This is a genomic window from Bacteroides sp. AM54-2NS, assembly GCF_003602935.1.
Classification (GTDB): Bacteria; Bacteroidota; Bacteroidia; order Bacteroidales; family Bacteroidaceae; genus Bacteroides; species Bacteroides xylanisolvens.
Genome location: NZ_QTMZ01000033.1, coordinates 1 through 57,671, shown reverse-complemented (window position 1 = coordinate 57,671; position 57,671 = coordinate 1). Strand labels below are relative to the sequence as shown.

The 57,671-nt window shown below is 43.4% G+C and carries 39 protein-coding genes and 12 pseudogenes (1 of these 51 running past the window's edge); 26 read left to right on the top strand and 25 right to left on the bottom strand.

Annotated features, from left to right (window positions below; all coding sequences use genetic code 11):
* The 15 genes and pseudogenes from DXA05_RS18320 to DXA05_RS18250 all read right to left on the bottom strand — a co-directional run.
* A protein-coding gene (locus DXA05_RS18320; protein WP_128859466.1) for a glycoside hydrolase family 18 crosses the window boundary here: on the bottom strand, window positions 1–806 show its 5' portion. It extends 142 nt beyond the left edge of the window; 806 of the gene's 948 nt are visible here — the first part of the coding sequence; the start codon lies at window positions 804–806; its stop codon lies off the left edge, out of view.
* Window positions 807–849: 43 nt separating this feature from the next.
* A complete protein-coding gene (locus tag DXA05_RS18315; protein WP_128859465.1) occupies window positions 850–2,241 on the bottom strand; it encodes a SusD/RagB family nutrient-binding outer membrane lipoprotein in 1,392 nt (463 codons plus the stop codon).
* A gap of 19 nt (window positions 2,242–2,260) precedes the next feature.
* Window positions 2,261–5,605 carry a TonB-dependent receptor gene (locus DXA05_RS18310; protein ID WP_117684279.1) on the bottom strand — a complete coding sequence of 1,115 codons (3,345 nt, stop codon included), beginning with the start codon at window positions 5,603–5,605 and terminating at the stop codon, window positions 2,261–2,263.
* A gap of 192 nt (window positions 5,606–5,797) precedes the next feature.
* Window positions 5,798–6,784 (bottom strand): FecR family protein, encoded by a 987-nt coding sequence (locus tag DXA05_RS18305; RefSeq protein ID WP_049702542.1) that lies wholly within the window; start codon window positions 6,782–6,784, stop codon window positions 5,798–5,800.
* Window positions 6,785–6,837: 53 nt separating this feature from the next.
* Window positions 6,838–7,392 (bottom strand): RNA polymerase sigma-70 factor, encoded by a 555-nt coding sequence (locus DXA05_RS18300; protein ID WP_049702543.1) that lies wholly within the window; start codon window positions 7,390–7,392, stop codon window positions 6,838–6,840.
* A gap of 192 nt (window positions 7,393–7,584) precedes the next feature.
* Window positions 7,585–8,895 carry an L-fucose:H+ symporter permease gene (gene fucP, locus DXA05_RS18295; RefSeq protein WP_049702544.1) on the bottom strand — a complete coding sequence of 437 codons (1,311 nt, stop codon included), beginning with the start codon at window positions 8,893–8,895 and terminating at the stop codon, window positions 7,585–7,587.
* A gap of 18 nt (window positions 8,896–8,913) precedes the next feature.
* Window positions 8,914–9,305, bottom strand: a pseudogene (locus tag DXA05_RS18290) (L-rhamnose mutarotase).
* 6 nt (window positions 9,306–9,311) lie between these two features.
* Window positions 9,312–10,741: pseudogene (locus DXA05_RS18285) on the bottom strand (rhamnulokinase family protein).
* Window positions 10,742–10,758: 17 nt separating this feature from the next.
* On the bottom strand, window positions 10,759–11,397 hold the full coding sequence (locus DXA05_RS18280) for a class II aldolase/adducin family protein (RefSeq protein ID WP_128859463.1): 639 nt from the start codon (window positions 11,395–11,397) through the stop codon (window positions 10,759–10,761).
* A 159-nt stretch (window positions 11,398–11,556) separates the two neighbouring features.
* A pseudogene (fucI, locus tag DXA05_RS18275) lies at window positions 11,557–13,331 on the bottom strand (L-fucose isomerase).
* Between the two features lie 68 nt (window positions 13,332–13,399).
* Window positions 13,400–14,395 (bottom strand): GntR family transcriptional regulator, encoded by a 996-nt coding sequence (locus tag DXA05_RS18270; RefSeq protein ID WP_008640666.1) that lies wholly within the window; start codon window positions 14,393–14,395, stop codon window positions 13,400–13,402.
* A gap of 178 nt (window positions 14,396–14,573) precedes the next feature.
* Window positions 14,574–15,127, bottom strand: a pseudogene (locus DXA05_RS18265) (30S ribosomal protein S16).
* Between the two features lie 106 nt (window positions 15,128–15,233).
* The gene (locus DXA05_RS18260) at window positions 15,234–16,535 is read right to left on the bottom strand and encodes a Na+/H+ antiporter NhaC family protein (RefSeq protein ID WP_008640665.1); all 1,302 of its coding nucleotides are present in this window, start codon (window positions 16,533–16,535) and stop codon (window positions 15,234–15,236) included.
* Between the two features lie 201 nt (window positions 16,536–16,736).
* On the bottom strand, window positions 16,737–18,338 hold the full coding sequence (locus DXA05_RS18255) for an ATP-binding protein (RefSeq protein ID WP_004313188.1): 1,602 nt from the start codon (window positions 18,336–18,338) through the stop codon (window positions 16,737–16,739).
* Between the two features lie 498 nt (window positions 18,339–18,836).
* Window positions 18,837–19,363, bottom strand: a pseudogene (locus DXA05_RS18250) (DJ-1/PfpI family protein).
* A 166-nt stretch (window positions 19,364–19,529) separates the two neighbouring features.
* Between DXA05_RS18250 and DXA05_RS18245 the strand changes: the two are divergent.
* The 4 genes from DXA05_RS18245 (at window position 19,530) to DXA05_RS18230 (ending at window position 21,626) form a co-directional block, all read left to right on the top strand.
* A complete protein-coding gene (locus DXA05_RS18245; RefSeq protein ID WP_004313186.1) occupies window positions 19,530–19,880 on the top strand; it encodes a helix-turn-helix domain-containing protein in 351 nt (116 codons plus the stop codon).
* A gap of 29 nt (window positions 19,881–19,909) precedes the next feature.
* Window positions 19,910–20,353, top strand: coding sequence for a GNAT family N-acetyltransferase (locus DXA05_RS18240; RefSeq protein WP_008022934.1), 444 nt, complete (start codon window positions 19,910–19,912; stop codon window positions 20,351–20,353).
* 9 nt (window positions 20,354–20,362) lie between these two features.
* A complete protein-coding gene (locus tag DXA05_RS18235) occupies window positions 20,363–21,043 on the top strand; it encodes a sigma-70 family RNA polymerase sigma factor (RefSeq protein ID WP_049702549.1) in 681 nt (226 codons plus the stop codon).
* Window positions 21,044–21,104: 61 nt separating this feature from the next.
* Window positions 21,105–21,626 (top strand): DinB family protein, encoded by a 522-nt coding sequence (locus DXA05_RS18230; RefSeq protein WP_049702550.1) that lies wholly within the window; start codon window positions 21,105–21,107, stop codon window positions 21,624–21,626.
* A gap of 489 nt (window positions 21,627–22,115) precedes the next feature.
* On the opposite strand, the gene DXA05_RS27885 is transcribed toward DXA05_RS18230, so the two are convergent.
* The 5 genes from DXA05_RS27885 to DXA05_RS18210 are packed head-to-tail and all read right to left on the bottom strand — an operon-like array spanning window position 22,116 to window position 24,891.
* Window positions 22,116–22,349 carry a hypothetical protein gene (locus DXA05_RS27885; protein ID WP_284515613.1) on the bottom strand — a complete coding sequence of 78 codons (234 nt, stop codon included), beginning with the start codon at window positions 22,347–22,349 and terminating at the stop codon, window positions 22,116–22,118.
* Window positions 22,346–22,582: a hypothetical protein gene (locus DXA05_RS27880; RefSeq protein ID WP_284515612.1), complete on the bottom strand. Its 237-nt coding sequence runs from the start codon at window positions 22,580–22,582 to the stop codon at window positions 22,346–22,348. Before DXA05_RS27880 ends, DXA05_RS27885 begins: the two co-directional genes overlap by 4 nt.
* A gap of 33 nt (window positions 22,583–22,615) precedes the next feature.
* Window positions 22,616–23,968: a cell envelope integrity protein CreD gene (creD, locus tag DXA05_RS18220; RefSeq protein WP_128859462.1), complete on the bottom strand. Its 1,353-nt coding sequence runs from the start codon at window positions 23,966–23,968 to the stop codon at window positions 22,616–22,618.
* Window positions 23,969–23,994: 26 nt separating this feature from the next.
* On the bottom strand, window positions 23,995–24,291 hold the full coding sequence (locus DXA05_RS18215) for a transcriptional regulator (RefSeq protein WP_004313179.1): 297 nt from the start codon (window positions 24,289–24,291) through the stop codon (window positions 23,995–23,997).
* Complete coding sequence (locus DXA05_RS18210) at window positions 24,292–24,891, bottom strand: hypothetical protein (RefSeq protein ID WP_009040467.1); 600 nt, start codon at window positions 24,889–24,891, stop codon at window positions 24,292–24,294.
* 253 nt (window positions 24,892–25,144) lie between these two features.
* Here DXA05_RS18210 and DXA05_RS18205 point away from each other — a divergent pair.
* From DXA05_RS18205 to DXA05_RS18190, 4 genes and pseudogenes are all read left to right on the top strand, one after another.
* Window positions 25,145–25,584: pseudogene (locus tag DXA05_RS18205) on the top strand (MarR family transcriptional regulator).
* Window positions 25,565–26,884, top strand: coding sequence for a TolC family protein (locus DXA05_RS18200; RefSeq protein WP_118407777.1), 1,320 nt, complete (start codon window positions 25,565–25,567; stop codon window positions 26,882–26,884). Before DXA05_RS18205 ends, DXA05_RS18200 begins: the two are co-directional and overlap by 20 nt.
* 38 nt (window positions 26,885–26,922) lie before the next feature.
* A pseudogene (locus DXA05_RS18195) lies at window positions 26,923–27,992 on the top strand (HlyD family secretion protein).
* Complete coding sequence (locus DXA05_RS18190) at window positions 27,989–29,593, top strand: MFS transporter (RefSeq protein WP_165861527.1); 1,605 nt, start codon at window positions 27,989–27,991, stop codon at window positions 29,591–29,593. The pseudogene DXA05_RS18195 and the gene DXA05_RS18190 overlap by 4 nt, the downstream one beginning before the upstream one ends.
* A gap of 118 nt (window positions 29,594–29,711) precedes the next feature.
* Here DXA05_RS18190 and DXA05_RS18185 read toward each other — a convergent pair whose 3' ends face one another.
* On the bottom strand, window positions 29,712–31,202 hold the full coding sequence (locus DXA05_RS18185; RefSeq protein ID WP_118407776.1) for an altronate dehydratase family protein: 1,491 nt from the start codon (window positions 31,200–31,202) through the stop codon (window positions 29,712–29,714).
* A 30-nt stretch (window positions 31,203–31,232) separates the two neighbouring features.
* The gene (locus tag DXA05_RS18180; RefSeq protein ID WP_004303832.1) at window positions 31,233–32,297 is read right to left on the bottom strand and encodes a LacI family DNA-binding transcriptional regulator; all 1,065 of its coding nucleotides are present in this window, start codon (window positions 32,295–32,297) and stop codon (window positions 31,233–31,235) included.
* Window positions 32,298–32,550: 253 nt separating this feature from the next.
* On the opposite strand from DXA05_RS18180, the pseudogene DXA05_RS18175 reads away from it, so the two are divergent.
* The 14 genes and pseudogenes from DXA05_RS18175 to DXA05_RS18115 all read left to right on the top strand — a co-directional run bounded on the left by DXA05_RS18175 (window position 32,551) and on the right by DXA05_RS18115 (window position 47,703).
* Window positions 32,551–33,575: pseudogene (locus DXA05_RS18175) on the top strand (sugar kinase).
* Window positions 33,576–33,623: 48 nt separating this feature from the next.
* Entirely contained in the window at window positions 33,624–34,292 is a 669-nt protein-coding gene (locus DXA05_RS18170; protein WP_004300153.1) for a bifunctional 4-hydroxy-2-oxoglutarate aldolase/2-dehydro-3-deoxy-phosphogluconate aldolase, read from the top strand.
* Window positions 34,293–34,568: 276 nt separating this feature from the next.
* The gene (locus tag DXA05_RS18165) at window positions 34,569–35,471 is read left to right on the top strand and encodes a cation diffusion facilitator family transporter (RefSeq protein WP_118407775.1); all 903 of its coding nucleotides are present in this window, start codon (window positions 34,569–34,571) and stop codon (window positions 35,469–35,471) included.
* A gap of 48 nt (window positions 35,472–35,519) precedes the next feature.
* Window positions 35,520–37,118, top strand: coding sequence for a TrkA C-terminal domain-containing protein (locus tag DXA05_RS18160; protein WP_128859460.1), 1,599 nt, complete (start codon window positions 35,520–35,522; stop codon window positions 37,116–37,118).
* Window positions 37,119–37,164: 46 nt separating this feature from the next.
* Window positions 37,165–37,545, top strand: a complete 381-nt coding sequence (locus DXA05_RS18155; protein ID WP_008022924.1) for a hypothetical protein — start codon at window positions 37,165–37,167, stop codon at window positions 37,543–37,545.
* Between the two features lie 84 nt (window positions 37,546–37,629).
* A pseudogene (locus DXA05_RS18150) lies at window positions 37,630–39,956 on the top strand (TonB-dependent receptor).
* 149 nt (window positions 39,957–40,105) lie between these two features.
* Window positions 40,106–40,423 carry a hypothetical protein gene (locus tag DXA05_RS18145; RefSeq protein ID WP_165861526.1) on the top strand — a complete coding sequence of 106 codons (318 nt, stop codon included), beginning with the start codon at window positions 40,106–40,108 and terminating at the stop codon, window positions 40,421–40,423.
* A gap of 109 nt (window positions 40,424–40,532) precedes the next feature.
* Window positions 40,533–42,872, top strand: a complete 2,340-nt coding sequence (locus DXA05_RS18140) for a TonB-dependent receptor (RefSeq protein WP_004312544.1) — start codon at window positions 40,533–40,535, stop codon at window positions 42,870–42,872.
* A 104-nt stretch (window positions 42,873–42,976) separates the two neighbouring features.
* A complete protein-coding gene (locus tag DXA05_RS18135) occupies window positions 42,977–44,170 on the top strand; it encodes a helix-turn-helix domain-containing protein (RefSeq protein ID WP_128859458.1) in 1,194 nt (397 codons plus the stop codon).
* Between the two features lie 221 nt (window positions 44,171–44,391).
* Complete coding sequence (locus tag DXA05_RS18130) at window positions 44,392–45,588, top strand: Ig-like domain-containing protein (protein ID WP_128859457.1); 1,197 nt, start codon at window positions 44,392–44,394, stop codon at window positions 45,586–45,588.
* Between the two features lie 60 nt (window positions 45,589–45,648).
* Window positions 45,649–46,463: pseudogene (locus DXA05_RS18125) on the top strand (DNA-binding domain-containing protein).
* Window positions 46,464–46,583: 120 nt separating this feature from the next.
* Window positions 46,584–47,315, top strand: coding sequence for an Ig-like domain-containing protein (locus DXA05_RS18120; protein WP_128859456.1), 732 nt, complete (start codon window positions 46,584–46,586; stop codon window positions 47,313–47,315).
* A gap of 14 nt (window positions 47,316–47,329) precedes the next feature.
* The gene (locus DXA05_RS27870; RefSeq protein WP_284515610.1) at window positions 47,330–47,545 is read left to right on the top strand and encodes a hypothetical protein; all 216 of its coding nucleotides are present in this window, start codon (window positions 47,330–47,332) and stop codon (window positions 47,543–47,545) included.
* On the top strand, window positions 47,542–47,703 hold the full coding sequence (locus tag DXA05_RS18115) for a hypothetical protein (protein ID WP_284515609.1): 162 nt from the start codon (window positions 47,542–47,544) through the stop codon (window positions 47,701–47,703). The genes DXA05_RS27870 and DXA05_RS18115 overlap by 4 nt, the downstream gene beginning before the upstream one ends.
* A gap of 281 nt (window positions 47,704–47,984) precedes the next feature.
* On the opposite strand, the gene DXA05_RS18110 is transcribed toward DXA05_RS18115, so the two are convergent.
* Both DXA05_RS18110 and DXA05_RS18105 read right to left on the bottom strand, forming a co-directional pair.
* Window positions 47,985–49,550 carry an ATP-binding protein gene (locus DXA05_RS18110; RefSeq protein ID WP_128859455.1) on the bottom strand — a complete coding sequence of 522 codons (1,566 nt, stop codon included), beginning with the start codon at window positions 49,548–49,550 and terminating at the stop codon, window positions 47,985–47,987.
* An 89-nt stretch (window positions 49,551–49,639) separates the two neighbouring features.
* Window positions 49,640–50,553: pseudogene (locus DXA05_RS18105) on the bottom strand (cation diffusion facilitator family transporter).
* A 188-nt stretch (window positions 50,554–50,741) separates the two neighbouring features.
* Between DXA05_RS18105 and DXA05_RS18100 the strand changes: the two are divergent.
* The 4 genes from DXA05_RS18100 (at window position 50,742) to DXA05_RS18085 (ending at window position 57,485) form a co-directional block, all read left to right on the top strand.
* Window positions 50,742–53,048, top strand: coding sequence for a family 20 glycosylhydrolase (locus DXA05_RS18100; RefSeq protein ID WP_087318812.1), 2,307 nt, complete (start codon window positions 50,742–50,744; stop codon window positions 53,046–53,048).
* Window positions 53,049–53,357: 309 nt separating this feature from the next.
* Window positions 53,358–55,130: an ABC transporter ATP-binding protein gene (locus DXA05_RS18095; RefSeq protein WP_008019731.1), complete on the top strand. Its 1,773-nt coding sequence runs from the start codon at window positions 53,358–53,360 to the stop codon at window positions 55,128–55,130.
* On the top strand, window positions 55,123–56,862 hold the full coding sequence (locus DXA05_RS18090; RefSeq protein ID WP_009040477.1) for an ABC transporter ATP-binding protein: 1,740 nt from the start codon (window positions 55,123–55,125) through the stop codon (window positions 56,860–56,862). Before DXA05_RS18095 ends, DXA05_RS18090 begins: the two co-directional genes overlap by 8 nt.
* A gap of 14 nt (window positions 56,863–56,876) precedes the next feature.
* A complete protein-coding gene (locus DXA05_RS18085; protein ID WP_004312534.1) occupies window positions 56,877–57,485 on the top strand; it encodes a TetR/AcrR family transcriptional regulator in 609 nt (202 codons plus the stop codon).
* 49 nt (window positions 57,486–57,534) lie between these two features.
* Here the strand turns inward: DXA05_RS18085 and DXA05_RS18080 are convergent.
* Window positions 57,535–57,671, bottom strand: a pseudogene (locus DXA05_RS18080) (transposase); the annotation flags it as partial.

The following is a 57,671-nucleotide window of genomic DNA, read 5'->3' as shown; positions in this document are numbered from 1 at the left end:
ACTACACTTTGTTTTTCATTCTTTTCGTCTACTATTTGGTCGCCTATACGGGCAGATAATAGAACTTTCTCACGAGGTAGTATATTGCTATCCGGTAATCCGGCAATCAATAGATTTAGTTCGCTCACATTAGTGAGGTCAGCAGTATTTAACACAATGTAGTTTAGCTTTTCAAGGTCGGTAGACTCTATAAAGTCGGGATTACCTTCAAATACTAATAACTTGCCACCACCCGTTGTAGCGGATAGCTTAGAGACGATAAGCTGTGCGGCCTCCTTACGGGCTACCATTTCAGCATCTGTCCCGCTATATAGACGGACGCCTGTAAAGGCAAAACCATCCAGGTTCAATTCTGTGGCTGCGGCAACTGCTTTATCAAGCCAAGTTCCCAAAGCTGCGGCATCAGTAAAGGTAGCTGCCTGTGCAGCATAATCTACAAGATAGATTACCCGGGTACTCTTTTCACGCAATAGAAGAATGTCTTCACGGTCATTATCGCTGATATTGCCGGGATTGCATAAGGTAACAATGTCCAGTGAGTCGGGCAGTGAACGAAGGTAGCTTCCTTCATTTACAGGTTTCTCCGGAGAATTGTCAAATCGCGTATAAGCTATATAATGCTTACTTTGCTTGTAGGTATTCAATACCTGCATGTAGCTTGCCCAAAGTTCCGGATTCTGATCTTTTGGACTATTTATGTTCACATCCACCGGCTCCGGTTCGTTCCAGTCACTACATGCCGTAGGCAGAACGCACGCTAAGAGTAATAGAGTGCAGGTAAATATGTTATATATTATTGCTTTCATTTTTTCTTATTTTTCATTCGTATTAATCATACTCATTCATTTCTCATGGATTGGCATAAGGTTTCTTATCCCACCACAACCGTGTGCCTCCGTTGTCAGGGCCTCCTAACATACCTGTCGCCAGTTTTATATTAGAAAGATTCTCGGAGTACTCGATAGGAGGGTACCATAATCGGCGTATCATGTGATCGGTATCAATGGCACCACCGCTTTTATTCTTTATTACGGGTAACAGATGCGGATATCCCGTGCGCCGGTATTCGCTCCATGCTTCCACTCCCAAAGGGAAGTTAGCAATCCACTTTTGGGTGATGATACGTTCAAGGTTCCGCTCAAAATAATTATCCCCTTCTTCCCATGCTATGGTGATAGTACTGCGCGGGCCTTCATAATCTGTATATTCATATTGGGGGTCGTCATATGCCTGTGGCATATCGGTTGTATTTGCGGTATATGTATCTGCACCCGTCACTCCGTATTGTTCAAAAGAGAGAGCTATGGCTTGGTTATACAAATCTTTGGCTTCACCTCCCATATTCCATCCCCACAAAGCACCCTCGGCACGTAAGAAAGTGATCTCTGCAGCGTTCATCCACATATAGGGGCTGGTGCTTGTGATGATCGGCTTACTGTATGCTCCTATCATTTCATCTTTAGTGCGCACATCAATACCGATGCGTATTCCGGCATATCCATCCACTTCCATCCATGTTTCCTGGTCAGTAACCTTAACCGTAGTGAACATTTTCTCCCGCCTCGGATCCTTATAACCGTTCATATATGAGATGATATCACCGCCCACACGCTGGTCATTCCAGTTGTTGAACACCATTGCTGCACGGTTTTCCTCTACTTTCAAGAAAGCGTTGTCTGCATTTTGGGTAATGACGCCAGCGGTAACGGCTTCTTCGGCTATTCGCCGGGCTTCCTCTTTCATCTCCGGTACGTATGTCAAACGCATGGCCATACGTAACTTGAGCGAATTTGTGAATTTGAGCCATTTGGAGAGATCCCCCTGATAGACATCATCAAATCCTAATGCTAATGCGACCGGATCTTCTGTTTCGTCGAGCAAGTCACGATAGAACGGGTAAGTACGTGTGATAAGATCAGAGAAAGGCGCTTCCTGCCAGTCTGTTGGCGGATTGTATGTCTCAAATTTGGCTGTCCACTCCACAGTACAGCCGATATATCCGGAGAAAGCTCCGGCGGCAAGTGCTTCGACAAATTGGTAAAGATGCTCCTCCGTAGGAATAACCAATCCCTGTAATCCTTTGAGACTGGCACCAACATTGTATCCTTCACGGCCCAACTCTTCCTTGTCCACCTGATAGTCCTTCTGGTTTATTTTGTCAAAGTTGTCTATACACGCAGTTCCGACAAGAACAAATAGTGCAAGTGAGAACAACTTTATAATAGATGTAGTATGTTTCATTATAGCTGTTTTTTATCCGTTAAAAGTTTATTTTCACGTTAAAACCGATATTGCGTGTACTCGGTAGCATAAAGTAGTCGATTCCTTGATAATAATTGCCGGTTGTGGCAACCGCTTCAGGGTCGAAGGGAGCTTTGTTATATATCATACAGAGGTTGCGTCCTACAACGGACACCTGTATGTCACATACATCATGTAACCATTTACGGGGGAGGGTATATCCTATAGCTGCTTCCTGTAGGCGTACGTTGGTGGCGCTGTAGGTATAATATTGTGGCAATCCCAGCTGGGAACCAATGGCGGTGAACCATGTCTGGGCATCCACCCTGTTACGTCCGTTTATCAATACGCCACCGTTGTCCCGGGCAATCGCCGAGCTTTCGGACACACCGTATTGATCCATGGCTGCTGCTGTGGCAGAATAAACAATACCGCCAATACGTGCGGTCAACAGAGCACTGACATTAAATCCTTTCCATGAGAATTGATTGCTCCATGCCAGATTACACTTGGGGAAGACGCTTCCCAACTTGATATCAGGTTGATTATTGACTGTTATCAATGCGCCTGCAGGGGAAATTTCCACCATTCCGTTATCATCCCGTTTTAGGTCGGCTTGAGTGTAGAGGTCACCGAGTGACCCTCCCGTTTTCAGGATGAACCGTGCCTTTCCAAGTCCGCCTACGTCCAACCGGTCTTTATTGATAGGCTCACCTGTTTCCGGGTGTATGTAATCCTTTACCAGTTCGATAATTTTGTTTTTATTGTGGCTAAGCGTAAAGTTCGTTTGCCAGCGGAAGTCTTTTTTCCATGTGTGTCCATAACCAAGAGAGAGCTCGACTCCTTGGTTACGTACATAACCTGTTTGCAAGTAAATGGTAGTATATCCCGAAGATACGGAAATTTTCGGGTCGAAGGTCTGGTTGAACGTGTTAGCCAGATACCATGACACGCCAAGGTTGAAGTCCTTGAAGAGACGCATGTCCAGTCCTAATTCCCATGAATTGGTTCGCTCTGGCTTGAGGTCGCCGATAGGATAATGCGTTTTGGGTTTCCACGTCTGTGTCGTTTCATCGTACTCAAAGGTAGGTGAAGTCAGGTTACGTGGGTAGGGCATACCGACGGAACTGAATGAACCGCGTATTTTCAGGTAATCGATTGCAGAAGGTAGTTTTACCATTTCGGAGATGATCGCCGAAAGTCCCACTGACGGATAAAAGAAACAGGTGGAAGATGAGTTTGCCAGTTGTGATGCCCAGTCATTACGTCCGGTCAAAGTAAGGTAAAGCATACTTTTCCAGCCCAGTTCCGCACTCGCGAAAATGGATTGAGTTTGTTCCTCCCATTCATCCTGACGAGCTTTCTTTTGCGTATTGTCGAGATCGAAGACATTAAACACATTAGGAATACCATTGGCACGTATCGGTCCGCGATAACTAAGTTCGTCATACTTATTATCCACGATGCTCGCTCCGACATTCACTACAAGTGAGTAGTCCCCAAAGCGTTTATTGATGTTTGCCAGTACATCGGCGTACACTTGTGATTCATCCGGCTTGGCAATGGCGTAGAATCCTTGGGTACTACCTTCAGTGAGAGTAGTATTCGAACTGGCGTACAACTTTTGCTCATATTTGGTATTGGAGTTATCTACCCGGACACGTCCCGAGACGTTCAGCCAGTCCGTGATGTCGTAGCTTAACGAGGCGGACAGCATGTAACGCTTCTTATTGTTGGTCCGTAGATTACGATATGCTATCCAATAAGGGTTTTGCATACGCAGGTCTCCTTCGCCTTGTGGCCAGTACATGGTCTTGATCTTGCGGGCCGGGTCCCAACGTTCGAATACTTTTATCAAGTTGAAATCGTCTCCACGCGGAAACAGGTAAACAGGAACTATCGGGTTTGAGTAAGCGCCTTGATTAGTCATGTTGCGATCATTCTGAATAATATAGCTCGCTCCGATGTCTAGTTTCAGTTTATCATTCAGGAATGAAGTAGTATTACGGAAAGTAAAATTAAAACGGTTGTAGCGGTTATTCGGTACAATCCCCTCCGAGTTTACTGCGGCTGCGGAAAAGAAGGTCTGGTTCTTTTCTGTACCTGTCGATAAGGTGACGGAATTGGTATAAGTCATTCCTGTGTCGAAAAAGTCACGTGGTTCGTACCCCCTGCGGGATGCATCGTTCAGTAACGGTCCCCAACTCAAATTTGTAGAAGAACCGTCCGATTTTCCTTTACTGCCTGTACCATAACGGTTCTGAAAGCGCGGCATCACAAATGGTTTAGAAAAATCAGTGTTACTGGATACAGAAACCTGCATTTTGCCTACCTTACCCCGTTTCGTGTTGATGACGATAGCTCCGTTGGCAGCGTTACTTCCGTATAGTGCGGCGGCGGCCGCTCCTGTCAAGACCGAGATGCTTTCAATATCGTCCGGGTTGATGTCGGCAATGCTTTCGGTAACTCCCTGGGAACCGTTTTCCGTACCGCCGCCACCACCGAAATTAAACATCGGGATGCCGTCAATCACATACAGGGCATTGCTGGATTGCTCAATAGACTTCGTACCGCGCATTATCACTTTGCTGGCTCCACCTACACCGGAAGAACTGCTGTTGATATTGACACCTGCCACTTTGCCATTCAGGCTGTTGATGAAGTTAGCGTCTTTAATTTCTGTCAGTTGATCCGATTTCACCTGTTGCACATTGTAGCTCAAAGCTTTCTGCTCGCGCTTGATACCGAGGGCAGTCACGACTACTTCGTTGAGTTGTTTCGTGTCGCTTACTAATTTTACTGCATAGATGTTTTTATCTGTTATTCTCACAGTTTTGGACGTATATCCCACATAGGTAAAGCTTAATATATTACCTTGGCGGACCACGATTGTGAAATTGCCATCTATGTCGGTGATAGCTCCTTCGGAGTTTCCTTCCACTTTGATATTAACTCCAATTAGAGGTTCATTATTCTCATCAACAACTTTTCCAGTCACATTCTTAATTGGATTTACTTCTGTTTTTTTGTCAGGAACAATCATTATATATTTCCCTTTGAACTCATAAGTGAATCCACTGTCTTTGAGAATTTGTGTAAGGGCGTTCTCTACTGTTACAGCTCTAAGATCAAGATTTAATACAGGCTTGTTCTTTAATTGGGAGTCGTTGTAACCTACAGATAGGCCGGATTGTTTTTCTACTTCTTTAAGTGCTTCAATGACAGATATATTTTTCTTTTGAATGGTGATTGAGGCATCTGTTTGCGCAAAGGAGCTTGTTGTAATGAGCAACAAGCAGAAAAAAAGTAAAAAACTTCTTCCCTTTGCTGTATGGTCTACTATAAATTCATAAATTTGTAGCATTTTCTTAGTATTAGGTTATAAACTAAATTATTTCACGGTGATTAATAGAGTAGAACTCTAATATTGAGAAATTTGATTTCATATCCGGGATAGAGTTCGCCCTCTGTTCCGGATACTTTTTGCATGGGCGTATAAGGTTAACTAAATGAGTAATATTGTTATCTGTTCTTTTCCTGTTATCAGGATATTTTTCTATTTGGGGATTAAATAGCAGCAGTCACCTTGTATTTTATAATCCATCTGACCTACTACATTTACTATTACATCCATAACTTCGGACAGCGGTGCTTTATCTTTAAAACGGAAGCTGTATTTATCTTCTTTCAGATTCTTCAGGCGATACTCAAAGGTATATGGATATTTACGTTCTAATATAGTTATAATCTCTTTTACATTCATTTCTCTGAATACCAGTTCGCCACGTTGCCAGGCTGTGATGTCATTCATATCGGGAGTGTCCAGATGGTATTGTCGGGTGTGTTTATGATAGGCCAATTGCTCGTTTGGTTTCAGAATCATTTGAGAATTCAAATCATTATATTCAACGAGTACACTTCCTGAAATCAAGGTTGCCGCTATGATCGGATTCTCGGGGTATGCAGCTACGTTAAATTCCGTTCCGAGTGCTGTTACCTGAAAATCGTTCGACTTGACGATAAACGGATGCTTCTTGTTCGGTTTCACTTTGAAATTGGCTTCACCAATCAGAAATACGCTACGGTCTTTACCAGTAAATTCCTGTGGATATAAAAGGGTGCTTTGTGAGTTCAGTTGTACTTTGGTTCCGTCAGGCAAGGTGAGAGTATGTACCTCTGCTGTCGGAATATATTGCTGCAATAAATTGGGTTCCACCTTTTTTCCTATGGTAGAAAGATAGATGGAAGAAGCTGCTACTATAAAGAATACGGCAGCGGCTATTTGCCAGATATGGATCGGGCGGATTCTCCGTTCTTCTCGTACGGAAGGAATGCCTGCATTTCTTCTTAATAGCTCGTATGATTGATGCAAGTTAGGAGCTGTTCCTGATTTGTATCCTTCTTCCCACAGAGTTTGTAATGCTTCATCCTTTTCGGAAACATGTTCTTCGTCTACCAACCATTTGTAGAATTCCTGTCGGGTAGATCCCGGATAGTCATTTCCGGTAAATAAGGCTAGTATTTTCTGAAAATAATTCTTCATTTTGAGATATTAATTAGATCTGTTACATTAATACCTCAATTAACTAAGACAGACTACTTAAGGAAAAGTGCGAAAAAAAACAAAAAAGATATTTTTTTCATTTCAAGTAGAGTTAAATAGATATGATGCTCTACTGTTCGGACTGAAATGTTCAGCTTTTCAGCGATTTCGTTATTGCTCATATTTTCGAAACGGCTCATCTCAAAAATCTTTCTGCGTTGTTCGGGAAGACGGTCGAGGGTTAATTGGATGATAAGTTTAACTTCTTTATAGTATATGGCATTGAGAGGATCTTCTGTTTGAGAAAGTTCCTCAATAAGGCTTTTTTCTATCACTTTCTCCTGATAGGCTAATTCTATCTTTTTGTGTTTGATAAAATTGAGGGTCGTGCTTTTGGTAAGAGTATAGACATAGGGTTTTAAATTGGGTACTTTTGTCCATATTTCGGGCTGGGTCCATAATTTCGTGAAAACGTCTTGAGCAATATCTTCTGCGTCTTCTTCGGATTTAAGCAACATAAAAGCGAAATATTTTACTACCGAATAATACTCTGTGAATATCATTCCGAATTGTTTTGCTAGTAATATGTTGTCTTGGCTTGTGGTCATTGAGTTAACAAATTATTGGAAATCGAATGGCAAATGTAGGCAAATAAAATTAAGACGCGAAGAAAATGGGAATTGTTTATGAAAAAAAGATAAATAAAATAGTGACGCTATCCGCTGCGGATACCGTCACTATATGGGTGGGATGGTGACGGTATCATGATGGGATAGCGTCACTATTTTTAAGTTTGTTTTTTACCAGTTTCTTTTCACTGTACGGTAACCATAACCGATGATTACAAGGAAGCAGATGAAGGGTAGAATGAATGAAACATTGACAGCCGGCAACCAGGCTATTTGTTTCAGGTCAATGATACTTGCCTGTAGCGGTGGAAGAACAGAGCCTCCCAAGATAGCCATAATAAGGCCTGCAGCTCCAAACTTAGCATCATCTCCCATGCCTTTCAAGGCAATACCGTAGATGGTGGGGAACATTAGTGACATACAGGCGGAAACTGCTACTAGACAGTAAAGTCCGAAGATATTCTGGAGGAAGATAGTTCCTAGAGTGAAAACACCTCCGAAGATAGCGAGAATCATCAATAATTTGCCTGCATTGAGATAGCGCAGAATGAATGTACAGATGAAACGGCTGATACAGAATATCACCATTGCCACAATATTATATTGCTGTGATAACACTTCCGCACTTTTCTCGTCCATACCTTGCGACATGAATAAACGGGTTCCATACTGAATGATAAATGTCCAGCACATAATTTGCGCGCCTACATAGAAGAATTGAGCAATTACCCCTTCACGATAACGTGTTTGGGTAAAAATGCGTTTCAGTGTAGGAAAGAAATCTATTCTATGATTCTGATCTCCGTTTTTCGGCATCTTGACGAATCGTATCAGAAGCAACATCGCTACGATAACCAGTCCGATGATAAGATAAGGAGCAATCAGAACACTAAGGTCGCTTTCTTTGATCGCCTGAAATTCACTGTCGTTAAGCAATGCGCGGTCTTCAGTACACATCGGATGCAATTTCGCTTGAATGAATTGCATGGCTACATACATTCCGAGAAGTGACCCCATCGGATTGAAAGACTGTGCAAGGTTCAAACGCCGGGTAGCTGTTTCTTCCGTTCCCATAGAAAGAATATACGGGTTACAGCTTGTCTCGAGGAAGGACAATCCGCAGGTCAGGATGAAATAGGCAATCAAAAACGGATAATATTCTCCCGTCATTTTGGCGGGGAAGAATAAAAATGCTCCGAAAGCATACATTCCCAGTCCTAACAAAACACCGGCTTTGTAGGAATATTTGCGGATGAATATGGCAGCCGGGAAAGCCATTGCAAAGTACCCTCCATAGAAGGCAACCTGTACCAATGCTCCGTCGGTAGCACTCATCCGGAAAATCTTGGAGAATGCCTTTACCATCGGATTGGTAATATCATTGGCAAATCCCCATAATGCAAAACATGAGGTAATGAGAACAAAAGGTATAAGATAACTGATGCCATCTTTCGAGAGGATGGACTGTTTGGGGTGTTTCATGGTTGTTTCTGGTATTTTTTAAGTGTTATACAAATGGAACATTCTCTCCATCGGTTTCCATTTCTCTGCGGAACTCATTCCGGGAGCGGCTTGTTGGAAGATGGCCATATATTCTTCCCACTCCTGTTGGCGGGGAAGCGTGTTCAGGCGTTCCATTGCTGTGTCCCAGTCAAAATCAAGGGGAGTTTCGACAATCATAAACAGTCGTGTTCCCAAGATATAAATTTCCATTTCCAGAATACCGACTTCCCGGATCCCGGCTAGGATTTCGGGCCATGCTTCCGCCTGGCTATGTCTTTTCCGATATTCAGCGATCAGTTCCGGAGAATCGCGTAAATCGAGGGTTTGGCAATATCGTTTGACGGGAACGTCATAAGATTGACCTGATAACCGGTTTTGGGTGTTTCCATATACTTTTATTTTTTAGGGTAATATACTTGTGGGGTAACGCTACGAGTTACAATCTCTCTCAATTCACGGAGATCGGCTATTTCTCCTTTTGCCATAGCCTGTGTCAGAATGTTTCCCATTGCAGTAGCTTCTACCGGACCTGCATAAACGGGAATACCGAGTTCGTCAGCTGTCAGTTGGTTGAGTAATTGGTTTTGTGATCCTCCGCCGATGATGTTTAGCTGACGGATCGGAGAGGGGAGACAACGGTTGAGCTGTTCCACCGCCTGCCGATATTTGAAAGCTAATGACTGGAGTACACATCGCACGGTTTCTGCTTTGTTTTTCGGCACTTGCAAAGCATGATGCCGACAATAATGAATAAGAGCGTTTTCCATATTTTCCGGATTCATGAATGTTGCGTCATCCACAGGGATAATGGTCGCAATCTGTGCTTCGGCAGCTTGCGGGATGATTATATCATAATTTTGTTCTTCGCCACATGCTTTCCATTCACTCATCAAGCGTTGCAAAATCCATAGTCCTGTTATATTCTGTAGGAAACGGATTTTGCGTCTACGCCTCCTTCATTGGTGAATTGAGCTTTTCTTGCTTCTTCCGTCAATATGGGTTCATCCACTTCCACTCCCAGTAGTGACCAAGTGCCGGAACTAAGGAAAGCGATAGGACTTTCTACGGCAGGAACAGCGGCGACGGCACTGGCTGTGTCGTGTGAGCCGACAGCAATAACGTCTACGGTACCCAGTCCTGTTTCGCGGGCAATATCCTCTTTCAGAGTACCCCTGATTGTTCCGGGGAGAATAATCTCACCGAACAGATGTTCGGGAATACCTAAGGCGCGTATGGTATCCACTGACCAGTTCCGCGATTGGGCATCGAGTAATTCGGAGGTGGAGGCAATGCAATATTCATTATTGGCTACTCCTGTCAGGAAATAGCTGAAGAGGTCGGGCATGAATAACAGTTGCCGGGCAACTTTCAACTGTGCATCTTGATGCTGTTTCATGCTGTAAAGTTGAAACAGCGTATTGATAGCCATCACCTGAATACCGGTGTCGGCATAGTGTTGGCGTTCATCCAATAGCTTGAATACTTCTTCCGGTATTCCTTCTGTTCTTGCATCCCGATAACAGACTGGATTTCCTAACAGGTTTCCATGTTTGTCAATCAGTCCGAAATCCACTCCCCAGGTGTCAATACCAATACTTTTTACGGCATATCCTTTTTGTGCAGCCAGTTTCAGTCCGGTTTTCATATCTTCGAACAGGGCCGGGAAATCCCAGTAGATATGATTTCCTAGTTTGACCTGTCGATTGGAGAAACGGTATACCTCTTCCAACTCCAGTTTGCCATGGTGAAGGAAGCCGGCGATAATCCGTCCACTTCCGCCTCCGAAGTCTGCTGCTAAATAAGTGTGTTTGATGGTATCTTTCATGGTATATTGCCCGGATATTAGTTGGTTTTCTTTCCTAATACGTAGATTTCCAGGTCTTCAATTTCTGCCGGTGTGAGTACTGAATAATCACCGCCGGATTGAACGATGATGCGGCAAGCCATTTCAAAGAAGGTAGCCCGTTCGTATACTTGATCGAAGTCTTTTCCGCATACCACTTGCCCGTGGTTGGTCAGTAAAACCGAGTTATGCTTTAGCATGGCTTCTACCACGGCTTTTGCCAGTTCCGGTGAGCCGGGACGATAATACGGAATCACAGGTATTTCCGAACCTACATGACAGGGAATTTCTGCTGTTACATTGAAGTTTGTCGGTTTGTTCTTCATGCAGGAGACAGCCGTGGCATATTTCGATTGAAAGTGGAGAACAACATTGACGTCCGGACGTTCGCGGAGAATCCCTAAATGGAATGTACTTTCCATAGAAGGTTTTACACCATTGGTAGGAGTGCCGTTGGCAATATGGCAGATAGATACTTTCTCTTTGCCAAGTGTGGGAACCCAGGAACCCGTACCGGAAATCAATGCTTCTTCGCCGATTCTCCAGGAAAGGTTACCGCTGCTGCAAAGCATTAACTTTGCATCTCCGTAACGGTGTGCTTGTTCGATGAACTGTTCGATATGTTCGTTGGTAATCATAATTGCAAAGATAAAAAAATTAGAATTAAGTGAGTCGAAATTGCTTTTATTTAGACATAAGAACAAAAGAACATAAGGTCTGCGCTAATAGAATTATTTATAGCTATTTATTGAAGTTGTTTTATCTTTTGTCCTTATGTTCTTTTGTCTGAATTAAAATTATTTGTAGATAGGACCGTAAGTGGTACAAGCTCTGTAATCCGCTCCTTCCTTATCCATGCCGAAGGCGTTCCAAGCTGCCGGACGGAATATTTCGTTGTCTTCTACATTGTGCATGCATACCGGGATGCGGAGCATGGAAGCAAGAGTGATTAAGTCCTGACCGATGTGTCCATAGCTGATGGCTCCATGATTGGCTCCCCAGTTATTCATTACTGAATATACATCTTTGAAAGCAGGTTTTTCACACAGACGCGGTACAAACCAGGTGGTAGGCCATGTCGGATCTGTACGCATATTGAGTTTCTGGTGGATTTCCGGGTCTATTTCTACTGTCCATCCTTCTGCGATTTGCAGGACAGGGCCTAAGCCTTTAATCAGGTTGAGGCGCATCATGGTTACGGGCATGCCACCTTTTGACAGGAAGTTGGAAGAGAAACCGCCGCCACGGAAGTAGTCACGGTCTGCCGGATACCAGGTAGTTGCTTTCAGGCAGTTTTCTACATCAGCGTCTGTCAGGTTCCATGGTTCTTTCATAACCGGATTGCCTGCCGCGTCTAATGATTGGCCGGAACCGTCGAGAGTTGTTGCGCCGGAATTGATAAGATGAATGATACCATTTGCTGCCAATCCGCTCAATTCTTTGCCGGTTACACGTTTCACGGCTTCAGGACTCCAGTAAGTACGTACGTCAGAGAATATTTGGGCGCGGTTGGTCAATAAATGTCCGAACAGCATAGCTACGCCGTTGCAGGCATCGTTCTCGGTAGCTACGACAAATGCTTCACGAATACCGTTCCAGTCAAAAGAAGTATTGAGCAGAGCTTCCGGATAGTCACCGTTAGGATAGAAGTCTGTCCATTGGCGTTGTCCCTGGAAACCGGCTGCAATGGCATTGTGTCCCAAGGCTTCTTCCTTGAATCCCATTTCTTTCAATTTGGGATTTCCGGTCATCAAGTCGCGCATGATAATCGTCATCTTTACAATGAATTCCCAATCAGCATCTTTCTGTTCACGGGTTTTACGTTTTTCAGGACGGTTCTTGAAGTCTTCACCTTCGTTTGTCTTGCAATTTTTTTCAGTCCAGGCCATGGCTTTGGCGTATTCTTCGTGGTCATAGATGCCTTCGTCCATTCGACGGATGATTTCTGTGAGGTCTATTGACTCATTACGCATTCCCAAATACTCTTGGAAGAAATCAGGATTAACGATAGAACCGGCGATACCCATAGATACACTACCCATTGACAGGTAAGATTTGCCTCTCATCGTAGCTACTGCCTGTGCGGCACGTGCAAAACGAAGAATCTTTTCCGATACATCTTCAGGGATTGTGTTGTCGTCCAAATCTTGAACGTCGCGTCCGTAGATACCGAATGCGGGAAGGCCTTTTTGTGCGTGTCCGGCAAGTACGGCAGCAAGGTATACAGCTCCCGGACGTTCTGTGCCGTTGAATCCCCAGACAGCTTTCGGATAATGTGGATTCATATCCATTGTTTCTGCACCGTAGCACCAGCAGGAAGTAACAGTAATGGTAGAACCGACCCCTTCTCTTTCAAACTTTTCCGCACAAGCGGCACTTTCGGCTACGCGTCCGATCGTGCTATCGGCTATAACACATTCTACCGGACTGCCATCACCGTTTTTCAGGTTGCTGCTGATTAACTCGGCTACTGCTTTTGCTAAATTCATTGTTTTCTCTTCAAGCTTTCGCGAACGCCACCCTGGCGACCATCGATTGTGGGACGAATCCCGATTTTCGGATACTTTTTCATGGTTTCTATCTATTAAAGGATTAATTAATATCTGTGCTGAACTGTGCTGATGTCTTCGCAAAAAAAAATTAAAGCGACTTTCGAAGTCTAACTTCCGTCGGCAAGAACTTCTGCACCGGTACATTATTGAGAACAAAATTGGCCGCTTCATTTCCCATCATTTCCCAATCAATACTCAATGAGGTTATTCCTTCGTCAATCACTTCATAGGAAGGAATATCATTGTAAGCCAACAGGCCAAAATCTTTTCCGCATTTCAGCCCTTCCAATCTTCCTTGTTTCACCACCTTTACTACGTCTTGTTGTTTGATAGCGATATAGGCAACTCCCTTACGTACAATCAGGTTCTCAATATCCTCCTGTATTTCACAGAGAAATCCCTGTTCCTGGCAGAAACGGGTAAAATACACCTTACTGCTTTGGGGGTGCTTCAAGCTTTTTGGAAACAGAAAAACGAGCTGGCGATAATTCTTCAACTTTTCCTTGAGCTGATTCAATGCCTGAAAGAAAGATTCATCAAAATCCTGGCAGATATATGAATACTTTTCTTTTTCAAATTTGCCGAAATCGAGAAGTAATAATCTTGAAGGATTAATTTTATTGAGAACAGTGCTGAATTTCTCGTTATCGAAATTCATCACGATATATTTGTTGTATTTCCCGATGGATTCCCGGAGGATCGTATTGAACAACCGTTCGTTGTATTGATGAAATAATAAGTCTACCTTATAGTTAATAGGCAGATGTCTGACGAAACTATTGTATAAAGCTTCTTTGAAAGGAGTATATTGGTCGAGCAGCAATAAAACATTGGTCACCTGGCTCGTCACATAATAGCCCTTGCCGGGAGTGGAGTCGATCAGTCCTCGTTCGCGTAAATCAAGGAAAGCTTTGAAAACCGTATCACGTGATACTCCGTATTGAGCGCTTAACTGATTGATGGAAGGCAAAGAATCTCCTTCAAGAAATTCTTTCCTGGAAATCGCCTGGCTAAGTGCGTCCGCTAGTTGCGTAACCTTGCTTGCCTGTTGTCCGAATGTTGCCTTTTTATCAGTTCGTTTCATATTCGAAAAATAAGTAATACTATGCTGAACTATGCTGATGCAAAGAAAGGCATTTTATTCTGAACGGAATAAATAATTTGATATGTTTTATAGCAGAAAGTAATAAAAAAATCCCCTCCGGCGGACCGGAGAGGATTTATTGCTTTTTCCTAATTTCTTGTTCGGAATCTGCTGAAATTTATTCAGCAGCAGCTTCTGTTGCAGGAGCTTCTTCAGCCGGAGCTGCGGCAGCTTCTTCTGCAGGTGCTTCAGCAGCAGCTTTTTCAGCAGCTTCAGCAGCTTTCTTTTCAGCGAGTGCTTTTGCTTTCACTTCGTTGATTTTCTTTTCTGCTTCTAGACGTGCTTTAGCTTCAGCTTTCTTAGCTTCGTCTTGTTTAGCTTTCAAAGTAGCCAAACCTGACTGTTTGTTGTTTTTCCAAGCTTCGAATTTAGCTTCTGCTTCTGCTTCTCCGAATGCGCCTTTTGCTACACCGCCCAGAAGATGTTTCTTCATGTAACTCCTTCACGAGAAAGGATGTTACGTACAGTGTCACTTGGTTGTGCACCTTTCAGTACCCATGCCAATGCAGCGTCGAAATTCAAATCTACTGTAGCAGGATTGGTGTTAGGGTTGTAAGTACCAATCTTCTCAATAAATTTACCATCACGTGGTGCTCTGCTGTCTGCAATTACAATTGAATAGAACGCGTAACTTTTACGTCCGTGTCTTTGCAATCTGATTCTAGTTGCCATTTTAAATAATTGTTTTTAATGATTGATTTGAATTATGCTATTATCTCGTAATAGCGGGCACAAAGATACGGCTTTTCTTTTGATTGACAAACATTTCGCATCTTTTTTACGAATACCGTTTCGGATAGCGGAACAAGATTGCCAGTAAGGCGCATGCTCCCATTGTAAACGGATAATAGAGATTGCCGATGATACTGATGGGGGAGATACTGGCGAGTCCCGCTGCAATCAGCATCTGCGCTCCGTATGGAATAATCCCTTGTATCAGGCAGGAGAAAGTATCGAGGATACTGGCTGTTTTTCTTCGGTCGAGATGGAATTTCACGGCAATATCTTTGGCAATCGGTCCTGTTGTGATAATGGCAATCGTGTTGTTGGCAGTACATAAGTTGGCGATACTTACTAGGGCTGCGATGCTTAGTTCGGCTCCTCTTTTACCATTGACGTGGCGGGTGAGTTTTCGGATAATGAAATCGATACCGCCGTTATAACGGATTGTTTCGAGCATCCCTCCGGCCAGCAGAGTGATAATAATCAGTTCTCCCATTCCTGTAATTCCTGTTCCCATGGCACCAAACCAGTCGAAGATCCCGAAGCTGCCGGTCGCGATGCCAATGATGCCACTTGTCAATATACCTATTATGAGTACGAGCATCACGTTCATTCCGGCAATGGCTGTTCCTAATACTATTATATAAGGTATAACTTTGATCCATTCAATGGTCTGTGTTTGGGTGGGGGCTGTAATGGATAGTCCCTGAAATATGTAAATTCCCAACACAATGATGGCTGCCGGGACGACAATCATAGAATTTACACGGAATTTATCGCGCATTACACATTCCTGGGTTTTTGTCGAAGCGATGGTGGTGTCGGAGATAAAAGATAAGTTGTCTCCGAAAAAAGAACCGCCTACTACGACGGCTACCATAAAGGGGAGAGCTATTTCAGTTTTTTCTGCCAGTCCTACGGCAACGGGAGTAAGGGCGACAATAGTTCCCACACTGGTTCCGATGGATAAAGAGATGAAACAGGCGGCAATAAAGATACCTGCCAGCAATAAATTGTCAGGAAGAATATGCAGCGTCAGATTGACGGTGGCATCGATTGCACCCATTTGCTTTGCGCTTTGGGCAAAAGCTCCGGCAAGGATGAATATCCATATCATCAGGAGGATATTCTTATTGGCAGCTCCTACCGAGAATTGATAGATACGTTGGTCTAGTTTTAAGCCGCGTGTAATGGCGATGGCATAACAGGAAGAGACGAGGAAGGCCACTGTGATAGGTACTTTATAAAAGTCGTTGACGAGGATAGAAGTTACCAGATAGAGGCAAAGGAATACGAGTAACGGGCTTAATGCCCACCAGTTTCCGGGACGGTCTTTATGTATTTTTTCTTCAGTCATAAATGAACGTTGGGTATTTGTTTTATTCTAAAATCAAAATAGCGATGCAAAAGTAGTGTTTTTCACAGGAAGTGGCAAAAAGGAAGTCGAAAGAAGGCATTATTTCATTGATCTTTCTATAGATGAGGGAGACACTCCATAGAAAAAAAGTATAACCTGTTCCTACTATTGATAAGTAGGGCAGGTTCTTTTTATTATTTCTTATTGATTTAAGCGCAAGGGATGTGTGAACCAGAAACGGCTGCCGACTCCTATTTCGGATTCGGCACCGATAGTGCCGCCAAGATGTTCGATGATACTTCTGCAAATAGATAGACCTAAGCCCGTGCCTTTTGAAAAAGAGTTGAGTTTTACAAATCGGTCGAACACCTGATCTACTTTATCGGGTGCAATCCCCATACCTGTGTCTGTGACAGCGAATTCTATCTCATTACTTTCTGCTTTATGGCGATATTCCAACATAATCTGCCCTTCATTTGTAAATTTGAGAGCATTATTTATGAAATTGGTAATAACCTGCATTAAACGTTTTTTGTCTGTGTAAATATAATATTCAGGTAAATCCGGAGCCAGCAAAACGGGTACGGGTTTATCTTCTTTTATATCATAATTGCGCATTATATCTTCGCAGAAGCTCTTGATATCCAGGTGATCCATGGTGAAGTCGAGTGTTCCGGCTTCTATTTTCGATAAATCGAGAATATCGGAAATCAACTGCAAAAGAAGTTCTGTGTTTTCCTGCATAATGTCAACATAATCCTGACGTTCTTTTTTGTCGTCCGATTCAACCAACAGACTTGCAAAACCAACAATCGCATTTAGCGGAGTGCGGATTTCGTGACTCATGTTAGCGAGAAAGGCTGATTTTAAGCGGTCCAGATTTTCTGCTTTTTCTTTGGCTACTCTTAGTTCTTCTTCAATCGTTTTTTGATGGTTGATATCGACACTGGTTATAACATGTGCTATTTGTCCGTCAATCCAGGCAAATGCTGCGCTGAATACCCGGAACCAACATTTGTCAAACGGGCGTTGGTAGTCCCAGGAGTAGACTTTGGTAGGTTGCCCGTTTTCGTCAATCAAATGTTTTTTAGGACAAAATTCACATTCTCCGGTTTTATCTTTATAAAGAGCCTGCCAGCATTTTTTTCCTTCAAAATGTTCGATGCCTCCATAAGGAGCGGCCATAGATTCATTGACATATAGCATATCATGAGAATCAAAAGAGTTCACATAAATGTCAACTCCCATATTATTCATGATGCTGCTTAATGTCTTGCTTGCCCGCACTTCTCTTTCTTTATATTCCCGCACTGCTATTTCCTTGGAGAGGGAGCCTAAAATGAGATGAATCACTTGAAGTTCTTCATCGGTGAAGGATATTGCATGTTCTCTGTCTCCAAATCCGATGAATCCGATAATTTTCCCTTCGGAGTCTTGGATTTGCCGGATTAGTAATGAGTCGACTTTATAAAAATCCACGATGTCTACATCATTCCAAGAAGTATTTTGGTTTCTGCAAGCATAAAAAGGTTTGTTCTTTCCATTTATGCGCGCAGCATGTTGATTGGTCATTTCGCTGATTTCAAAACGTTGTCGCAGGATGTTGTCGCTATTTCCGACAGTTTCCTTTAGGTAAAAGTAGCGAAATCCATCAGTTTGGTAAATGAATCCTCTTTTAAAACCATAGTATTCGCAAATATCCGTAAGTGATTCTGTGATTTTGTTTTCAATAGATTCACAGCCATTCAATCTTTCTAAAAAATGAAGTAAAAATGCATTATAATTTTCTTTTTCTCTGGTCATATTGTTTTAGGCATCTTGTTTGGTTATTTAAACTCGAAAGGAGTATGCTGTTTATCTCTTTCAAATCTTCAAGCTGCTAATATACGGACTTTTTTAAAAATGATGAACGCTGTTTCGGATTTTTGTAATGTTCCGTTTTTCTTTTTCTTGGTGCGAAAAGATAATGTAATATATGATATTTCCGTTGGATTTTAGTTAACTAACAACAGTATTTTGAGAAATAAAGAGGTGGAATTGTACGGATTTATTAAATAAAACGTTGTTTGGGGAAGTTAGTCAGTCTTAGAATTTTTCGAACTTGTAAGTAATTGATTACTAATGCATAATAAATGGTGTGTTTTTCCTTTAAAACCAATGGGTCGCTCCTTTAAAAGAAACGACCCGTTGCACACCGAGAAACACACCGTTCCTTTTAAACGAACGTGCTTTTTCATCTTCGGATACGTGAATTTAAATAATAATGTTTATATTTATTGTTTTATATCTGCGCAGCCGGCATTATTTTAATGCTTCGGTAACCTGCGGCATCATTGTCCAAATAGTATTTTCATTTTGAGCGGTGAAGAAGTTACCATCTATCTCTGATTTCTCATCGGTAGCTGTTCCGTTTTGAATAGCTGACTTGGCTAATGGGTGAACTGCTACTTTTTTTCCTTTGGTTATACCGGTAAAGTCAAACATCATTGCACCGGCACAATGTCCGATCATCATTTTCCCTTTATCCCCGACGTTTTAATGACTTGCATCAAATCTACATTATAAGGCTTATCGGCATTCTGCTGAAATACAGGCACTGCATCGCCACAAGAGAAAACGAGTGCGTCAAACTCATCTTCGTGTCCCTTCAAATTAGCAATCACATCATCCACTGTTAGGTTGATTCCTGAATTTGTTTTAATCTCCTTCGTATCCGATACGGCAAATACTTTATATGAAATGCCATTCTCGAAAAATGCTTCCAAATATTGGAATAATCCACAACCATTTACCGGATTCACTGCTAAAACTGCAACTTTCTTTGCCATAATCATAATTATTTAAATGAAACAATAGTTATTATTAGTAAGTTTATTACTTTTGTGATGCAAATGTATCTTTCTTGTTTGAGAAATGCAATAACGTACTTGAAAATAAGGAAGTTACATAGAGGTAACTATTGCTGAAACTCAATAAAATACAAAACGTTAAAGAATGAAAAACTTTCATCCGACGGGGAATTGTCCGATAAGAGATGTGCTTAGCCGCTTGGGAGATAAGTGGTCGATGTTGGTGCTTATTACGCTGAACGCAAATGGAACTATGCGTTTTAGTGATATCCATAAAACGATAGAAGACGTCTCTCAAAGAATGTTGACTGTTACATTGCGTACTTTGGAATCAGATGGATTGGTTGAACGGAAAGTATATGCTGAAGTACCTCCTCGTGTGGAGTATTGCCTGACAGATACAGGTGGTACCTTGATTCCTCATATTGAAGGACTGGTGGGATGGGCTTTGGAGAATATGAATATTATTTTGGACCATAGGAAAATGAGTCGGTAACATTTTTATTTTGTGACAAAATAGAAAATATGGAGATAAAACTAGTAACTTCAGATAAAAAAGAATTCCTTGATTTATTACTCTTGGCTGATGAACAAGAAAGTATGATTGACCGATATTTGGAACGCGGTGATATGTTTGTTCTTTATGATGATGGGTTGAAAGCTCTTTGTGTGGTGACACGTGAGGGAGAAGGTGTTTATGAAATCAAGAATATTGCTACTGTTCCTTTCTTCCAACGACAGGGGTACGGAAAACGTTTAATAGAGTTTTTATTTGAATATTATCAGGGGAAGTGCTCTGAAATGTTGGTGGGCACAGGAGATGTACCTTCTTCCAGATCATTCTATGAACATTGTGGTTTTGCGATTTCTCACCGGATAAAGAATTTCTTTACTGACAACTACGATCATCCGATGTATGAGGATGGTGTGCAGTTGGTGGATATGATATATTTGAAGAAAACATTTTAGTGTGTAACGATGGAAATAGATATCAATTGTTTGGTGAAAGAATATGGAAATATGATTTCCATGATTGCTCACCGGATGATTCAGAATAAAGAAATCGCCCGCGAAGCAGCACAGGAAGTGTGGTATGAACTTTGCAAAAGTATCAGTAGTTTTAAAGGCGATTCGGAGATTTCTACATGGATATACACTATCGCTCGTCGCACTATTGGCAGATATGCAGCATGTGAAAAGCAGGTGAAAATGTCGGAAATCGAATATTTTCGTTCGTTGCCGGAATTTGAATATTCCGGTGGGGAAGAAGCGAAGCGGGAATGGATAAAAGAAAGGTGCGACTGGTGTATCACCGCTTTAAATCATTGTCTGAATAATGATGCTCGTCTGATTTTTATCTTTAGAGAAAATGTCGGGTTGCCTTATCGGCAGATTGGCGAAATCATGGAACTGAAAGAAAGTAATGTGCGGCAAATCTATAATCGTTCCATTCAGAAAATCACAGCTTTTATGAATGATACTTGCCCGTTATATAATCCCGATGGTGCTTGTAAATGTCGCATTTGCAAACCGGTATATTCTATTGATATGGATAAAGAATATACAATGGTGCAACGAATGATGAGGCTTGCCGATTTATATAGGAAGTTTGAAAAAGAACTACCGAGGAAAAATTATTGGGAGAAATTCTTGCAGTAAGTTGTCACAAAGCTCATTTGCTTTTCCACTAACTATATGTATAATTAAAAAACATATAGTTATGAGTAAAATTGACTTTTTAAAGGAGCAGATTATAGAAGCTCGCACATTTGTGAATCGTTTGATGTCTGAATTGCCGGAAGATTTGTGGTATGTTATTCCTGAAGGAACAGATTCTAACTTTATTTGGCAAGTGGGACATCTGCTTGTTTCACAGAATTTTCATACACTGACAGCTGTTACCGGAGTGAACGAAAAGGTGGGGCGATTAGTGCCTATCCAAAAATATAATAGAATATTCAATGGTATGGGAACATTGCATCGTTCCATAGAAAAGGACTTGATTCCAGTTGCTGAATTGAGAGAACAAACGGAAATTGTTCATCAAATCTGTATCGAGAATCTGGAAACTCTGAATGATGATGTTTTGGCAGAGTGCTTGCAGCCTCTCCCGTTTAAACATCCTGTTGCGGAAACTAAATATGAAGCATTGTCGTGGAGCTTTAAACATGAAATGTGGCACAGTGCAGAAATGGAAGCAATCAAAAGAGAGTTGGGGTATCCAATCGTTTGGATGAAATAATGATTATGTCCATTTCTATTACTGTGTGAATAAATAGACTTATTAATGACCTGCTATTGTATGCAAACGTGTTTCTCAATTTTTACAATTAAGGACTACGCTCTTAATAAACGTACTTTCTGTTTATAATAAACTTTTTGATAGTTTATTATAAACGGTATCAGATTTTATTAAAAACTATTTTGATCGTTTTTAGAGATTCGATAGAATGAATTAAGTAAAAATATAAACAAATAGGGCAATGATCGTTAGATTATTGCCCTATGATATATCTGTACTAATACTGAAATGTATCAGTTAGATTATTGCCCTATGATATATCTGTACTAATACTGAAATGTATCAGTTTAAAGGCTTTTTATGTCTCTATTTTTCTTATATTTTTCATTCCTCTTATTGCTTTTTTTTCCTCAAAGATACAAAATAAAAAGCCATTTGTCAAGTGTTTCAGAAGAAAGCCTCTTGTTTATTGAGTAACTCTGGATTTATTCATAAATCATATACGGTTACAGCTATTTCTTTATCAATTAATTCTTCTTTGATAATTTGTTCGATAAGCTCCCATTTCCCGCCAGCCAATCCACAACCAATTCGTGGCATATGTATACTTGCCTTCTGTTCCATTGCAAACAAGGCTACTTTTTTTAAACATTGTCGGACTGCTTCATAGCGGATAGGAGGTAATCCATTTGTATTTTTGTAGATACCCTGCTGTCCTATCATATTGGCGACATATATATCATCTGCACGTGGACGAACTGTACATCTCCTAAGGAGAATTCTTCTTGGGATTTATACCATTGGCGGTAAGCTTCTTCGGTAACTTTCCATTTTTTGGAAAGTGCCAATACGAATCCTTTTCCCCATCCTCCAATATCATTGCAGATGTGAGTGATGATTTTATTACCCGGTGAGATAGGAGATGTAGCATCTCCTTTAATATATATTATATCCATAGTTTTCTAATTGACAGCTTGAGAAATAGAATCTTATTCATTAAACCAGTCTATTTTCTTTGAAAAATACATCACTATTGCCAGAATGATAAACAGTCCTAAGCTGCCTGCCAATAATGCGAAAGTCTCCAGTTGGATAAGCACAAAGATATAAATATAGAGTATAGCCAACAAACCGGACATGATTAATGACGGTTTCTTTTTCTTGGTGATTCCGAACATATATCCGCCTACCAGTATAATAGTCAGTGCAGAAGATAACAAATAGGCCGGGTTGAAACCGACGTGTTCGGAGAAGGAGAGGAGCAGGCTGTAGAATAGACAGAGAGCCAGTCCTACCAATAAATACTGCAAGGCATGAATGCGGGTATTGTTCATGATTTCAGTGAAGAAGATAGCTCCGAAAGTCAGTAGGATAATCAGAATAGCATACTTTGCGGAGCGCATAGACTGTTGGTACTGTTCCACCGGAATTTTGAAGTTCACACCGAAACTGGAACTCTCAATATCCTTGATATTTGAGGTGTTGAAGTCAACCATCACTTGTGAGTAATTCCGGTTCAAGTTTAAAACTTGCCATTGTGCGGAAAATTCCTTCTCCGTAATATTCCGGTTGTTAGGCAAATAGTTTCCGGTAAAGCTCGGTGTATTCCAGTTGGCTTTCAGATCTACACGGGTTGTTTTACCCAATGGAATAAAGTTGAGTGACTGTGAACCTTTCAGTTTGATTTTTATTTCGTATGGCAGTTTTTTATTCTGCTTCAATTCCGACAAATTAGCGATCGCATGAACTCCGGTGTTAGCTATTCCTCTGTTGTCCATACCCGGCTCGAATATATAAACAGAATCTCCCAAGGTGATGCTAATTTGTTCGCTGATACCCCGCATATCGGTCAGATTCAAGCAAATAGCTGCCCTGTCAAACTGCAACTGCTCCATGTCTATTCTGCTCTTTTTCAATTCTTCCGAACTGAATGACCCTTTCAATGTCAGTTCCGATTGATATACATTGACCTCATAGATACTTCTTTTCAGGATTTCAGTCTTCAGTTGTCCGTTGACCATAAGCTCGTCAGGAAAAAGTATCAGGTCTTTGATGGAAATCTTCTTCTCACCGTTGTTTTCAGTGACAACCGGATACTGGAGATTCAGGTAAGGGCCAGTGATGGTCTGTGCAAGACTCCATTTTTCGCTTACCTCGTCGATAGCTTCTTCCTGGGTTCGTCCCCGTTCGGAAATAAGATTCTCAATCATAAACATGGGGATCATCAGGAGAAGGATTAATAATCCGATGATGACAACCTTGATTGTTTTGGAGAAACGGTGGAGGCATCCCATAGGTTGCTGCGCCTGTTGCTCATTTGAATTTTCATTGAAAGCGTCCATAAGCCAGTAGTGTTTTGATGAATTATTTATTTTGATTTTAGAAATTTCTCTAAGGCTTCAATATGCGATTTGAAAGCTTCTCTGCCTTGCGGGGTTGCCTGAAAAACAGTCCGTGGCTTTCGTCCGACAAAACTTTTGTTGCATACGATATATCCCAGTTCTTCCAGGGCACGGGTATGGCTGGCAAGATTGCCGTCGGTCAGAGAGAGCTGTTCTTTCAGAAAATTGAAATCAGCTTCCTCATTTACCATCAGAATAGCCATGATGCCCAGTCGGACCTTGCTTTCGAATGCTTTATTAATATATTGGAATGCTTCTATCATTTATGATCTCTTTCTTTCGTAGTGTAAATAGAACAATATACCATAGAGGATATGGAAACCGCCGAAACCGATGGTCCAAAACAATAATGAATGACCTTCCCAAAAACAGTCTACGATGCCCAAACAGATGAAAGCATAACCTAACCATACGATGCTGGAATAAGTAAACTTGGAAACGTTGACTAGTGCCAGCCCGTAAAATAGAAGCATGACAGAAGCCAGAATGTCATAATACTCGTGCATAAGGATGGAAATACATAAAACACCTCCGGTCAGCATCGGAAGAGAGAAATTCCACAATGCCCGGTAAGTGAGGCGGCTGAAAAATTTTTGCCCTGTCTTCTTGGATTTGTAATAGGACAGGATGCAAGCAGTGACCGCAGCAGCTACCAATACGAGCGAAGCTATTATAGCCATCAATTCAAGGGCAACAATTAAATGAGTGCCCGGTGTAATAACTTGTGTGGCGATATATGCGCCAACTAATGCGTAAATGCCCGCCATGATTGCAGCGAGACCACTTAGAGAGATAAACTTTGAGGACTTTTCCATCAACTCTTTTATCTCATTTACCGATTCTAATGCTTTATCTTTATTCATATAAAAAAGTACTTTGTAGTGCAAAGTAAAATAAAAGATTTCAGATGAACAAACTTTTTGCTTGAATATTTTGATAATAAAGATTGGAGTACTATGTTAATGCATTAATATATAGTGATTTAATGAATGAATAAACGAATGGACAGGAATTATGTCTACATGGTGTGAAAATGAAATTAGTCAAACGTTTGACTAATTCGGCGAAAATATATAACTTTGCCACCGAAACGAAACAGGTAAAAGGTTATAGAAAATGAGAGAAGGAGCAGAGTTTAGAGAACTCATGTTGCAGATTGTTCGTACCCGTATGGCTTTCCGCCGGTCTATGCAACGGACATTGAGAAAAAATAACGCGGGTATTACGTTTGAGATGCTTCAGGTATTGAGTAGTTTATGGCACGAGCAGGGAATCAGTCAGCAGATATTGGCAGAACGTATTGCAAAAGATAAAGCCTGTCTGACCAATTTGATGAATAATCTGGAGAAGAAAGGATATGTGTACCGTAAAGAAGATCCCGCCGACCGTCGTAATAAACTGGTATTCCTGACTCCCGAAGGGGAGGAGTTTAAAGACCAGATTCGTCCGATTCTCGATCAGGTTTATGTATACGCAGAAAAGATTATTGGTATAGAAAGCATTGAACGATGTTATCTGAATTAAAAGGTGTATACGATGTACTTGAAAATGTATAAAAAATATGGGGCAGCTTTGTCCTGCCTGCTTTGGGTCACTTCCTCCATCAACGCACAAACAGATTCTTTGTTCCTTACTGTCGATCAGCTTTTTGAACGGGGAGTGCAATATAGTCTGCAACTTCAGGCAGATGCAATGAAAGAATCCATGGCACAGGAGCGGATGCGAATCGCACATTCTGCGCAGTTGCCGGAATTGCAGATTGGACTGAAAGGGGGATTTGTAGGACAACCCGTCGTTTGGGAACGGGGATTATCCGACTCTGCCTATCCGGAAGCACCGGACTGGTCACAAAACTATGCAATTGATTTTGCGCAGCCTCTCTATCAGGGTGGTAAAATCCGAAGCGCTATTCATAAAGCGGATATAGAAAAGCAAGTTGCCGAATTACAGACATTGACCGATCAGGCGGAAATAAAGCTAAGGTTATTGAATCAGTATATGAATCTGTTTAGTTTGTTTAAGCAGCATGAGGTACTGGCGCGGAATATTGAGGAGTCGGAACTCCGGCTGCACGATATACGGCGGATGAAAAAGGAGGGTTTGATAACGAACAATGATGTGGTGCGGAGCGAAATGCAGTTGACTAATGATCGCCTGTCTCTACAGGAAACGGAAAACAGCATTGCGCTTGTATCGCAGCAACTTGATATCTTATTGGGACAGGACGAGAATTTATTATTAAACCCCGATACTACTGTTCTTTATCAGGCAGTTGCCTTGCAGCCGTATGATGATTATATTGTTCAGGCTTATGCGAATGATCCGGCGATGAAGCTGCTTCGTGCACAAACAGAATTGGCGAGGAATGAAATCCGTTCTGTCAAGTCCTTTTCTCTTCCCAGTGTGTCGCTTTATGCGTCGAATACTTTGGCGCGCCCCATCTCACGTACGTTGGCAGATATGTATAATAATAACTGGAATGTAGGTGTGTCGGTTTCCTATCCTTTATCGTCACTGTACAAGAACAACCATAAAATAAAAGAGAGCAAACTGATGGTATCCTTGCGGAAAAATGAGGAAGAGCAGAAGATGCAGGGAATCCGCGTCGATGTACGTTCGGCTTTTTTACGCCACCGGGAAGCGTTGCAAAGGGTGGAAGCTCTAAAGCTGTCAGTCCGACAAGCGGAAGAGAATTATCGTATCATGCAGAATCGTTACCTGAATCAGTTGGCTATCCTGACTGATTTGCTTGATGCAAATTCCGTCCGTTTGAATGTAGAATTGCAGTTGGTCAATGCGCGTACTCGTGTGATTTATACTTATTATCAACTTCAGAAGGCTTGTGGAGATTTATGATTTATGATTTCAGATTTATGATTTATGGGTGAATTGTTATGGCAAATGAATTGAAAGAAAAACAGCAGAAACTGAAAAAAGTAAGAGTTCGTAATATTGTTTTAAATTTGGTATGTATCTGTTTGGCAGGTTCCGGGCTTTGGTGGACGGCTACTTACTTTTGGCGTTACGTTAATTACGAAGTGACGAATGATGCTTTTGTAGATCAATATGTGGCTCCTTTGAATGTCCGGGCTCGGGTTATATAAAGGAGGTGCGTTTTAAGGAGCATCAATATGTCCGTCAGGGAGATACGCTGCTGGTGCTTGACAATCGTGAATATCAGATTAAGGTGAAAGAAGCGGAAGCTGCATTGTTGGATGCGCATGGTTCGCAGGATGTACTTCATTCGGGAATTGAAACTTCCCATACGAATATTGCTGTACAGGATGCCAACATTGCCGAAGCGAAAGCGAAACTTTGGCAATTGGAACAGGATTATCATCGTTTTGAACGTCTGTTGAAAGAAGAATCAGTCCCGGAACAGCAGTATGAACAGGCAAAAGCTGCTTATGAAGCTGCAAAGGCACGTTATCAGGCATTAGTTGCGCAGAAACAGGCGGCATTATCACAATATGCGGAAACAAGCAAGAAGACAACCGGTGCGGAGGCTGCTATTTTGCGGAAGGAAGCAGATTTGGATTTGGCGAAGTTGAATCTCTCTTATACGGTTCTCACTGCTCCTTATGATGGATATATGGGCAGGCGCACGCTTGAACCCGGTCAGTATGTGCCGGCTGGGCAGACTATTTCTTATCTGGTGCGTAACAAGGATAAATGGATTACCGCTAATTATAAAGAAACGCAGATTGCTAATATCTATATTGGTCAGCAAGTACGTGTAAAGGTAGATGCAGTGCCCGGAAAGACTTTTCACGGAGAGGTCACCGCGATTTCCGAAGCAACCGGGTCTAAATATTCCCTGGTTCCTACGGACAACTCTGCCGGTAACTTTGTAAAGGTGCAACAGCGAATACCCGTGCGGATTGACTTGGAAGATGTTTCTCCGGAAGAAATGGCGCAGTTGAGAGCCGGGATGATGGTGGAAACAGAAGCTCTACGCAAATGATTACCATGAAAGAATTGGAGGCACCTGTTCGTCAATGGGTGCCCGATTGGCTTGGACTTATCAGTATTTTCATCGTGATTCTCCCGGTCACGATGCTCAATGGTTCATATACAGGCAGTATGCTGGAAGTATCGAACACGCTGGGCACTAATTCGGAAGATATAACGATGGGGTATTATGCCGCTTCGGCGGGCATGGCTATCGCTTATCCGATTATTCCTAAAGTGCTGGCAGCCTTTTCTGTGAAGTCTCTGTTATTGATTGATTTGGTACTGCAATTCTTCTTGAGTTGGGTTTGCGCACGTACGCAAAACGCAGATATTCTGATTGTTTGTAGTTTTGCCGTCGGTTTTCTGAAAGGATTTCTTATGTTGTGGTTTATTCGTTATGCCCAAAAGATTTTCAGTCCGAAGAATGTACGTAGCGAGTTTTATTCTTATTTTTACCCGTTGGTTTACGGTGGGGGACAGGCTTCGATGCTGGTAACGGCTTTACTGGCGTATCATTATAACTGGAAGTATATGTATTACTTTATGATGGTGCTGATTTTGATTTCCATATTATTTGTTATCATCTGTTTCCGTCATAACCGTCCCATTAAAGCCGTTGCATGGTCTGATCTGCACATTCGTGAGATGTTTGTTATTTCAGTAGGGTTACTGATGCTGATGTACGTTATCAATTATGGAAAAGTACTTGATTGGATGGCTTCCGGTAAGATCTGTGCCTATATCATCATAGCGCCTATGTTGATTGCGTTGTTTATCTGGTATCAGAGCCGTTCGGAAAATCCTTATGTAAGTCTGGCTCCTTTATTCCAGCCCAAAGCGATTATAGGTTATTTCTATATGATGCTTGTGATGTTTTTCAGTACATCGACCACATTGCTGACTAACTATCTGACTGTCATTCTGAAAGTAGATACTACGCATACCTACTCCCTTTATATTTATTTGCTTCCGGGATATGTAGTCGGTGCTTTTATCTGTTTCTGGTGGTTCCGATGGCAACGTTGGCGGTTCCGTTTTCTGATAGCGGGAGGGATGAGTTGTTTTGTGATTTTCTTTGCGATCCTGTATTTTGGCATCTCTCCGGATAGCACGTATGAAATGCTCTACCTGCCTATATTCTTTCGTGGGTTGGGTATGTTGACTTTGATTATAGCTTTCGCCCTGTTTGCCGTGGAAGACTTGAATCCGAAATACTTATTGTCGAATGCTTTCTTTCTGATTATTTTCCGTTCCGTATTGGCGCCTATTCTGGCAACCTCTTTCTATAGTAATGTACTGTACCGCTTACAGCAGAAATATATGTATTCTCTATCGGAGACTGTCACCACTGCCGATCCGTTGTCGGCAACACGCTATAACCAGTCTCTGAATAATGCAATTGCACAAGGGCATCCGTATAATGAAGCCGCACAGCTGGCAACAAACTCTTTATATAATACCCTGCAACAGCAAAGCCTGTTGCTTGCGTTGAAAGAAATTCTGGGTTATTTGTTAGTTATATCCGTTGTCATAGCTGTGGTTTCCCGTTTTATTCCCTTTCATAAAACAATCCGTGTTACCTTTAAGAGAACAGGTGACGATATGGTGTAATACAAAAAAGAGTTGCTATCCCGTTCAACTTATCATTGAGTGGAGGATAGCAACTCTATAGTTCTAACAATGTTTCTTTTTATCTTCGATATATTTGTTCTATCAGATAAAGAGCTGTTTACAAGGTTACGCCTGTTTTAAAGATAGCAATTTCGCGATAACCTTTCTTTTCGTTATTTACGAATTCACCGCTTGCTACTTTGATAATATAATCAATGAAGCGTTCACAAGTCTTTTCCATCGGTTCGTTTTCTATAATTACACCAGCATTGAAGTCAATCCATCCCGGTTTGTTTTTAGCCAGCGTCGAGTTGGTGGAAATCTTCATGGTTGGAACAAAAGTACCGAAAGGAGTACCACGTCCGGTGGTGAAAAGTACCATGTGACATCCGCTTGCAGCAAGGGTGGTGGCTGCAACCAGGTCATTGCCCGGAGCAGAAAGCAGATTAAGACCTTTTTTCTGTAAACGTTCACCGTAAGGCATCACGCCGGATACATAGCTCTTTCCGCACTTCTGGGTACATCCCAGTGCTTTTTCTTCCAGGGTGGAGATACCGCCGGCTTTGTTTCCCGGAGAAGGATTTTCACCGACAGGCTCTCCGTGTGACAGGAAGTATTCTTTGAAGTCATTAATCAGATGGACGGTCTGTTCAAACAGTTCCTCGTTTTTGCAACGGTTCATTAGGATGGTTTCTGCACCGAACATTTCCGGTACTTCGGTCAATACGCTTGTACCTCCCTGTGCAATCAGGAAATCGGAGAACATACCCAATAGCGGGTTTGCTGTAATGCCGGAGAAACCATCGGAACCACCGCATTTCAATCCCACACGCAGTTCGGACAAAGGAACATCGGTGCGTTCGTCTTTAGAAGCCTTTGCATACAAATCACGCAGGATTTCCATTCCTTCTTCATACTCGTCACCTACCTTTTGAGTAACCATGAACTTCACGCGGTCTTCATCAAACTCGCCCAGAAACTCACGGAACACGTCCGGCTGGTTATTTTCGCATCCCAAGCCTACTACCAATACAGCGCCTGCATTGGGGTGAAGCACCATGTCACGAAGAATCTTTTTCGTATTTTCGTGGTCGTCACCAAGTTGTGAGCAACCGTAGTTGTGTGGGAAAGCGACAATGGCATCCACTCCCTTACCTTCGGTTTCGCGACGCAGTCCTTCAGCCAGTTGACCGATGATACCGTTTACGCAACCTACTGTCGGGATAATCCATATTTCGTTTCTTACCCCTACATCACCGTTTTTGCGACGATAACCTTTGAAAGTAAGATCTTTATGAGGAATATCCAAAGAAACCTGAATCGGGTTGTAAGTGTAATCCAGCAATCCGGCGAGATTGGTTTTGATGTTCGTTTCATTCATCCAGTCACCCTGTTTCTTAGCCATTCGTGCATGTCCGATAGGATAACCGTACTTGATTACATTTTCGCCTTCAGCAAAATTCTTCAATGCGAATTTATGTCCGGCAGGAATGTCTTCGTTCAGTGTAATTTCAATGCCATCTACAGAAAGATGCTCTCCTGCCGGGAGGTTAACAATGGCAACGGCAACGTTGTCGGCAGGATTAATTCTTAAATACTTTGTTTCCATGTAATGTACTTGTAAAGTTGTACTTTGTTGTTATTTGCTATGGTAATAGTCTATTGTTTCTACCGTTAACAAGTCGATGGGCATATAGTTGATGCAGGTCACTTCTTTCTTGAAAATAAGGTGATCGCAAAGAGCTTTGATGCCATTGGCGCCTTGCAGTTCCGGTTGCTGGGCAATGAGGAAAGAGATGCTTCCTTCTTTCAGGCAGGTGACATTCCGTTCCAGAAGGTCATAGCCTATCAGATTGAAATCTTTCTTTCCGCGACTTTGCAGGTATTCGCCGACGATATAGGCTTTAGAGTTGAATGTGATTCCGTTCTTCACTGTCGGATAGGTACGGAAGAATTCATCCAGCATCTCATTGTCTTCGTCGTTGCGTTCGGCATGCAAGTCGAGCTCCAGTATAGTACAAGACGGATGATGTTCTTTCATGTACTGCCTGAAACCGATTTCTCTGTTCTCTTGCTGGTTAGAACCTACAATTCCTTCATGTATCTTGCGGAAAATAACGATTTCCTTTTCATCCCGTGCCAGTAACATCATCATTCTGGCGGCGAAGTACCCGCTTTGGCGTGAGTTCTGACCGAAGAAGGCGAGGGGAGGAACGTCTTTGATGTTGGAGTCTATATATATATAAGGTATATCCAATGCCTGTAACTGATCGGTGAAACCTTTCGTATATTGCGGAGCGGTAGGAGCTACCATCACTCCGTCCGGCTGTAAAGCCAGAATGGCTTCGCTGGCATTCTCGAATGAATGGTAGTCGTACGGATCGTAATAGTTGATTTTCACCGAAGTATTGAAATCCGAATAGGTGGCAATAGCTTCGTGAATACCGGTTTCTACCGCTGTCCAGTATTCGCCTTCCAGATGCTCCGGCAGCAGACAGATAAACGTATACTTCTTATTAGAAGCCAAAGCGCTGGCGTACATGTTGGGCTGGTAGTCAAGCTGCTTCAGAATTTCTTCTACGCGTTTCTTGCTGGCTTCCGACACTCCGCTACGTCCATGAATAACGCGGTCTACTGTTCCCACTGATACATCTGCCAGACGGGCGATGTCTTTGATTCTGATCCTTTCGGGCAATTTATTCATACGATAACCTTTATTTATATAGGTTTTTGTGCTCGCACACAATAATAATCTTAATATTTTCGATACAAATATATAACAATTTTTGTAATTACGAAAATTGTTGTATCTTTGTGCCCGCACACGAAAGGTATGTGGTGTTAGTCTTTTTATAGATTAATAGTCATGTTATCAGTGTGTTAACCCCTAAAATAGGGCTGGAATGATAAATTGAAAGTTCATAATATTAATAACTTAGAATTTAAAACATAAGATTATGGGAAAGAAAGTCGTTACATTAGGCGAAATCATGCTTAGATTATCAACTCCGGGTAATACTCGTTTTGTTCAATCTGACTCTTTTGATGTAGTATATGGTGGTGGAGAAGCTAACGTTGCAGTGAGCTGTGCCAACTACGGACATGACGCCTATTTCGTAACTAAATTACCGAAACACGAAATTGGACAGTCTGCTGTTAACGCATTGCGTAAATATGGCGTAAAGACAGACTTTATTGCCCGTGGTGGCGACCGTGTAGGTATCTACTACTTGGAAACAGGTGCTTCTATGCGTCCTAGCAAAGTTATTTATGACCGTGCTCATTCTGCAATTGCTGAAGCTGACGCTGCTGATTTCGACTTTGATGCTATCATGGAAGGTGCTGACTGGTTCCACTGGTCTGGTATCACTCCGGCTATTTCTGACAAGGCTGCCGAGTTGACTCGTCTGGCTTGTGAAGCTGCAAAACGTCACGGCGTAACTGTTTCTGTTGACTTGAACTTCCGTAAGAAACTGTGGACGAAAGAAAAAGCACAGTCTATCATGAAACCGTTGATGCAGTTTGTAGACGTATGTATCGGTAACGAAGAAGATGCAGAACTTTGCTTGGGCTTCAAACCGGATGCTGACGTTGAGGCTGGCCACACAGATGCTGAAGGCTACAAGGGTATCTTCCAGCAAATGATGAAAGAATTCGGATTCAAATATGTAGTTTCTACTTTGCGCGAATCTTTCTCTGCTACTCACAACGGTTGGAAAGCTATGATCTACAACGGAGAAGAATTCTATACTTCAAAACGTTATGATATCGATCCGATTATCGACCGTGTAGGTGGTGGTGACTCTTTCTCCGGCGGTATCATCCACGGTTTGATGACTAAACCTAATCAGGGTGCTGCTCTTGAATTCGCTGTTGCTGCATCTGCATTGAAACATACTATCAATGGTGACTTCAACCTTGTTCTATAGAAGAAGTAGAAGCATTGGCTGGTGGTGACGCAAGCGGTCGCGTACAGAGGTAAATAAGTTGAGAGTTTGAAAAATCAATTCATTTAAAATAAGAAATTAAGATGGCAAAATTCGATAAAATAGCCGTATTGAATAAGATCGGCTCTACAGGAATGGTTCCTGTATTCTATCACAAAGATGCAGAAGTTGCAAAGAAAGTAGTAAAGGCTTGTTATGACGGTGGTGTTCGTGCTTTTGAATTTACAAACCGTGGTGACTTCGCACAGGAAGTATTTGCTGAAATCGTTAAGTTCGCAGCAAAAGAATGTCCTGAAATGGCAATCGGTATCGGTTCTATCGTTGATCCGGCTACTGCTGCTATGTACTTGCAGCTGGGTGCTAACTTCGTAGTAGGTCCGTTGTTCAATCCTGAAATTGCTAAGGTATGTAATCGTCGTTCGGTAGCTTATACTCCGGGATGCGGTTCCGTATCAGAAGTAGGTTTTGCGCAGGAAGTAGGTTGCGATCTTTGCAAAGTATTCCCGGGTGATGTTTACGGAACTAACTTCGTGAAAGGCTTGATGGCTCCGATGCCATGGTCTAAGCTGATGGTAACAGGTGGGGTAGAACCTACTAAAGAAAACCTGACTGCATGGATCAAAGCTGGTGTATTCTGCGTAGGTATGGGCTCTAAGTTGTTCCCGAAAGATAAAGTGGCAGCAGAAGACTGGGCTTATGTAACTGCAAAATGTGAAGAAGCTCTCGGTTATATTGCCGAAGCTCGTAAATAAGATTAGAGAGCGAAAGCTGTCTATAATAAAAAGAGGTTGATGCGACAGCCTCTTTAAAATATGCCTCGAGGGTTAGTTAGTTTAGTTAGTATATGAGGCATATTTTCATTTTGTTTAAAGGTGTTTAAAGGGGATAAGCCATCGGGATGATTCATTCATTTCGGTGGCTTGTTTTTTCTGGAGGGGAGCCGTTACTATTGCTGAAAGTGGAATGGGGATGAACTAATCTCCCGATAAGATGTTTTTAAGGTAGTAGATATAATAACAATATATAATATGGAACCTCATCATCACCACGAACATAATCATCAGTTGACATCGCTCAATAAGGCTTTTATCATAGGTATTACTTTGAATATTGCTTTTGTTATCGTAGAATTCGGAGTAGGGTTTTATTATAATTCTCTGGGATTGCTTTCTGATGCCGGGCATAACTTGGGTGATGTAGCCAGTCTGGTGCTTGCCATGTTGGCTTTCCGGTTGCAGAAAGTTCATCCCAATAGCCGTTACACGTATGGATATAAGAAGAGTACGATTCTTGTCTCTTTATTAAATGCAGTTATATTATTGGTTGCCGTGGGCATAATCATTGCCGAGAGTGTAGATAAATTGTTCCACCCGGTTTCCGTAGATGGTTCTGCCATCGCATGGACAGCCGGGGTGGGAGTGGTCATCAATGCGCTTACTGCCTGGCTCTTTATGAAAGATAAAGATAAGGATCTGAATGTGAAAGGGGCTTACCTGCACATGGCAGCAGATGCATTGGTGTCTGTCGGTGTAGTTGTTTCCGGCATTATCATCACCTATACAGGATGGAGCATTATTGACCCGATTATCGGACTTGGTATTGCTGTTATCATTATTGTCTCTACTTGGGGATTGCTTCACGATAGTCTCCGGTTGTCGTTGGATGGAGTACCGGTGGGGATAGACGCTCAAAAGATACAGCAACTTATCATGGAACAACCCGGCGTGGAGAATTGCCATCACCTGCATATCTGGGCGTTAAGCACAACGGAAACCGCTTTGACTGCCCATATTGTCATTGATAATATCACACAGTTGGAAGAAGTGAAACATCATATAAAAGAAGCACTCGAAGAGGCAGGCATCCATCATGCCACTTTGGAGTTTGAAGACGAAAGGGCTACTTGCTGCAAGGAATGTTGTGAGGATTAAATAAAATCCGTACCTTCGCGCCCTTAAACTAACTAACCTTTATTTTTTATGTTTACTGACTTATTGCATTCCTCTTATTTTTCCCTTTTCCTGATTGTCGCATTGGGATTTATGCTGGGAAGAATTAAAATTAAGGGGTTATCTCTCGATGTGTCGGCAGTTATTTTCATTGCCCTTCTTTTCGGGCATTTTGGTGTTATCATTCCTAAAGAATTAGGAAACTTCGGCTTGGTGCTCTTCATTTTTACCATCGGTATTCAGGCAGGGCCCGGATTCTTCGACTCTTTCCGTAGCAAAGGAAAGACGCTTATTCTCATCACTATGCTTATTATTTGTTCCGCCTGCCTTACCGCAGTCGGGCTGAAATATGCATTTGATATCGATACACCGAGTGTTGTCGGTCTGATCGCCGGAGCGCTAACCAGTACGCCGGGTTTGGCCGTTGCCATCGACAGTACTAATTCTCCTTTGGCATCCATTGCTTACGGTATCGCATATCCGTTTGGAGTGATCGGCGTGATTCTGTTTGTCAAGCTGTTGCCTAAAATTATGCGGGTAGATTTAGATAAAGAAGCCCGTCGTCTGGAGATAGAACGTCGCGGACAATTCCCTGAATTGACAACTTGCATTTATCGCGTCACTAATGCGAATGTATTCGATCGCAGCCTGATGCAAATTAATGCGCGCGGTATGACGGGTGCTGTCATTTCACGTCTGAAGCATGATGATGAAATCTCGATTCCCACAGCCCACACGGTATTGCATGAAGGAGACTACATACAAGCCGTAGGTAGCGAAGAATCACTGGATCAACTGGCAGTGTTGGTAGGCAAGAGAGAAGAAGGTGAACTGCCTTTGGATAAAACGCAGGAAATAGAATCTTTGTTGTTGACTAAAAAAGACATGATAAACAAACAACTGGGTGATTTGAACTTACAGAAAAACTTTGGTTGTACAGTGACTCGTGTTCGTCGAAGCGGTATTGACTTATCTCCGTCTCCCGATCTAGTCTTGAAGTTTGGTGATAAACTGATGGTAGTCGGTGAGAAAGAAGGACTTAAAGGAGTAGCCCGCCTGTTGGGAAACAATGCGAAGAAACTATCCGATACGGACTTTTTCCCCATTGCAATGGGTATTGTATTGGGCGTGTTGTTCGGCAAAATAAATATCTCTTTCTCTGATAGCCTGTCATTCTCACCGGGACTGACCGGGGGAGTTTTGATGGTAGCTCTTGTGTTGAGTGCGATAGGTAAGACAGGACCCATTATCTGGTCTATGTCCGGACCTGCCAACCAGTTGTTGCGCCAGTTAGGTCTGCTTCTTTTCCTTGCCGAAGTGGGAACTTCTGCCGGTAAGAATCTGGTAGCTACCTTCCAGGAAAGCGGATTATTGATGTTCGGAGTAGGAGCCGCCATCACATTGGTGCCGATGCTTGTTGCAGCCATTGTCGGACATTTCGTATTTAAAATCAGTCTGCTCGATTTACTGGGAACTATTACAGGAGGAATGACAAGTACTCCGGGACTCGCTGCCGCCGACTCGATGGTGGATAGCAATATTCCGAGCGTAGCTTACGCAACTGTTTATCCGATTGCCATGGTATTCTTGATTCTGTTTATTCAAGTAATAGCCTCGGCTGTATATTAACAGAATTTTATATAATAATTGATTGTTAAATAAATAGTTCGTATCTTTGCCGCCTCAAAGAAAAAATGAGGTGAAACGATTGTTATTGAATATTACACGCTACTTCTTGCCGATACTATTTGTATCGTATCTGGTAAGCTTTACATTCTTTGCCCACGTGCATGTGGTCAATGGCGTGACAATCGTCCATTCACACCCGTTTAAGAAAGGGGCGGCACATAAACATTCTACAGTTGAACTGCAACTGATTCATTTTCTGTCTCACTTAACGGCAGACGGTGCGGCTGTTGTTTTTGCTCTTTCCCTTTTTATTCCTTTCTTATTATGCTTGTTGCCCGGACGTTCGCAACATACTCACTATCACTGTCCGTATCATGGGGTAGTGGGACTTAGGGCACCCCCGGTTATTCGTTTCTATATTCTTTAAATGATGATACCGTACCTTGCATGAGGTAGGGCATTATCTGTCTATCCATGTGAATACTTATCGAAAACGAATAACAAACGAAAAATGAAGAAATATATCTTTTCGCTTGTCTGCCTGTGCTGCACATTGTTGCCTGCCCTCGAAGGACAAGCTCATGAATATCCTAATCATCCCGAATTACGTAAGTCAGATGCCAATATCGTTGGCCATATTCTTGATAAAAATACAAAAGAGCATTTACCCTATATTACAGTCGCCTTGAAAAGTACGACCATCGGAACTGTGACCGATGCTACCGGGCATTATTTCTTGAAGAATCTTCCCGAAGGTAATTTTGTGCTGGAGGTCAGTTCGGTGGGATATAAAACCGTCAGACGGAATGTGACGCTGAAGAAAGGGCGTACATTGGAAGAAGATTTCGAGATAGAAGAAGATGCGGTTGCTTTGGATGGCGTAGTCGTATCTGCCAATCGTAATGAAACCACCCGCCGTCTGGCTCCGACACTGGTGAATGTAGTAGATTTGAAAATCTTTGAGAATACCAATTCTACGACTTTGGCGCAAGGCTTGAGCTTTCAGCCGGGTGTCCGTGTAGAGTCCAATTGTCAGAATTGCGGTTTCCAGCAAGTGCGTATCAATGGACTGGATGGTCCTTATACGCAAATCCTGCTCGATTCCCGTCCCATTTTTAGTGCGCTTTCCGGTGTGTATGGTATCGAGCAGATCCCTGCCAGCATGATAGAACGTGTGGAAGTGATGCGTGGAGGTGGGTCGGCACTGTTTGGCTCATCTGCTATTGCCGGTACAATCAATATCATCACCAAAGAACCGATGCGCAACTCCGGTATGTTATCTCATACGATTACGGGAATTGGCGATGGCGACGCTTTCGACAACAGTACGGCATTGAATGCGTCTCTCGTGACGGACGACCAGCGTGCAGGTCTGTATATCTTCGGTCAGAACCGCCACCGTTCTGCGTATGACCATGACGGCGACGGATATTCCGAAATACCCAAATTGCACGGTCAGACAATTGGTTTCCGTTCGTTCCTGAAAACAACGACTTATTCGAAACTTACTTTTGAATATCACCACATGGAAGAATTCCGCAGGGGAGGAGACTTATTGAACCGCCCGCCTCATGAAGCGAATGTGGCGGAGCAGACCGAACACTCAATCAATGGCGGAGGACTGAAGTTCGATTATTTCTCCCCTAACGAGAACCATCGTTTCAATGTGTTTGCATCTGCACAGCATATCAATCGCGACAGCTATTATGGTCCAGGTGACAGAGACCCTTTGGATGCTTACGGAAACACCACTGACTTGAACTGGATGGCAGGCTCACAGTATGTCTACAGCTTCGGCAAATGCATCTTCATGCCTTCCGACCTGACTGCCGGAATAGAGTTCAATCAGGACAAACTGGAAGATAACATGTGGGGATACAACCGCACGGTAGACCAGAAAGTGAATATCGGTAGTGCTTTCCTTCAGAACGAATGGAAAAATGATCATTGGGGATTCCTGATTGGCGGCCGTTTGGATAAGCATAATCTGATTGACCATGTGATATTCAGTCCGCGTGCCAACTTGCGTTATAATCCGACAGAAAACATCAATCTTCGTTTTAGTTACTCATCCGGCTTCCGTGCTCCGCAGGCTTTCGACGAAGATTTGCATGTGGAAAATGTAGGCGGTAATGTAGCGATGGTTGAACTGGCGGATAATCTGAAAGAAGAAAGATCACAGAGCTTGAGTGCTTCGGCAGATATTTATCATCGTTTTGGTGCGTTTCAGGTTAACTTCCTGGTAGAAGGATTCTATACAAAGTTGTCGGATGTTTTTGCCCTTACCGACGGAGAGGTAGTGGATGGAATTCTGACACGTACCGTCACAATGCATCAGGAGCGCAAGTTCTGGGATTGACACTGGAAGGAAAGATGGCTTACCTGAATAAAATCCAAGTTCAGGCGGGAGTCACTCTGCAACAGAGCCATTACAGCAAACCGCACATCTGGAACAAAGAAGCTCCGGCGGTGAAGAAAATGATGCGTACGCCAAATACTTACGGCTATTTTACAGCAACCTACACCCCGATAAAACCGTTATCTATCGCTCTTTCCGGTACCTATACCGGTTCGATGCTGGTTCCCCACGAGCCGGTTCCGGGATTCCTTGAAAATCCGATAACGGTGAATACCAAAGACTTTTTCGACATCGGTTTGAAAGCTGCTTATGACTTCAAACTTTATAAGTCGATGAACCTCCAGTTGAATGCCGGCATACAGAATATTTTCAATGCCTATCAGGACGACTTCGATAAAGGAGCTGACCGTGACTCCGGCTATATCTATGGTCCGTCACTTCCGAGAAGCTTCTTTGCCGGGGTGAAGATCAGTTATTAAGATTCGGTTAAGATTTAAAATCGTTATAAATAGGGATTGTTTTGCATGGAGACAATCCTTATCTTTGCAAAAAAACAAACTAAACCCTGACTTTACTGCACAGAATAGATGTGCAAGATTACCGGATGAAACAATTGTACCTACATATAATGAAGTGGTTTTTGCCTGTACTGTTTATCTCGTACATGGCAGGAATCACTTTATTTACTCACTCCCATGTAGTAAACGGGGTAACGATTGTCCATTCGCATCCATTTAAAAAAGGCAGTGAACATAGCCATACGACGGTTGAATTCCAACTCATTCACCTGTTGAATCATGTATTGGTGACAGACAGCGGATTAATACCTACATTCGCGGTCGCTGCTTTATCTCTATTATGTATCCTGTTTATCCGCCCGCAAGTTGAGCCATATCACCGTTCTTGTCCGGGCGTCATATCTCTTAGAGCACCTCCTGACGCTTAGTCTATCTTTTCGGGAACAGTATTCATCAGTTAGGAACAACGATTAATGATCGCTGCTTCCCTTTCCCTTATTATTATTTTTGATTTTAAACATTAAAAGACTAACGACAATGAAGAAATATCTTTTAGTCCTGGCCGGCCTGTATTGTGTCCTGTCATACGCATTGGCTGAACATCCGGACTACCCTGAACTGAAAAAATCCGATGCGAACATCATAGGCCATGTACTGGATAAGAAAACGAAAGAGCACCTTCCTTACATCACCATTGCACTGAAAGGAACAACGATAGGAACCGTGACCGACGCTACCGGACATTATTTTTTGAAGAATTTGCCGGAAGGTAACTTTATACTGGAGGTTAGCTCGGTCGGCTACAAGACCGTGACCCGCAACGTGACTCTGAAAAAAGGAAAGACACTGGAAGAGGATTTTGAAATAGAAGAGGACGCGATTGCTTTGGATGGGGTAGTGGTTTCCGCCAACCGCAGTGAAACGACGCGCCGTTTGGCTCCTACTTTGGTAAATGTCGTCGATCTGAAGCTATTTGAAACGACTAACTCTTCCACTTTATCGCAAGGGCTGAACTTTCAGCCCGGTGTACGTGTAGAGACAAACTGCCAGAATTGTGGTTTCCAGCAAGTCCGCATCAATGGACTGGACGGACCGTATACGCAGATTTTGATAGATTCCCGTCCCGTATTCAGTGCCCTTTCCGGAGTGTATGGCCTGGAACAGATTCCCGCCAGCATGATTGAACGCGTAGAAGTGATGCGTGGGGGAGGTTCCGCCTTGTTCGGCTCTTCGGCCATTGCAGGAACCATCAATATAATCACCAAAGAGCCTTTGCGCAATTCCGGCCAGCTGTCGCACACCCTTACTGCTTTAGGGGGCGGCTCCTCATTCGATAACAATACCTCCCTGAATGCTTCATTAGTGACGGACGATCATCGTGCCGGACTGTATATCTTTGGTCAGAACCGTCACCGGTCCGGATATGATTATGACGGAGACGGATTCACCGAACTACCTAAATTGAAGAATCAGACAGTGGGCTTCCGCTCTTATCTGAAAACAAGCACTTACTCCAAACTAACCTTCGAATATCACCACATGCAGGAATTCCGTCGGGGAGGGGATATGTTGGACCGTCCTCCTCACGAAGCCCATATTGCAGAGCAGTTGCAACATTCGATTGATGGTGGAAGTTTGAAGTTCGATTATTTCTCGCCAGATGAAAAGAACCGTCTAAGTATCTTTGCGTCAGCCGCCAATACAGATCGGGACAGTTATTACGGACCGGGTAACGATCCTCTGAAAGCCTATGGAAAAACAACGGATTTAACCGCTATGGGCGGCGCGCAGTATGTACATACGTTTGATAAGTGTTTTTTTATGCCTTCTGACCTCACGGCAGGACTTGAATATAACCGTGATCGTCTGAAAGATAATATGTGGGGATATGACCGCCACACGGATCAGACGGTAAATATTTACAGTGCTTTTCTGCAGAACGAGTGGAAGAACGACCGTTGGGGCATTCTGATCGGTGGTCGTCTGGATAAGCATAACATGGTAGATAATGTCATCTTTAGCCCCCGTGCCAACTTGCGTTTCAACCCGACACAGAATATAAACCTGCGTTTGAGCTATTCATCCGGATTCCGTGCTCCGCAGGCTTTTGATGAAGATATGCATATTGAAAATGTGGGCGGAACAGTGGCAATGATTGAGCGTGCGAAGAACTTGAAAGAAGAGAAATCCCAAAGTTTCAGTGCGTCCGCAGATATGTATCACCGTTTCGGAGTATTCCAGACGAATTTCTTGATCGAGGGCTTTTATACAAGACTGACAGATGTCTTCGTGTTGGGCGAACCTTATGACCGTGGCGATGGGATATTGGTAAAAACACGCAGTAACGGTCCCGGCGCGAAAGTGATGGGGCTAACGCTGGAGGGCAAAGTGGCTTATCTTTCCATCCTGCAAATACAAGCGGGACTCACTTTGCAACGCAGCCGATACGATGAACCTCATAAATGGCATGACGACGCACCGGCAGAAAAGAAAATTTTCCGTACTCCCGATACATATGGTTACTTCACAGCTACTTATACTCCCATCAAACCTTTATCCATTGCCCTGTCAGGAACTTATACCGGGAGAATGTTAGTGCAACGCATGGATATCACCGCCGAGAACGCCGAACTGGGCGCAATGCCCGAACGAAAGGCGGAAGCCATCCGTACACCCCGTTTCTTCGATTTGGGAGTGAAACTGGCTTATGACTTCAAGCTATACAAAACAGTCGATTTGCAACTAAACGGCGGAGTTCAGAACCTCTTTGAGTCTTATCAGAAGGACTTTGATAGAGGAGCTAATCGGGATTCCGGCTATATTTACGGGCCTTCTCTGCCGAGAAGTTTCTTTGCCGGAGTGAAGATTAGCTATTAGGTTGTTTCTATACGATTTTGCAGACTTGTCGAGTTTTACAGGGTGTAACTAGTCGGTTTCTCGTCAAGATTCATTAACTTTGTCGGGAAAATAAATGCTAAGCAATGGATATACCGGCTTTACACACACTAACAAACGGCATTATTATCGGAATATGTCTGTCTATATCTTTCGGTCTTGTCTGCTTCAAGCAGATGGCGCACGCCATTAATCCCAAATACAGGCGTGCATGCCATTTCTTCATCGCTGCTTCTCTCATTATCGCTGCCGGTCATTTGGCGGAGTTGCTGGTTGACGGGTTCGGCGTATACCGGTCGTTGGACTTATTCTCAATATTGGTGTTGGTGCTTGCTTCTTCGCAGGCGTTGATGTTCACGTTTATGTTGATATTGCTGTTCGACAGCAGATACGTCACTTTTGCCAATGTGATGAAGCATGCGGCGCCTTCGCTCGTTTTCATTCTGCTGTATGTGGTGAGTTGCTGCATTGAAGCGGACGTCTGTGTATATTCTTTAGCAGAATGGCGTGCGTGTGTCGTTCACAATCTCCCGTTGGCAGTGCGGACCTTGTTCGGTGTCACCTATACCGTACAACTGTTCGTTTACGTCCGCCTCTTTTTCCGTAAAAAACACCACTACATCACGCATTTAAAAGAATTGACCGGAGAGTGTATCTCAAAACTGGAACTCCGGTGGACGATGCGCGCTTTCCTTTATGCGTTGAGTGTCGGCATTGGCGCATGGGTTTTACTTGTCTGTCCGGGACCGATACCCGAGTTTAGTTTCAGTTTCCTTATCGTGGTTTTCTATCCTGCTTTTGCATGGCTGTACACTAACTATCATTACACTTACGAGATGCTACGCCGTTTTATCGTCGAACAGGATGGAAAACTGCCCCAACCACCGCTCGAAGCCGATATGGGCGACCTCATCTGTTACCTGCAATCTGGCGATAGCAACCACTTGTTTGAAGAGCTCGAAGCCTATCTGCAGAAAGAACAACCGTACCTCGACTACAACTTCAAGCGTGACGACCTGATTAAAGCTCTTGGCACAAACGAGCGTAATCTCTCCGCCGCTGTGGGGCGTGCCACAGGACTGACCTTGCAAAATTATCTTCTCCGCCTGCGCATCCGTCATGCCATGGACTTGCTCCTGCTTCCGGACTACGCGAACCACACAATCGAAGACATTGCCGGAGCGTCGGGCTTCAAGGCAATGCGCACCTTCAACCGCAATTTCCGCGAATTGGTAAAAATGACTCCTACTGAATTCCGCCAACAAAAGTCTGTACTTTAAAGGAGAAGGCGATACTCTTTTATCATCAAATGCTGTTGTTTCCATCAATGCATAGGTAGAAGTTTCTCCGGATAGTGGAGAATTTCCGGCAATCCTGCAAGATTTGCAGGATTTTGGCTATACAATGCAGGATTTTGGCTATACCTTTTCGTTGTTGCATATTACTTTTGTCCGAAAAGAGAACAACGATTTATTCACCCTTTTAGAAAGACAAAAGACGTATGAAACAACTAAGAATCTTTTTCCTCTGCCTTATGGCAGCAACGTTGGCAACCGCCTGTGGCGACGACAACAATGACGACAACTCTGTGCCCGTAGAGAGCATCACCCTCAATCATGAGACTCTGACCCTGAAATCGGGAGCGACCGAAACGCTGGTTCCCACCATTGTCCCCGACCGGGTGACTGCCGAATCCGTAGTATGGAGCAGTGACAAAACTTCCGTAGCCACCGTAAGTAAAGACGGACTGGTGACCGCCGTAGCTGAAGGAACAGCTACCATCACCGCCACCGCACGCGAAAAGTCCGCCACCTGCCTTGTGACGGTCAGCAACAAGACGCTTGTCACTACCGCAGCCGAACTGAAAACCGCTATTGAAACGGCAGACGGCACTGCGGATGCACCAACACAAATCATCCTCGGTAAAGGCTTTGAGGTTGCTGCGGATGCAGAGCATTTTGCCTTTTCAATAGACGGCAAACACATTGCTATCGACGGCGGAAATAATCCTATCAGCGGCGATAATTATAATATTTCCCGTACCGCTAGCGACAAAAGCCTTTTTGAGCTTACAAACGGCGCGTCATTGAAGCTGACCAACCTCAACATTTATGGAAATGCTGCTGCCCATTCAGCTGATGTCGCCTGCATATTTGTTAGGGCGTCTTGCAAACTAACGCTGGGTAACGGCTTCGAACTATATTCCGGCGATGGGTTTGTTGATGACCAGCTAATTGGTATCTCTGTCGGTGATAATGCCACGCTCATTATGGAAGGCGATGCTGAAATCTCCAAAAGCATAAAGGGGCAGGAAGTGCTTGTTGCCCCTACAGGAATACTGCAACTGAAAGGCGGAAAAATAAAAGCAAGGGAGGAGGGAACGTATGAGAGTGAACGGAGCCTCTGTCTGCAAGCTGCGATTAATGGCAATCAAGTGACCATCCCCACCGTTACGGTTGAAAACGAACTTCCGGCGGATTCTGATTTTAAATTAGATCTATATGATTACGTGTTGAGTAGTTCCACTGTCCGGCCAGGAGCCGAAACCGTTGTTAAGGGAACCGACAGCTACACCTTGACTGACAGTGATCTTATGAAGTTCCATCTGATGACTAATACTACTGGGGGCATGACATATTATGACAGTTATTTCGAACTTTATCTGGACGGTAATGCTATCAAGATACGTGCGAAATGACAAGCAGCACAGAACGTAACTAATAAATAGATATTCACTTTCCTTAAAACAATCATTATCATGGCAACAAACGAAAAAATCACGCTCAATGTTGACCTTTACGACAACATCATGACCGAACAAAAAGGCGACTACACCGGACGCGCACGCATCACAGGCAGTCTGCACAACAAAGAAATCGCAGCACGCATCATCAAGGAGCGTACCGAGTACCGGCAGGAAACCATCGAGAACATCCTCGACCTTGCCGACCAGAAGAAGGTGGAAGCCATCGCCGAAGGGAAGAGCGTGGTAGACGGTGTGGGACAGTACATTGTCACCGTACGCGGTTCGTTCCTCGGGGAGAACGCCCAGTTTGACGCCACGAAGCACTCGCTCGGTGTGTCCTACACACCGGGACAACTGCTGCGCGACCAGCTCAAAGCCGTAAAAGTAATCTGCAACGGGCTGGCACAGACGGGGCCGGTCATCAACTCCATCACCGACTCCGTGACGAAGAGTATCAGCCAGGTCATCACTTCCGGCGTCCTGCCGTTATCAGCGGAAGCAACATTAAAATCCTCGGTGACGACCCTTCGGTCGGCATCTATCTCACCAAAGACGAAGAGGGAGCCGTCCCGTTGAAAGTGTCCGTCATCGTTCACAACGCACCGTCACAACTCACCATCATGCTACCTGCCATAGAAGCCGGAAAGCTCTATGCGCTAAGCATCACGACACAATATAGCGGAAGCAACAAGGCATTGAAAACGCCACGCTCTTACCGTTTCCCGATTCTGCTGGGTGACGAAAACGCGGGTGGCGGCGGTGGCGGCGGCGAAGCGCCCGACCCTGAAATCCCCGGAGGAGGTGAAGCCCCCGACCCGGCTGCATAAAGAAGCAGGTCACGAATGAGGACGGACAGTCCGGCTGCAGACAGCGCATCCGCCCTCATGGCAAACAAAAAAGGCGGCAGCCTTTCATAATTTACCCTTTTAAAGAAAACAGAAAGACGCATGAAACAACTAAGAATCTTTTTCCTCTGCCTTGTGGCAGCAACGTTGGTAACCGCCTGCGGCGGCGACGACAAAGACAACTCTACACCGGTAGAGAAAATCACCCTTGACAAGGAAACACTCCTGCTGAATTCCAACAGCTCGGAAACACTGACCGCCACCGTAACTCCTGCCAGCGCAACGGAAAACACCGTGACATGGAGCAGCGATAAGACCACCGTGGTTACCGTAGACCAAAACGGGAAAGTGAACGCCCTGACCGAAGGAACCGCCACCGTCACGGCAACGGCAGGCGGTAAGTCGGCAACCTGTGTCGTAACGGTATCGGATGCTGTAATTATCAATGCTCCCGAGCAACTACAAGTTGCGTTCGAAGATGCTTCCACCAACCCCGATAGCCCTACGAAAATCAGGCTGGGGGCAGGGTTTGAACTCGAACTCTGCTATGGAGAGACTTCAGACCCGCACCGGTATATCGAACTGGATGGCGGTGGATTTACTTTGTCTAATGTAACAGGCTCAGAATCAGATGTCGTCACTATAGAATCAACCACCCTGAAACTCAGCAATATCAAGATGAATACCACTGATGACTCAAATTGTGTGATAGCGCTTTATCCGACGAATACGAAGTTGATACTTGGCAGCGGGGCAAAGCTTGATAATCCTACCGGCCGGGCTGTTTATGTCTTTGAGGGATGCCAGCTTATTATGGATGAGGTTCTTCCGTGAACGGGAGAATCGTATTGCAAACAAATAAATATAACAGTGATGAAGGCGGCAGCTTCTTCTACAAAGGGGGGACATGGGAGAACGCCGAGCTTATGTTCTCCTATGATAACGCAAGCACACTGATGCCGATGACTCTGACCAAAGCACTTGCCAACCCGTACAAACTGACGTTTGTGGCTCAATGGAGTATGCAGCCATCCCATTTCCCCGAGGTGGATTCACGGTGGTGAAAGGAGACGGATACACCTTAACCCAACTCGATCTTGAGAAAATCACCTCATTGGAAATGGACGTCGCCGGTAGTTCTGTAACCTCTGAAAACTGCGAACTGGTACTGGATACAGCCGAAAATGCCATCAAGCTGCGTATCAAAGCAACAGCCTATTGAATACGTAAAACCGGAACGGCGGAAAGGGATGTGTGCCGCAGCAGGCTGGGGAGATGTGCCGCAGTAGGCAAGGAGAGCATGCCATAGCAGGCTAGGGGAGCATGCCACAACAAGTTAGGGAAACGCACCACAGCAAGCTGTGGCAATACACCCTAATTTCCCGGCTACGACAGCACAGAACACGCAAAAAGGCAGCAGTTACTCACAGACGAGAGCAACTGCTGCCTTTTTCACGTGTCACAACCATATCCTTGTCTACTTCAAGCAAGTGGCGTACGCTGTTAATCTGTTTCGATTTCCCAGTCTCCAATCGTTCTCGTGGTACTGTCGAAGTTGATGCCGACCTTCACCACTTTCCGATGGTCTGCCTCATAAGGAATCGCATACCCTTTGCTGTTAATTTGCGCCAAAGCCTCTTCTGCGGTGCCGTTCATTTTAAATTCAAGTACATAAATAGCATCCTGCATTTTGATAACCACGTCCGCCCGTCCGACAGCGCTTTTGACTTCGGTATCCACATATTGTCCCATCAAGCGGAACAGAAGATAGAATATAGTTTGATAATGTTTTTCCTCTTTATTGTTCAAGTCGTTCGGAATAGAGGCGAAGAAAGACCGGGTGCGTTCAAGGCAAGATTCAAGGTTCCCCTTCATTAAATCACGCACAAAGGACACTACATAAAAGTTGCTTTCGCGCGTAGGTTGGTAAAGATAAGAAGGGATGAGCGACTCGATAAAGCCGATTCTTACTTCCTCGTTCGGGTAGCCTAATGTATAGGTACGAAAGAAAGCATCGTACGACTTGATTGTGAGATAACCGCTTTGGTAGAGCACCGGAATAGGGTCGGTGAGACAATCCGTAGCCTTGTCGAAATCTTCCGGCTTGGCGTCCATACGGTCGAGCAGACGGATGTCAAAGTTCATTTGTTGCAGGAGTTCTATCAGAAAGGTAGGGGTACCGGTAGAAAACCAGTAGTTCTCATAACTCTTTTGGGCAAAAGCATTAATCAGGCTGAAAGGATTGTACACATCCACACAGGATTTACTGAAATGATATCCGTCATATTGCTTCTTCAAGTGGGCACACGCCTCTTCATACGTTTCATCGTTGGCTTGTGCCATCTGTTCGACATCAATTTTCATCTGCGTCAGCAGTTCCTGTTCGGTGATACCGCAGATAGTGCTGTAATTGTCGCTCATGCTGACGTTCTGAAGATTGTTAAGTTCGCTGAATATGCTCATCTGGCTGAATTTGCTGATGCCCGTCAGGAAGAGGAAGCGAAGATATTTACCTGACTTTTTTAAGGGGCTGAAGAAGTCGCGCATGATACCACGAATCTCATGCTGCAACTCATGGTTATTGTTACTGTCCAGCATCGGGGCATCATATTCGTCCACTAATACGACAACCTGCTGCCCGGTTTGCTCATAAGCGCGGCGAATGATACCTTCCAGACGTAAACTAAATGTGTCTTCGCCTTCCTGACGTCCGTAGATGTTTTCCCAAAGTAACAGCTGAACATTGATAGATGCGCGAAGTGACTCTGCTTCCATATATTTACTGCCGCTAAAGTCGATATGTAGCACCGGATACACTGTCCAGTCTTTCTCTAACTGCTCCATGTCAAGTCCGTTGAAAAGTTCTTTCTTTCCCAGAAAATAGGCTTCGAGCGTAGAGACAAGCAGACTTTTCCCGAAACGACGGGGACGACTCAGGAAATAAATCTTATTTGTATTGACGAGTTGATAAATCAGTGCAGTCTTATCAACATATATGTAATCATTATTGCGCAAATCTTCAAAATCCTGTATCCCGATAGGATAGCGCCTGAATGTTCCTTCTTCCATATCAAATTTTTATTAAAATGTGAACGATGAATGCAAAGTTAAGAAAAAGAAGCGGAATAGCTTTCTTTGTTGCCGAAGATTTTCACGTGTCACACCATATCCTTGTCTACCCCGAATTTCTCATCCGTCTGACACTCCCCGGCAGGTTCCACATGCACCAGAATATCATAGACATTATCTATCGAGCTTTCAATACTTTTCTCCACCGCCCCGGCAATCTCATGCGCTTGTGTAATCGTTATCTGCGGATTCACCTCTATATCGAGCGTAATTATATACCGGTTTCCTATCATTCTCGACCTGACCCGGTGCGGATTACTTGCTCCCGGCACTTTCTCGACAGCTTCGAATATCTTATTATACACATTGACATCCTTCACGCCATCCATAAGCTCCACATTCGAGTCGAGAAAAATACCAATGGACGACTTGATGATAAAGAGGCTGATTATCAATCCCGTTATCGAATCGAGTATCGGCAATTTGAATATAAAAGTAAAAATCAACCCTAATAAAACTCCGGCCGAGATGACAACATCATTACGCATATTTATCGCATTCGCCGTCAGCATGGAACTGTCTATTTTCTTTCCCTGTTTGTACTGGTACGAAGCCAGCATCAGTTTGCCGACAATAGAGAATATAGTCACATAGATAGCGATAGCCGATGGTATCTCTTTCACTTCATCTGAAAGATGCTTTGAATGGAAGATATCAGCATTTGCATACCGGCATAAAATATCACCAGTGACAGAATCTTTGTCGCGATGCCTTCCGCTTTCTCATAACCAAATACATATTTCTTTGAAGGAGGACGGTTGATGAGGCGTGCCGTAAAAATCATAACGATAGAGATAACGACGTCGGTTGCCGAGTCGATACCGTCGCCCACTACCGCCAAACTACCGGCCCATAAACCGATGATGATTTTTGATGCGGACAGGATTGCATTGCCAATGGTGCTAATCCATGAGGTTTTGATTAAGATGTTCTCTCTTGACATTGAAGTGACTCTTTATAATTAATTGTTTGATTGCGATTGGCTAGCAAAGATAAACATTTATAGGAGTCTGTGACGTCAAGTCGCAAAAAAACTTTTTCCGGGTTTTTAGTAGTTTCTATGTTTTAGTTGTATTATATATAGATGGTCAATTAAAGACAGGACAAATCATTTATTAAATAGTTAACCGCATGTTCAAAAAACTAAGTAGTTCTTTACTCATTGTATCAGCTTGTGTTTTTTCTTCTTGTACGCCCACCGTCAAGCAAGAGATTGCAATCCTACCTACCCCCGTTAGTCTGACCGAGCAGTCGGGCTCGTTTGTTTTAAAAGACGGAATGAAGATTGGAGTTTCCGATCAGTCCTTGTTTCCGGCTGTCGGGTATCTGCAGGAGATTCTTCGGAATGTCATATCGTCTTCTGTTGAAGTCACTACCGATCAGAATCAGGTAGATATGTATTTCCAGTTGAAAGATACCGGTGGAAAGCCCGGCTCTTATAAACTTGAGTCTACACCGGAGTCTGTTCGGGTAGAGGCAACTGACTATTCGGGCTTTATTTCTGCGATTACTACTATTCGCCAGTTGCTTCCTGCAACGATAGAAGTACAGGGAGAAAAACAAACTTATTCGATTCCTGCCGTGCAAATAGAAGATGCCCCCCGTTTTGAATGGCGTGGATTTATGCTGGATGCTTCCCGTCATTTCTGGAATAAAGATGAGGTGAAGCATGTACTGGATCTGATGTCTTTGTATAAACTCAATAAATTCCACTGGCACCTGTCCGACGACCAAGGTTGGCGTATAGAGATCGAGAAGTACCCATTGCTTACGGAAAAAGGGGCCTGGCGTAAATTCAATACGCAGGATCGTACCTGTATGGCACGTGCGAAAGAGGAAGATAATACCGATTTCCTGATTCCGGAAGATAAGATACGCATTGTGGAAGGAGATACGCTGTATGGAGGCTATTATACTCACGATGATATCAAAGAAATTGTAGCCTATGCTGCACAAAGAGGAATTGATGTCATTCCCGAGATTGATATGCCGGGACATTTCCTGGCGGCTATCGGTCAATATCCGGAATTGGCGTGCGACGGATTAATCGGGTGGGGGGAAACATTCTCTTCTCCTATCTGTCCGGGTAAAGATACAACGCTGGAGTTTTGTAGGAATGTGTTCAAAGAAATTTTCGAGCTTTTCCCTTATGAATATGTGCACATGGGTGGTGATGAAGTGGAGAAAGCCAACTGGAAGAAATGTCCTCTCTGTCAGAAACGTATTCGTACGGAAAAACTGGGTTCAGTAGAAGAGCTTCAGGCATGGTTTGTACGTGACATGGAGAAATTCTTCCTTGCCAACGGAAAGAAACTTATTGGTTGGGATGAAGTGGTAACCGACGGATTATCTTCCGATGCTGCTATTACATGGTGGAGAAGTTGGGCGAAAGACGCGTTGCCTACGGCGACCGCACAAAAGCAGAAAGTGATTGCTTGTCCGAATGAACATTTCTATTTTGATTATGCGCAGGATCAGAATTCAGTAAAGAAAATACTGGCGTATGATCCGTGTGCGGATGAACGGTTATCACCGGAAGAGAAGAAATACATCTGGGGTGTACAGGCTAATCTCTGGGCTGAATGGATTCCGACTATGAAACGCATTGAATATCTGATTGTTCCCCGCATGATTGCATTGAGCGAAATAGCTTGGGCAGAGCCGGCTGCTAAACCAAGTCTCGAAGAGTTTTATCGTCAGCTTGTTCCGCAGTTTAAACGGATGGATGTGATGAGGGTAAATTATCGTGTGCCCGATTTGCAGGGATTCTATAAAGTGAATGCATTTATTGATGAAACAGCAGTTGACTTGACTTGCCCGTTGCCCGGCACTGAAATACGCTATACGACAGATGGAAGTATGCCTACCAAGGAATCAGCTCTTTATGACGGTGCTTTGGAAGTGGAGGAGACTACCGATTTTGCTTTCCGTACTTTCCGTCCGGATGGTTCTCCATCGGATGTGGTGCGTACCAAGTATGTAAAGGCTCCTTATGCGGAGGCGGTGACTGCTCCGGCTGCTTTGCAGTCCGGCTTGAAAGCAGTATGGCACGATTTTCGTGGTAATCTTTGTGCGGATATTGAAGCAGCTCCTGTCAAAGGGGAGTATGTGGTGGAATCGGTATCTATCCCCGAAGAGGTGAAAGGAAATATCGGTCTGGTGTTGACCGGCTATCTGGAAGTTCCTGCCGATGGTATCTATACATTTGCCCTTCTTTCGGACGACGGTAGCACATTGATGCTCGACGGTGAATTGTTGGGAGATAATGATGGAGCACATTCGCCGGTGGAGATTATTGTGCAGAAGGCATTGAAAGCCGGGCTTCATCCGATAGAGGTGCGTTACTTCGATTGTAACGGAGGCGTATTGCAGATGGAACTGGTGAATGAAAAAGGTGAAAAAGAAGTATTGCCAAGTACGTGGCTGAAACATGAATAACTATTCTGTTGTTTTAATCATTACTTATTCGTTATAGTCTGAATAGCAAATTTCATTATTTTTAGGTATTGCTCGTCTTGCCGGTGAGCGGTACCTTTGCAGAAAATAATTGAAAACTTATGCGAATCAGTGAGAGACGAGTCGAGATTAATCATATATCAAAGGTGCACATGCACCGGATTGAATGGGATGAAGAGAGCTTATAGAAATATAAGCTCTCTTTTTTGAACGATTTCGAATATTGTTCTTTTTTGAAAACAAGCGATAAGTTAAATGATTGTCGAACTTAATATAGATTGAACGTACGTTATGAGTACATTGAAAAAACTTCAGAACTACATGGGTAAACGGAAAGTGCTTTTGCCTGCGGCAATGCTACTGTCTGCCCTAAGTGCCCTGGCGGGCATGTTGCCTTATATTCTTATTTGGCTGATTGTGAGAGAACTGCTTGAATACGGAGAGATAACCTCTTCCGGTAATGTGGTGACGTATGCCTGGTGGGCGGCAGGCATGGCCGTGGCGAGTATCGTCCTTTATTTTGCCGCCTTGATGTCTTCGCATCTTGCAGCTTTTCGGGTTGAATCGAATTTGCGCAAAGAAGCCATGCGCCAGATAGTGCGTATGCCTCTCGGTTTCTTTGACATTAATACGAGCGGACGTATCCGTAAGATTATAGATGACAATGCAGGGGTTACCCATAGTTTTCTGGCACATCAGTTGCCCGACCTTGCGGCTACTTTTCTAGTGCCGTTGGTAGCTGTCATACTGATTTTTATGTTCGACTGGATACTCGGTCTGGCATGTATCGTTCCTGTAATTATTGCCATGCTGGTTATGGGATTTATGATGAATGCGGAGGGACGGCAGTTTATGAAAAGCTACATGACTTCTCTGGAGGAAATGAATACCGAAGCTGTAGAGTATGTGAGAGGAATTCCCGTAGTGAAGGTTTTCCAGCAGACCATTTACTCTTTCAAGAACTTTCATCGCTGTATCATGAATTATAATAAAATGGTATTCGGCTATACACGAATGTGGGAGAAGCCGATGTCGCTCTATACCGTTATTATCAATGGCTTTGTGTTTTTCCTTGCTCCGTTGGCTATTTTGCTGATCGGTTATTCTGGTAATTATGCATCGGTATTACTTAATTTCTTCCTATTTGTTCTCATTACTCCCGTATTCTCCCAAAGTATCATGAAAAGTATGTATCTCAATCAGGCTTTGGGGCAGGCGAGTGAGGCCATCGGACGTCTTGAAAATCTGGTTGCTTATGAGCACCTGACTGTTGTAGCGCATCCACAACCGGTAAAGGAATTCAGTATTCAGTTCGAAAAGGTTTCCTTCAGCTATCCGGGAGCTAATCAAAAGGCGGTGGATGATATCAGTTTCACCATTACGCAAGGAAGGACAGTAGCTCTTGTCGGAGCTTCAGGCGGAGGGAAAACGACAATTGCCCGTCTTGTTCCCCGTTTCTGGGAGGCAACAGAAGGGAAGGTTTTAATAGGTGGCATCAATGTAAGAGAAATCGCCCCTGAAGAACTGATGAAACATATTTCTTTTGTGTTTCAGAATACAAAGCTATTTAAGACTTCTTTGCTTGAAAATATCAAATATGGTAATCCCAACGCGACAATGGAGGAAGTGGAACGGGCAGTAGATATGGCACAATGCCGGGAAATTATCAATAAACTTCCGCTCGGACTAAATACAAAGATCGGTACAGAAGGAACGTATCTCTCCGGCGGGGAACAACAACGAATCGTGCTCGCACGTGCGATACTGAAAAATGCCCCCATCATCGTACTGGACGAAGCGACTGCTTTTGCCGATCCCGAAAATGAGCATCTGATTCAGCAAGCCCTGAAAGAACTGACAAAAGGAAAAACCGTATTGATGATTGCCCACCGTCTTTCAAGCATCACGGATGCCGATAATATTCTTGTGATTGACAAGGGTAAGATTGCGGAACAAGGCACACATGCCAAACTGCTTGAAAAACAAGGTATCTATTATAATATGTGGAATGAATACCAGCAATCCGTTCGCTGGACAATAGGAAAGGAGGTTTCTAATGATTGAAGTAATAAAAAGACGTTTTGCCCTTTCAACTAAAGGAGCAAAAGATTTCTGTAAAGGTGTGTTTTTCACTACACTGCTAGATATTGTATTGATGTTGCCGGCGGTATTTGTTTTTCTCTTTCTTGAGGAATATCTTCGTCCGGTGTTTCAGCCTTCGGTTTCGGTGACGCATGGTATTCTCTACTATAGCATACTCGGTATTATCTTTATGATAGTCATGTATATATTTGCGGTATTGCAATATCGTAGCACCTATACCACCGTTTATGATGAGAGCGCGAACCGGCGTATCTCATTGGCGGAAAAACTTCGCAAGTTGCCTCTGGCTTTCTTCGGCGAAAAGAATCTTTCCGACCTTACCGCCACGATTATGGATGACTGCACTGATCTCGAACATACTTTCTCGCATGCGGTTCCCCAGTTGTTTGCTTCCATTATCAGCATTCTGCTTATTACCGTCGGTATGGCATTTTATAACTGGCAGTTGACGATTGCTTTGTTCTGGGTAGTGCCGCTTGCCGCCGCAATTCTTCTTTTCTCGAAGAAGGAAATACAGAAAAGCAATGAAAGTAATTATCTGAACAAGCGAATGGTGACTGAACATATTCAAGAAGGACTTGATACTATTCAGGAGATAAAATCTTATAATCAGGAGAGGGACTATCTGGAGAAATTGGATGCAAGCATCGATACCTATGAAAAGGTACTGACCCGTAATGAACTGGTGCTCGGCATATTGGTAAACGGTTCCCAAAGTGTATTGAAACTCGGCTTGGCAAGCGTCATTATCGTCGGTGCCAATCTCTTGGCTTCGGGGACAATCGATTTGTTTACCTATCTTATATTTATGGTGATCGGCTCGCGTGTATATGCTCCGATCAGCGAGGTGATGAATAATATTGCCGCTTTGTTCTATCTGGATGTGCGTATCAGCAGAATGAATGAGATGGAAGCATTGCCGGTACAGCATGGAACTACCGATTTTACTCCTAAAGGCTATGACATCGAGTTTCAGCAGGTAGACTTTGCTTATGAGCAGGGAAAACAAATATTGAAGAACTTGTCCTTTACTGCCCGACAAGGCGAAAAAACAGCTTTGGTGGGTCCTTCGGGCAGTGGCAAGAGTACGGCAGCCAGGTTGGCAGCACGTTTTTGGGATATTCAGTCGGGAAAGATTACCCTCGGCGGACAGGATATCAGCCGGATTGATCCTGAAACGTTACTGACGAACTATTCCGTTGTTTTTCAGGAAGTAGTTCTTTTTAATGCTTCCATCATGGATAATATCCGTATTGGCAAACGGGATGCTACGGATGAGGAAGTCCGGAGAGTTGCCCGCCTAGCACAATGTGATGAGTTTGTCACTAAAATGCCGCAGGGATATCAGACGATTATCGGTGAGAACGGGGAAACATTGTCAGGTGGTGAGCGGCAGCGTATTTCCATCGCCCGCGCTTTGTTGAAGGATGCTCCAATTGTTTTGCTGGATGAGGCTACTGCTTCGCTCGATGTGGAAAATGAAACCAAGATACAGGCAGGCATATCGGAATTGGTACGTAACAAAACAGTACTGATTATTGCGCACCGTATGCGAACCGTTGCCAATGCCGACAAAATTGTAGTATTGGAGAATGGAAGTGTTGCTGAAATGGGAACACCGGAGGAATTGAAAAAGAAAAATGGTATATTTGCCCGGATGGTGAACAGACAGGTTACAAATATGAATGGATAAATAGCAGTGATACTATGCAGTTTTTGAAGGGAGATATACAAGAGCGAATCTTGAAGGTAGCCGAAGAAGTGTTTCTGGAAAAGGGATACAAGGATGCCTCTATGCGTGAAATAGCTTCGAGGGCAGGGGTGACGGTGAGTAATATTTATCATTATTTCACCAATAAAGATGAGATATTCCGTACGATTCTGAAACCGGTATTGAATGATCTGTATGCTATGATTTATAATCATGATGCCGATCAGATGACAATCGATGTCTTTATGGATTCGGATTACCAGAAAACATCTGTACGGGAATATATCAGATTAGTCTCTGAACATCGTGACCGTTTACGGCTGCTGCTTTTTCAGGCACAAGGTTCTGTTTTGGAGAACTTCCGTTCCGAATATACGGATTTGATGACGCGTACGATTTCTGTCTTTTTTCAAGGAATGAAACAGAAATATCCGCATATCAATATAGCAATAACCAATTTTTTCATTCACTTGAATACGGTATGGTTGTTTGCCTTACTCGAAGAGTTGGTGTTGCATCCTGTGAAGAAGGAGGAGATGGAGAAATTTATAGCGGAGTATATCGTTTTCGAAACGGCTGGTTGGAAAGAGCTCATGAATGCATGAGCTCTGGCTCAGTTGTAATTCTTGGGGGATTAAGTTTAGTCAATTCCCTTCATGCATATACCTTTGCTAGCCTAAAAAGGAAGAAGCTCATATCCACTACTCCTCTAAATGATGCCCTAAATGCTTTGATTTTAGCATTAAATGCTTCCGCTGCTGCATTTGTACTCCTGTTCACAAAGAAGTTCA

Bases quoted from the DNA above. Each gene is read 5' to 3' on its own strand.
- DXA05_RS18315 (WP_128859465.1), bottom strand. From the start codon at position 2,241: ATGAAACATACTACATCTATTATAAAGTTGTTCTCACTTGCACTATTT.
- DXA05_RS18310 (WP_117684279.1), bottom strand. From the start codon at position 5,605: ATGCTACAAATTTATGAATTTATAGTAGACCATACAGCAAAGGGAAGA.
- DXA05_RS18305 (WP_049702542.1), bottom strand. From the start codon at position 6,784: ATGAAGAATTATTTTCAGAAAATACTAGCCTTATTTACCGGAAATGAC.
- DXA05_RS18300 (WP_049702543.1), bottom strand. From the start codon at position 7,392: ATGACCACAAGCCAAGACAACATATTACTAGCAAAACAATTCGGAATG.
- fucP (WP_049702544.1), bottom strand. From the start codon at position 8,895: ATGAAACACCCCAAACAGTCCATCCTCTCGAAAGATGGCATCAGTTAT.
- DXA05_RS18280 (WP_128859463.1), bottom strand. From the start codon at position 11,397: ATGATTACCAACGAACATATCGAACAGTTCATCGAACAAGCACACCGT.
- DXA05_RS18270 (WP_008640666.1), bottom strand. From the start codon at position 14,395: ATGAAACGAACTGATAAAAAGGCAACATTCGGACAACAGGCAAGCAAG.
- DXA05_RS18260 (WP_008640665.1), bottom strand. From the start codon at position 16,535: ATGACTGAAGAAAAAATACATAAAGACCGTCCCGGAAACTGGTGGGCA.
- DXA05_RS18255 (WP_004313188.1), bottom strand. From the start codon at position 18,338: ATGACCAGAGAAAAAGAAAATTATAATGCATTTTTACTTCATTTTTTA.
- DXA05_RS18245 (WP_004313186.1), top strand. From the start codon at position 19,530: ATGAAAAACTTTCATCCGACGGGGAATTGTCCGATAAGAGATGTGCTT.
- DXA05_RS18240 (WP_008022934.1), top strand. From the start codon at position 19,910: ATGGAGATAAAACTAGTAACTTCAGATAAAAAAGAATTCCTTGATTTA.
- DXA05_RS18235 (WP_049702549.1), top strand. From the start codon at position 20,363: ATGGAAATAGATATCAATTGTTTGGTGAAAGAATATGGAAATATGATT.
- DXA05_RS18230 (WP_049702550.1), top strand. From the start codon at position 21,105: ATGAGTAAAATTGACTTTTTAAAGGAGCAGATTATAGAAGCTCGCACA.
- DXA05_RS27885 (WP_284515613.1), bottom strand. From the start codon at position 22,349: ATGATAGGACAGCAGGGTATCTACAAAAATACAAATGGATTACCTCCT.
- DXA05_RS27880 (WP_284515612.1), bottom strand. From the start codon at position 22,582: ATGGATATAATATATATTAAAGGAGATGCTACATCTCCTATCTCACCG.
- creD (WP_128859462.1), bottom strand. From the start codon at position 23,968: ATGGACGCTTTCAATGAAAATTCAAATGAGCAACAGGCGCAGCAACCT.
- DXA05_RS18215 (WP_004313179.1), bottom strand. From the start codon at position 24,291: ATGATAGAAGCATTCCAATATATTAATAAAGCATTCGAAAGCAAGGTC.
- DXA05_RS18210 (WP_009040467.1), bottom strand. From the start codon at position 24,891: ATGAATAAAGATAAAGCATTAGAATCGGTAAATGAGATAAAAGAGTTG.
- DXA05_RS18200 (WP_118407777.1), top strand. From the start codon at position 25,565: ATGTACTTGAAAATGTATAAAAAATATGGGGCAGCTTTGTCCTGCCTG.
- DXA05_RS18190 (WP_165861527.1), top strand. From the start codon at position 27,989: ATGATTACCATGAAAGAATTGGAGGCACCTGTTCGTCAATGGGTGCCC.
- DXA05_RS18185 (WP_118407776.1), bottom strand. From the start codon at position 31,202: ATGGAAACAAAGTATTTAAGAATTAATCCTGCCGACAACGTTGCCGTT.
- DXA05_RS18180 (WP_004303832.1), bottom strand. From the start codon at position 32,297: ATGAATAAATTGCCCGAAAGGATCAGAATCAAAGACATCGCCCGTCTG.
- DXA05_RS18170 (WP_004300153.1), top strand. From the start codon at position 33,624: ATGGCAAAATTCGATAAAATAGCCGTATTGAATAAGATCGGCTCTACA.
- DXA05_RS18165 (WP_118407775.1), top strand. From the start codon at position 34,569: ATGGAACCTCATCATCACCACGAACATAATCATCAGTTGACATCGCTC.
- DXA05_RS18160 (WP_128859460.1), top strand. From the start codon at position 35,520: ATGTTTACTGACTTATTGCATTCCTCTTATTTTTCCCTTTTCCTGATT.
- DXA05_RS18145 (WP_165861526.1), top strand. From the start codon at position 40,106: ATGAAGTGGTTTTTGCCTGTACTGTTTATCTCGTACATGGCAGGAATC.
- DXA05_RS18140 (WP_004312544.1), top strand. From the start codon at position 40,533: ATGAAGAAATATCTTTTAGTCCTGGCCGGCCTGTATTGTGTCCTGTCA.
- DXA05_RS18135 (WP_128859458.1), top strand. From the start codon at position 42,977: ATGGATATACCGGCTTTACACACACTAACAAACGGCATTATTATCGGA.
- DXA05_RS18130 (WP_128859457.1), top strand. From the start codon at position 44,392: ATGAAACAACTAAGAATCTTTTTCCTCTGCCTTATGGCAGCAACGTTG.
- DXA05_RS18120 (WP_128859456.1), top strand. From the start codon at position 46,584: ATGAAACAACTAAGAATCTTTTTCCTCTGCCTTGTGGCAGCAACGTTG.
- DXA05_RS18110 (WP_128859455.1), bottom strand. From the start codon at position 49,550: ATGGAAGAAGGAACATTCAGGCGCTATCCTATCGGGATACAGGATTTT.
- DXA05_RS18100 (WP_087318812.1), top strand. From the start codon at position 50,742: ATGTTCAAAAAACTAAGTAGTTCTTTACTCATTGTATCAGCTTGTGTT.
- DXA05_RS18095 (WP_008019731.1), top strand. From the start codon at position 53,358: ATGAGTACATTGAAAAAACTTCAGAACTACATGGGTAAACGGAAAGTG.
- DXA05_RS18090 (WP_009040477.1), top strand. From the start codon at position 55,123: ATGATTGAAGTAATAAAAAGACGTTTTGCCCTTTCAACTAAAGGAGCA.
- DXA05_RS18085 (WP_004312534.1), top strand. From the start codon at position 56,877: ATGCAGTTTTTGAAGGGAGATATACAAGAGCGAATCTTGAAGGTAGCC.